The organism is Enterobacter sp. R-1.6.2, from assembly GCF_035064085.1.
Lineage (GTDB): Bacteria > Pseudomonadota > Gammaproteobacteria > Enterobacterales > Enterobacteriaceae > Enterobacter > Enterobacter asburiae_B.
Window position 1 is genome coordinate 1 of record NZ_JASEYI010000013.1, and the last position, 56871, is coordinate 56871.

55 protein-coding genes (1 of these 55 only partly in view) are annotated in these 56871 nt (G+C 58.0%); 24 read left to right on the plus strand and 31 right to left on the minus strand.

All coding sequences use genetic code 11. The annotated features are described in order from the left end of the window. Positions 1–514: 514 nt before the first annotated feature. Both QMN93_RS14860 and QMN93_RS14865 read right to left on the minus strand, forming a co-directional pair. Complete coding sequence (locus QMN93_RS14860; RefSeq protein WP_193140166.1) at positions 515–1453, minus strand: NAD(P)-dependent oxidoreductase; 939 nt, start codon at positions 1451–1453, stop codon at positions 515–517. After that, the gene (locus tag QMN93_RS14865; RefSeq protein WP_193140149.1) at positions 1453–2145 is read right to left on the minus strand and encodes an RraA family protein; all 693 of its coding nucleotides are present in this window, start codon (positions 2143–2145) and stop codon (positions 1453–1455) included. The genes QMN93_RS14860 and QMN93_RS14865 overlap by 1 nt, the downstream gene beginning before the upstream one ends. A gap of 169 nt (positions 2146–2314) precedes the next feature. Here QMN93_RS14865 and QMN93_RS14870 point away from each other — a divergent pair, with 169 nt between their 5' ends. Continuing rightward, positions 2315–3052, plus strand: coding sequence for an IclR family transcriptional regulator (locus tag QMN93_RS14870; protein WP_033146857.1), 738 nt, complete (start codon positions 2315–2317; stop codon positions 3050–3052). 37 nt (positions 3053–3089) lie between these two features. Here QMN93_RS14870 and QMN93_RS14875 read toward each other — a convergent pair whose 3' ends face one another. Beyond that, positions 3090–4424, minus strand: a complete 1335-nt coding sequence (locus tag QMN93_RS14875) for an MFS transporter (RefSeq protein WP_048981458.1) — start codon at positions 4422–4424, stop codon at positions 3090–3092. 317 nt (positions 4425–4741) lie between these two features. Between QMN93_RS14875 and QMN93_RS14880 the strand changes: the two genes are divergently transcribed. Together QMN93_RS14880 and QMN93_RS14885 are read left to right on the plus strand one after the other, a co-directional pair. Continuing rightward, a complete protein-coding gene (locus QMN93_RS14880; protein WP_023309546.1) occupies positions 4742–5140 on the plus strand; it encodes a potassium channel family protein in 399 nt (132 codons plus the stop codon). Positions 5141–5306: 166 nt separating this feature from the next. Beyond that, positions 5307–6332: a TerC/Alx family metal homeostasis membrane protein gene (locus QMN93_RS14885; RefSeq protein ID WP_024908851.1), complete on the plus strand. Its 1026-nt coding sequence runs from the start codon at positions 5307–5309 to the stop codon at positions 6330–6332. A gap of 60 nt (positions 6333–6392) precedes the next feature. Here the strand turns inward: QMN93_RS14885 and QMN93_RS14890 are convergent, their stop codons facing one another. Further along, on the minus strand, positions 6393–7055 hold the full coding sequence (locus QMN93_RS14890; RefSeq protein ID WP_014885577.1) for an HAD family hydrolase: 663 nt from the start codon (positions 7053–7055) through the stop codon (positions 6393–6395). Positions 7056–7375: 320 nt separating this feature from the next. On the opposite strand from QMN93_RS14890, the gene QMN93_RS14895 reads away from it, so the two are divergent. After that, positions 7376–7822 (plus strand): NlpC/P60 family protein, encoded by a 447-nt coding sequence (locus QMN93_RS14895; RefSeq protein ID WP_223862644.1) that lies wholly within the window; start codon positions 7376–7378, stop codon positions 7820–7822. 5 nt (positions 7823–7827) lie between these two features. Here the strand turns inward: QMN93_RS14895 and QMN93_RS14900 are convergent, their stop codons facing one another. Further along, positions 7828–8622, minus strand: coding sequence for an SDR family NAD(P)-dependent oxidoreductase (locus tag QMN93_RS14900; protein WP_045403298.1), 795 nt, complete (start codon positions 8620–8622; stop codon positions 7828–7830). Between the two features lie 32 nt (positions 8623–8654). Further along, positions 8655–9536, minus strand: coding sequence for a LysR family transcriptional regulator (locus QMN93_RS14905; protein WP_032662157.1), 882 nt, complete (start codon positions 9534–9536; stop codon positions 8655–8657). Between the two features lie 99 nt (positions 9537–9635). Between QMN93_RS14905 and QMN93_RS14910 the strand changes: the two genes are divergently transcribed. From QMN93_RS14910 to arnF, 8 genes are all read left to right on the plus strand, one after another. Then, positions 9636–10139, plus strand: coding sequence for a phenolic acid decarboxylase (locus QMN93_RS14910; protein WP_008503103.1), 504 nt, complete (start codon positions 9636–9638; stop codon positions 10137–10139). A gap of 326 nt (positions 10140–10465) precedes the next feature. Further along, positions 10466–11605 carry a UDP-4-amino-4-deoxy-L-arabinose aminotransferase gene (gene arnB / locus QMN93_RS14915; RefSeq protein ID WP_182382795.1) on the plus strand — a complete coding sequence of 380 codons (1140 nt, stop codon included), beginning with the start codon at positions 10466–10468 and terminating at the stop codon, positions 11603–11605. Between the two features lies 1 nt (position 11606). Next, positions 11607–12590, plus strand: a complete 984-nt coding sequence (gene arnC, locus QMN93_RS14920) for an undecaprenyl-phosphate 4-deoxy-4-formamido-L-arabinose transferase (protein WP_029740674.1) — start codon at positions 11607–11609, stop codon at positions 12588–12590. Beyond that, complete coding sequence (arnA, locus tag QMN93_RS14925; protein ID WP_182382794.1) at positions 12587–14569, plus strand: bifunctional UDP-4-amino-4-deoxy-L-arabinose formyltransferase/UDP-glucuronic acid oxidase ArnA; 1983 nt, start codon at positions 12587–12589, stop codon at positions 14567–14569. The genes arnC and arnA overlap by 4 nt, the downstream gene beginning before the upstream one ends. Continuing rightward, positions 14566–15468 carry a 4-deoxy-4-formamido-L-arabinose-phosphoundecaprenol deformylase gene (arnD, locus tag QMN93_RS14930; RefSeq protein ID WP_023309538.1) on the plus strand — a complete coding sequence of 301 codons (903 nt, stop codon included), beginning with the start codon at positions 14566–14568 and terminating at the stop codon, positions 15466–15468. Before arnA ends, arnD begins: the two co-directional genes overlap by 4 nt. Continuing rightward, on the plus strand, positions 15465–17120 hold the full coding sequence (gene arnT / locus QMN93_RS14935; protein WP_182382793.1) for a lipid IV(A) 4-amino-4-deoxy-L-arabinosyltransferase: 1656 nt from the start codon (positions 15465–15467) through the stop codon (positions 17118–17120). The genes arnD and arnT overlap by 4 nt, the downstream gene beginning before the upstream one ends. After that, positions 17120–17455, plus strand: coding sequence for a 4-amino-4-deoxy-L-arabinose-phosphoundecaprenol flippase subunit ArnE (gene arnE / locus QMN93_RS14940; RefSeq protein WP_039263049.1), 336 nt, complete (start codon positions 17120–17122; stop codon positions 17453–17455). The genes arnT and arnE overlap by 1 nt, the downstream gene beginning before the upstream one ends. Next, positions 17452–17841: a 4-amino-4-deoxy-L-arabinose-phosphoundecaprenol flippase subunit ArnF gene (arnF, locus tag QMN93_RS14945; protein ID WP_033146850.1), complete on the plus strand. Its 390-nt coding sequence runs from the start codon at positions 17452–17454 to the stop codon at positions 17839–17841. The genes arnE and arnF overlap by 4 nt, the downstream gene beginning before the upstream one ends. Here arnF and acpT read toward each other — a convergent pair. The 20 genes from acpT to QMN93_RS15045 form a co-directional block, all read right to left on the minus strand. Continuing rightward, positions 17789–18406, minus strand: a complete 618-nt coding sequence (acpT, locus tag QMN93_RS14950) for a 4'-phosphopantetheinyl transferase AcpT (protein ID WP_048981452.1) — start codon at positions 18404–18406, stop codon at positions 17789–17791. The two genes, arnF and acpT, sit on opposite strands and share 53 nt — an antisense overlap. A 2-nt stretch (positions 18407–18408) precedes the next feature. Next, positions 18409–19638 (minus strand): beta-ketoacyl-ACP synthase, encoded by a 1230-nt coding sequence (locus QMN93_RS14955; RefSeq protein WP_058842005.1) that lies wholly within the window; start codon positions 19636–19638, stop codon positions 18409–18411. Further along, positions 19635–20366, minus strand: coding sequence for a 3-ketoacyl-ACP reductase FabG2 (locus tag QMN93_RS14960; RefSeq protein ID WP_032662188.1), 732 nt, complete (start codon positions 20364–20366; stop codon positions 19635–19637). The genes QMN93_RS14955 and QMN93_RS14960 overlap by 4 nt, the downstream gene beginning before the upstream one ends. After that, positions 20363–20836 (minus strand): 3-hydroxy-fatty acyl-ACP dehydratase, encoded by a 474-nt coding sequence (locus tag QMN93_RS14965; RefSeq protein ID WP_193140148.1) that lies wholly within the window; start codon positions 20834–20836, stop codon positions 20363–20365. Before QMN93_RS14965 ends, QMN93_RS14960 begins: the two co-directional genes overlap by 4 nt. Beyond that, entirely contained in the window at positions 20833–22002 is a 1170-nt protein-coding gene (locus QMN93_RS14970; protein WP_193140146.1) for a beta-ketoacyl-[acyl-carrier-protein] synthase family protein, read from the minus strand. Before QMN93_RS14970 ends, QMN93_RS14965 begins: the two co-directional genes overlap by 4 nt. A gap of 1 nt (position 22003) precedes the next feature. Continuing rightward, entirely contained in the window at positions 22004–22582 is a 579-nt protein-coding gene (locus QMN93_RS14975) for a DUF3261 domain-containing protein (protein ID WP_033146845.1), read from the minus strand. Continuing rightward, entirely contained in the window at positions 22579–24903 is a 2325-nt protein-coding gene (locus QMN93_RS14980; RefSeq protein WP_193140144.1) for an MMPL family transporter, read from the minus strand. Before QMN93_RS14980 ends, QMN93_RS14975 begins: the two co-directional genes overlap by 4 nt. After that, positions 24872–25477, minus strand: coding sequence for an outer membrane lipoprotein carrier protein LolA (locus QMN93_RS14985; protein ID WP_064673689.1), 606 nt, complete (start codon positions 25475–25477; stop codon positions 24872–24874). The genes QMN93_RS14980 and QMN93_RS14985 overlap by 32 nt, the downstream gene beginning before the upstream one ends. Next, a complete protein-coding gene (locus QMN93_RS14990) occupies positions 25474–25896 on the minus strand; it encodes a thioesterase family protein (protein ID WP_023309526.1) in 423 nt (140 codons plus the stop codon). Before QMN93_RS14990 ends, QMN93_RS14985 begins: the two co-directional genes overlap by 4 nt. 3 nt (positions 25897–25899) lie before the next feature. Then, positions 25900–27591, minus strand: a complete 1692-nt coding sequence (locus QMN93_RS14995; protein WP_193140142.1) for a glycosyltransferase — start codon at positions 27589–27591, stop codon at positions 25900–25902. Further along, positions 27582–27935 carry a hydroxymyristoyl-ACP dehydratase gene (locus QMN93_RS15000; protein ID WP_033146841.1) on the minus strand — a complete coding sequence of 118 codons (354 nt, stop codon included), beginning with the start codon at positions 27933–27935 and terminating at the stop codon, positions 27582–27584. Before QMN93_RS15000 ends, QMN93_RS14995 begins: the two co-directional genes overlap by 10 nt. After that, positions 27922–29283: an AMP-binding protein gene (locus QMN93_RS15005; RefSeq protein ID WP_193140140.1), complete on the minus strand. Its 1362-nt coding sequence runs from the start codon at positions 29281–29283 to the stop codon at positions 27922–27924. The genes QMN93_RS15000 and QMN93_RS15005 overlap by 14 nt, the downstream gene beginning before the upstream one ends. Continuing rightward, complete coding sequence (locus tag QMN93_RS15010) at positions 29276–29863, minus strand: hypothetical protein (protein ID WP_029740658.1); 588 nt, start codon at positions 29861–29863, stop codon at positions 29276–29278. The genes QMN93_RS15005 and QMN93_RS15010 overlap by 8 nt, the downstream gene beginning before the upstream one ends. Positions 29864–29869: 6 nt before the next feature. After that, positions 29870–30121 (minus strand): acyl carrier protein, encoded by a 252-nt coding sequence (locus QMN93_RS15015; protein ID WP_024908875.1) that lies wholly within the window; start codon positions 30119–30121, stop codon positions 29870–29872. Between the two features lie 10 nt (positions 30122–30131). Next, positions 30132–30389 carry a phosphopantetheine-binding protein gene (locus QMN93_RS15020; RefSeq protein WP_008503081.1) on the minus strand — a complete coding sequence of 86 codons (258 nt, stop codon included), beginning with the start codon at positions 30387–30389 and terminating at the stop codon, positions 30132–30134. Further along, positions 30370–31185, minus strand: coding sequence for a 1-acyl-sn-glycerol-3-phosphate acyltransferase (locus QMN93_RS15025; protein ID WP_033146839.1), 816 nt, complete (start codon positions 31183–31185; stop codon positions 30370–30372). The genes QMN93_RS15020 and QMN93_RS15025 overlap by 20 nt, the downstream gene beginning before the upstream one ends. After that, on the minus strand, positions 31182–31904 hold the full coding sequence (locus QMN93_RS15030) for a beta-ketoacyl synthase chain length factor (RefSeq protein ID WP_039263062.1): 723 nt from the start codon (positions 31902–31904) through the stop codon (positions 31182–31184). Before QMN93_RS15030 ends, QMN93_RS15025 begins: the two co-directional genes overlap by 4 nt. 66 nt (positions 31905–31970) lie before the next feature. Next, positions 31971–33035 carry a methyltransferase gene (locus QMN93_RS15035; protein ID WP_032662220.1) on the minus strand — a complete coding sequence of 355 codons (1065 nt, stop codon included), beginning with the start codon at positions 33033–33035 and terminating at the stop codon, positions 31971–31973. 69 nt (positions 33036–33104) lie between these two features. Beyond that, on the minus strand, positions 33105–33494 hold the full coding sequence (locus QMN93_RS15040; protein ID WP_023309518.1) for a hypothetical protein: 390 nt from the start codon (positions 33492–33494) through the stop codon (positions 33105–33107). Between the two features lie 337 nt (positions 33495–33831). Further along, positions 33832–34881, minus strand: a complete 1050-nt coding sequence (locus tag QMN93_RS15045) for an AI-2E family transporter (RefSeq protein WP_032662225.1) — start codon at positions 34879–34881, stop codon at positions 33832–33834. 145 nt (positions 34882–35026) lie between these two features. Here QMN93_RS15045 and QMN93_RS15050 point away from each other — a divergent pair, with 145 nt between their 5' ends. After that, positions 35027–36244 (plus strand): MFS transporter, encoded by a 1218-nt coding sequence (locus QMN93_RS15050; RefSeq protein WP_039263064.1) that lies wholly within the window; start codon positions 35027–35029, stop codon positions 36242–36244. Between the two features lie 4 nt (positions 36245–36248). Here the strand turns inward: QMN93_RS15050 and QMN93_RS15055 are convergent, their stop codons facing one another. After that, positions 36249–36806, minus strand: a complete 558-nt coding sequence (locus tag QMN93_RS15055; protein ID WP_064673695.1) for a DcrB family lipoprotein — start codon at positions 36804–36806, stop codon at positions 36249–36251. Positions 36807–36878: 72 nt separating this feature from the next. Beyond that, on the minus strand, positions 36879–37544 hold the full coding sequence (locus QMN93_RS15060) for a 7-cyano-7-deazaguanine/7-aminomethyl-7-deazaguanine transporter (RefSeq protein WP_023309514.1): 666 nt from the start codon (positions 37542–37544) through the stop codon (positions 36879–36881). A 167-nt stretch (positions 37545–37711) separates the two neighbouring features. Between QMN93_RS15060 and tusA the strand changes: the two genes are divergently transcribed. Next, the gene (gene tusA, locus QMN93_RS15065) at positions 37712–37954 is read left to right on the plus strand and encodes a sulfurtransferase TusA (RefSeq protein WP_008503071.1); all 243 of its coding nucleotides are present in this window, start codon (positions 37712–37714) and stop codon (positions 37952–37954) included. A gap of 104 nt (positions 37955–38058) precedes the next feature. Here tusA and yhgN read toward each other — a convergent pair whose 3' ends face one another. After that, positions 38059–38652: an NAAT family transporter YhgN gene (gene yhgN, locus QMN93_RS15070; RefSeq protein ID WP_003861574.1), complete on the minus strand. Its 594-nt coding sequence runs from the start codon at positions 38650–38652 to the stop codon at positions 38059–38061. Positions 38653–38831: 179 nt separating this feature from the next. On the opposite strand from yhgN, the gene asd reads away from it, so the two are divergent. The 6 genes from asd to glgP all read left to right on the plus strand — a co-directional run bounded on the left by asd (position 38832) and on the right by glgP (position 49553). Further along, complete coding sequence (gene asd, locus QMN93_RS15075; RefSeq protein ID WP_033146834.1) at positions 38832–39935, plus strand: aspartate-semialdehyde dehydrogenase; 1104 nt, start codon at positions 38832–38834, stop codon at positions 39933–39935. Between the two features lie 249 nt (positions 39936–40184). After that, positions 40185–42371, plus strand: coding sequence for a 1,4-alpha-glucan branching enzyme (glgB, locus tag QMN93_RS15080; RefSeq protein WP_064673716.1), 2187 nt, complete (start codon positions 40185–40187; stop codon positions 42369–42371). Further along, a complete protein-coding gene (glgX, locus tag QMN93_RS15085) occupies positions 42368–44341 on the plus strand; it encodes a glycogen debranching protein GlgX (RefSeq protein ID WP_032662237.1) in 1974 nt (657 codons plus the stop codon). The genes glgB and glgX overlap by 4 nt, the downstream gene beginning before the upstream one ends. Before the next feature lie 17 nt (positions 44342–44358). Beyond that, positions 44359–45654 carry a glucose-1-phosphate adenylyltransferase gene (gene glgC, locus QMN93_RS15090; RefSeq protein ID WP_023337914.1) on the plus strand — a complete coding sequence of 432 codons (1296 nt, stop codon included), beginning with the start codon at positions 44359–44361 and terminating at the stop codon, positions 45652–45654. After that, positions 45654–47087: a glycogen synthase GlgA gene (gene glgA / locus QMN93_RS15095; RefSeq protein WP_193140164.1), complete on the plus strand. Its 1434-nt coding sequence runs from the start codon at positions 45654–45656 to the stop codon at positions 47085–47087. The genes glgC and glgA overlap by 1 nt, the downstream gene beginning before the upstream one ends. A gap of 18 nt (positions 47088–47105) precedes the next feature. Next, positions 47106–49553: a glycogen phosphorylase gene (gene glgP / locus QMN93_RS15100; RefSeq protein ID WP_069303383.1), complete on the plus strand. Its 2448-nt coding sequence runs from the start codon at positions 47106–47108 to the stop codon at positions 49551–49553. 110 nt (positions 49554–49663) lie between these two features. Here glgP and glpD read toward each other — a convergent pair whose 3' ends face one another. Beyond that, the gene (gene glpD, locus QMN93_RS15105) at positions 49664–51172 is read right to left on the minus strand and encodes a glycerol-3-phosphate dehydrogenase (RefSeq protein WP_023309507.1); all 1509 of its coding nucleotides are present in this window, start codon (positions 51170–51172) and stop codon (positions 49664–49666) included. A gap of 302 nt (positions 51173–51474) precedes the next feature. Between glpD and glpE the strand changes: the two genes are divergently transcribed. The 3 genes from glpE to QMN93_RS15120 are packed head-to-tail and all read left to right on the plus strand — an operon-like array spanning position 51475 to position 53460. Continuing rightward, positions 51475–51807 (plus strand): thiosulfate sulfurtransferase GlpE, encoded by a 333-nt coding sequence (glpE, locus tag QMN93_RS15110; RefSeq protein ID WP_006177908.1) that lies wholly within the window; start codon positions 51475–51477, stop codon positions 51805–51807. A 47-nt stretch (positions 51808–51854) separates the two neighbouring features. Continuing rightward, the gene (glpG, locus tag QMN93_RS15115; RefSeq protein ID WP_048977532.1) at positions 51855–52685 is read left to right on the plus strand and encodes a rhomboid family intramembrane serine protease GlpG; all 831 of its coding nucleotides are present in this window, start codon (positions 51855–51857) and stop codon (positions 52683–52685) included. A 16-nt stretch (positions 52686–52701) separates the two neighbouring features. Further along, a complete protein-coding gene (locus QMN93_RS15120) occupies positions 52702–53460 on the plus strand; it encodes a DeoR/GlpR family transcriptional regulator (RefSeq protein WP_008503060.1) in 759 nt (252 codons plus the stop codon). A 62-nt stretch (positions 53461–53522) separates the two neighbouring features. Here QMN93_RS15120 and malT read toward each other — a convergent pair whose 3' ends face one another. Further along, positions 53523–56228, minus strand: a complete 2706-nt coding sequence (gene malT / locus QMN93_RS15125) for an HTH-type transcriptional regulator MalT (protein WP_182382787.1) — start codon at positions 56226–56228, stop codon at positions 53523–53525. Positions 56229–56813: 585 nt separating this feature from the next. Between malT and malP the strand changes: the two genes are divergently transcribed. Further along, positions 56814–56871, plus strand: partial view of a maltodextrin phosphorylase gene (gene malP, locus QMN93_RS15130; protein ID WP_033146829.1) — the start only. Its footprint extends 2336 nt past the window's final position; the window shows 58 of its 2394 coding nt (coding positions 1–58); it begins with the start codon at positions 56814–56816; its stop codon lies beyond the right edge, outside the window.

Consider the following 56871-nt stretch of genomic DNA (forward strand, 5'->3'; position numbering starts at 1 on the left):
AACAGATGTCACCGACAGAATATGAAAACCAGTATTATCAACGGCTCGGAAGTGTCTAGATTATCCGTGGCGATTCATTAATTTATCTAAATAACACGTTATCAAGTGACGGTTTTGGGCTGTTTGTAGCGGCATAGTGAGTTTGTTTAATCAATGAGCTTTAAGATGCCCCCCTTCATGCAAGGAAACGCGTACATTTCTGGTACATCTACTTCCCTTACTTTGCTCAGGGCAACCCACATTGTTAAAGCCTCTACTCGCTGACCATCAAAATCACCCAACGTCAGATAATGGAAAAAAATTTTGGATGACATTTTGAAACGTGTCCTCTGCTGTGAACGTCGAGAGATGCTACGCGAGAAAGGAGATGACCTACTTAGTATCCTGTTAAGTAGGTCTATCTGAGGAAGTAGACAACTTTAAAGTCTTTTTCATGTTAAAGGAGACAACTTTAATGTCTGTGTACAGCAGAAGACAAGTGACATAAGAGCACAGCCACTCGTCACGGTTGGCTTTACGAGCTGACGGTGGTGACGTCTGTCACAGCAAGAATATTGCTCGCGGCCACGGTCCCCATCCTGATATATGACGCTGCGGTAACGCCGCCAATATGCGGTGAAATAACCACGTTTTCTACGGACTGCCAGAGGTGCGGCGCGGTCAGCGGCTCGTGGGTAAAGCTGTCCAGCGCGGCGCTGTGCAGCGTGCCATCCCTGAGCGCCGCCAGTAACGACTCATCGTGGATCAGCCCACCGCGTGCCGTATTGACCAGAATTGCGTTCCGCTTGCAGTGTGCGAGCGTTACGCTATTGATCATCCCCCGATTCTCATCGGTCAGCGGACAGTGCAAAGAGATGACATCGGAACGGGAAAGAAGTCCGTTCAGCGTTTCTGCGCGTTCGCACAGGGCAGGCATAGTCTTAGCATAGGGATCGTAAGCCAGCACCTTCATGCCGAAAGCGTGACCAATAGTCGCCACGCGCGAGCCGATAGCACCCAACCCAATTAGCCCTAACGTTAAGCCCTCCAGTTCAATGGATTTATGCGTCGCCTTATCCCAGTGCCCGTCTCGCAGCCGCTTGTCCAGAGGCACCACTGACTTTGCGCAGGCGAGGATCAGCGCCCAGGTATGTTCAGCCACTGCCGCCGCGTTTGCGCCTGGCGCAGACCGGACGGCGATGTTGCGCTCGGCCGCTGCCGTCTGGTCTATCACATCGATCCCGCTTCCGTGCTTGGAAATAACCTGCAAAGCCGGGGCGGCATCCATAACTTTCTCGGTGATCCTGCCGTAACGTACCAGGATCGCCACAGGATTGTGTCGTTTACACAGCGCGATCAGGTCATCTTCTGTGGGCTGGCGGCCCGCAAACACTACCTCAAAGCCCTGTAACATCACCATGGCCTGCTCCGCCAGGTCGCTTCCGGTAACCAGCACTACGTCTTTGCCCCCCATCACAGCGTCTCCTCGTCGCTCAACATACCTGCCTTACGAAGCGCGTCATCAAGCCAGTGTGGACGTAAATCGCCTTCACGGATGGCGGCAAGACGCCGGGTCTCCATCTCCAGCTTTCCTTTTGCCAGAGCGATAACCTCCTGAACCTCATCGCGCGGGATGACGACCACGCCGTCGATATCCGCGACAACAAGATCCCCGGCCTGAACCGTCGCCCCGGCGACTGAAATGGGATGATTAACCCGGCCAGAAATTAACTTTGTCGGGCCGCAGGGGTTCAAACCGGCAGAAAAGACGGGGTAGTGACCTTTGCTCAGGGTGTCGGCGTCACGTACAGCGCCATCAATAATAATGCCCGCAATGCCGCTCGCCTGAGCCTGAGTGGCCATGATTTCCCCAAGCAGCGCGCAGCTCAGGTCGCCTTTGCCATCGACGACCAGGACATCGCCGGGCTGCGCCACCGCCATCGCGGCATGAATCGCCAGATTATCCCCCGGACGCACTTCAACGGTGATGGCCGGACCCGCAACGGACATGTGTGGGGCCAGCGGTTTGATGCGGCCATGAAGCGTACCGCGGCGACCGGCCACGTCGGCCAGAATAGCTGCCTGATACTCGGCAGCCCGACGAACGTCCTCGGCAGAAACGCGCTCGAACTGGCGATTAATCGGTTTTTTTTCATTAACGGACATAAATGCCTCCATATTGTTTTACTGAGTACAATGCAGGTGTACATAACAAAACAACTATAGCGGTGTTGCTTTCCTTTTAGCCAGACCCGTGGTGGCGTTTGTGATGTAAACACGAAGTGACTCACAAAATTTGAGGTACACTCACTGCCGGGCTAACAAGGAGATAATGATGGGGAATGAAGGCGTTGTAGCGGTTGAAAAAGCGCTGGCTTTACTGGATTGCTTCCGTCCTGGGGATGAGAGCCTGACGCTGACCGCGCTGGCACAGCTGTCGGGTTATCACAAAACCACGGTTTACCGCTTGATGAATTCTCTTGAACGGATGAATTACGTCGTCAGGCATGAAGACGGCAATTATGCGCTGGGCCCACGTCTGCTTTACCTCGGCAAGCTGTATGAACAATCTTTCCATCTTTCCCGGGTGGTTCAGCCAGAGCTTCAGGCCTTATCCCTGGCGTCTCAGGAGAGTGCCAGCTGGTATGTGCTGGAGGGAGGGCAGCGGCTTTGCCTGTTTCGCGCTGAAGCGTCGCATGGCCTGCGACACAGCAATCTTCCCGGCAGCCAGTTCCCGCTCGATAATTCGGCCATCAGTAAGGTATTACGCCATTGGGGGCTCAATGAAAGCCTGCCGGAGGGAGACGCTGAACTCCCATTCTACACGTCAGGCGCGCGCGACCCCCATACCGCTGCGTTTGCGATGCCTGTCTTCGGCGTTCACGACAAGCTGGTTGCGGCGTTAGCCCTGACCGGCCCCATCTCGCGGCTGACGGAAGATCGTCGTGAGAAGGAAATAGGGCAGTTGATGAAGGCGGCTGCAAGCCGTCTGTCGCAGAAAATGGGCGCCAGCAAGCCCTTCTGTCAGCAGTTCTTTGGTGAAACGAGCGACGCGGCGGAAGAAAATCTTTAAACGCAGAAGCGGGACAAATGTCCCGCTTCTGTCATCGTTAATGCGTGACCTGTTTTTCGTGTAGCTGAGCGCGGCGGGCCTGCCGCCCCATAATGAGCACCGCGATACCCCCGGCCACGCACAGCGCGGCCAGCGGAAGCATTGCCAGCGTGTAGCTGCCTGTCCGCTCATTGATAATGCCGTACGCGTTTACCATCACCGCCCCACCTATCAGGTTTGCGATGGCGCCAATCGCGGCCAGTCCCGCCGCCGCTGAGGTACTGCTCATCCAACCGGACGCCAGCGCCCAGAAAGGCCCTTTCATTGAATAAGCGCCTATCAGCATAATGCTCAGGATAACGATCGTGGCAGACAGCGAGACGCTTACAAAGGCGGCGAACACACCTGCGGCAATCATGAACAGCGTGAGTGCGGTATGCCAGCGGCGTTCGTTGGTACGATCGGAATTCCGTCCCCATACAATCATGAGAACCGATGCCAGACCGTAAGGAATGGCGTTAAACAGACCTGTCTCAAGGTTATCCAGATGGAAGGATTTCAGCAGTTGAGGAGACCAGACGCTGATGGTGGTGCCCGCGGAAGATGCACCCGCGTAAATCAGCGCCATCAGCCAGATTTGGCGATGCTTCAGCAACTGCCACGTCGTCTGGTGTCCGATACTCTTTTGCTGATTGCGCTCGGTTTCCAGCGTGGTTTCCAGCCATTGTTTCTGTTCGCTGCTGAGCCAGCTCGCCTGATGAGGGCGATCCCGGAGAATAAACCAGGCTGCAATACCCAGCAGCACCGCCGGCAAGCCTTCAATAATGAACAGCAGATGCCAGCCGCGAAGGCCCAGCCAGCCATCCAGTGACAGTATCAACCCGGAAAGCGGGGAGCCGATGAAGTTAGCGAGCGGGATGGCGACCATAAAGGACGCAATAATGCGTGCGCGGTAGCGGGACGGGATCCACCAGGTCAGATACAGCACGACGCCCGGGAAAAAGCCCGCCTCTGCAGCACCGAGAAGAAAACGGACGATATAGAGCGACGTGGTGTTCTGCACCAGGGCCATACACATGGAGACGATGCCCCAGCTGATCATAATGCGCGGGATCCACAGCCGGGCGCCGACTTTCTGCATGGCCAGGTTGCTGGGTACTTCAAACAAAAAATAGGCCACGAAGTAAAGACTGCTGGCGAAGCCAAACGCGGCTTTGCTGAGGCCAAGGTCCTCATTCATCTGCAGCGAAGCCATGCCGATATTCCCGCGATCGATAATGGAGACCAGGTAACTGACAATCAGAAACGGGAGAATACGCCAGATCACCTTCCGCATCGTCTCTCTTTCTATGTCCTCGGTGGCGGTAGCGCCGTTACGTAAATGTTCTGTCATTGTGTCCTCGCAGGGTTTGTTCTTTGTTTTATTAGGTACAACTCAGTTTTATTAAACAAAACCACTATAGCGACGGCGCGTTATTTTTATCCAGTTAATGGAAGGTTTAAATGATGTAAATAAGAGGTGACTCACAGATAGTGCGCTGCAGATATATCGCTCACAGCAGTCGAACCAGCCGCAAAGAGGGCACGCTGCAAGGAAGATAATCACGCAACGCAATTATTGCACCAACTTTTCCTCGTCATTCAACTAAGCTTCGACCAGGTGCCCCGCCTCGTTCGCGGGGCCAGATTCCTTTTGGTCGAGCACGCATCATGCAGCTACTCAGTATTATTATTTTGCTTACCCTTACCGTGGTGATCCATTCGCTGTGGATGTTTGGCGTTTTAAAGTTCATCAAATTAGAAGTCGATTCGGCGGTACGCATCGTTTTACGCAATGTCGGTATCGTGATCTCCATGATCTTCGCCCACCTCCTTGAGGCCGGACTGTTTGCTGCGTTTTATTTTGTCATCGACGCGTTTAATGACTGGAACACCAGCTTCTATTTTTCACTGGTCAGCTACGCTACCGTGGGATATGGCGACGTCACGTTACCCCAGCACTGGCGGCTCATCGGCGGGGTGGAAGGGCTGGTGGGCGCGTTGATGGTGGGCTGGTCTGTGGCGGTTCTGGTGGCGGTGCTGCAGCGTTTGCGCGGCATGAGCGCCTAAACGGCAGATGCGCGATCCCCGCCTGGTAAGGTAAAGTACTCCTCCTTGCGCGGCCTGAAGGCCGCGACTTTGAGGGCGAAGGGGCTGATTAACGGCTCGCCCTTTTCTGTTCCTGGTTTACGCCAGTTTGCATGGTGTTGTGTTTTGTCTGCCAAAAGGGTTTTGTATGTCTGCTGCTCATCTCGGTTTCCCGACGGAAACCGTTGTTGTCTTTGTGGTGATGGCCGTAGGGGCGATGTTTATCGACCTCTTTATGCACCGTCACGATAAACCCGTCTCGCTGAAAAGCGCGGCGATGTGGTCCATTTTCTGGGTCATGATGGCGATGGCCTTCGCCGGATTCCTGTATGTTCACCACGGCGCCGAGATGGCGAGCCTGTTCCTCACCGGCTATGCGCTGGAAGAGGTGCTCTCCGTCGATAACCTGTTCGTGATGATGGCGATCTTCGCCTGGTTCGGCGTGCCGGATAAGTACCGTCACCGCGTGCTCTACTGGGGCGTGCTGGGGGCGATAGTCTTCCGCGGCATCTTTGTGGCTATCGGCACCAGCCTGTTAAGCCTGGGGCCGTACGTTGAGGTGATCTTCGCGCTGGTCGTCGGCTGGACGGCGGTGATGATGCTCAGACGCAATGAAGAGAGCGACGAAGTGGAGGATTACTCGGGTCATCTCGCCTATCGCCTGGTGAAGCGCTTCTATCCGGTCTGGCCGAAAATCAGCAGCAACGCCTTTATTCTGACCCAGAAAGAGGTGGATGCTGAGCTTGAAAAGCCGGAAAACCAGGACGTGATGGTCGGACGCGTGAAGAAGGCGAAGCGCTATGCGACGCCGCTGCTGCTTTGCGTAGCCGTCGTCGAGCTCTCTGACGTCATGTTCGCGTTTGACTCCGTGCCGGCCATTATTGCCGTGAGCCGCGAGCCGCTGATTATCTACAGCGCCATGATGTTCGCCATTCTCGGCCTGCGTACGCTTTACTTCGTGCTGGAAGCGCTGAAGCAGTATCTGGTGCACCTCGAGAAAGCCGTGGTGCTGCTGCTGTTCTTCGTGGCGTTCAAGCTGGGGTTAAATGCCACCGATCACTTCTGGCATCACGGTTACAGCATTGGCGCCACGGCCAGCCTGTTTGTGGTATTGGGCGTGCTGGCGCTGGGGATTATTGCGAGCGTGATGTTCCCGGGGAAACGTGAGGCCTGATGTACCGCCTTTCTCCCTCTCCCTGTGGGAGAGGGCCGGGGTGAGGGCACCGGACCGCACCTAACCCTTAATCGGTGAATTCCGACGCTTGCGGGGGTGGTGGAAGTGCCGCCAGTGCGGATCCTGCGCCGCCGCCAGCAGCTCGTGGTCGCCGCGGGTGTCGCCCCAGGCGCGCAGGTGATAGGCGTTCAGATCGCCATACACTTTTTCCAGCCTTGCCACCTTCTGGGCGCAGCGGCAGTTATTGCCCGTGATGCGCCCCGTCAGCTTGCCGTCTTTCACTTCCAGCTGCGTGCCAATCAGCTTAATGCCCAGTTTGTCAGCCCACGGCTGGAGCACCAGCGCCGGGGACGCGGAACAGATGGTCACTTCCGCACCGGAATTCACCTCAGCCGCCACCGCCAGAACCCCTTCGGGGCGCATCAGCTTGTTCCAGTATTTTTCGCAAAAGGCTTCCGCCTGCTGGCGTAACCAGTGTTCATCCACGCCCGTCAGGAAGGTTTTAATCAGCACTTCCTTCAGCTCATCGCGCGTCAGCTTGCGACGCACGCAGTGGAGCGTGGGCAGCGCCATGCGCACCAGACGGCCCGCGAAGTAACGTTTGCCGAAGGCAAAACGCAGGAAAGGGATAAAGCTGTCGTGGTGCGTTAATGTCCCGTCAAAGTCAAAGACAGAGAGCACGCTGGATTTAGCCACCGTCTCGTCGGCAATCATATTGGTCATAAATACGTCTTAGCTGAAATACACATTCTGCGGATCAGTTTACCTGCTTTAGCTGGATAGTCCTTATATCACCACTCTTTTTTTCTCGATCTTGCGATCTCAAAGTGAGTCCATTTTTGGCCTCGATAACAATTGGTGAAAAAACGAGCTGTCTATATTATCGCCACATCGCAAGATATTTAGGGGAACCATTGGCCCCCACAGGTAAGGAAAAACTCACTCACTACTTCTTTCTTGATATGACTCTTAGATCGCTTATTTCAATCCTCACGTTAAGTTTTGCTTCGTTTTCTGCGTTCAGCTTTCAACTTCCAGCGTCGATGTTATCGATGAACAGCGAGCTGGCGGCATCACCGGCGAAATCTGCGCTGGTGCATCAGGAAACAGGCCCGCTGCGCTCGCGTATTCTCGATCAATACCAGAAATGGAAAGGCACCCAGTACCGGTGGGGCGGAACCACGCATCGCGGGGTGGATTGCTCCGCGCTCATGCAGCACCTGTTCACCGATGCGGCGCATCTTAATTTGCCGCGCACGACGAGTGAACAGATCCATCGCGGCGTGCAGGTGGCGCAATACCGCCTGAGAGCCGGCGATCTGGTCTTCTTCCAGACGGGCCCGAACCGCAAGCACGTCGGCGTTTATATTGGCAAAAACCAGTTTATTCATGCCTCAACCAGTCAGGGCGTAACGGTTTCAACCCTGACGGATGATTACTGGCAGGCACACTACATTACCGCCCGTCGCATCGCAGGCAGCGCGGCCTGACAGCGTCAGATGATGTCATCCACAACGCCACCGTCGACGCGCAGCGCCGCGCCCGAGGTGGCGGAGGCCTGGGTCGAACAGACATAAATCACCATATTGGCCACCTCTTCAACCGTGGCCGCGCGCTGGATAACCGAGCTGGGGCGGTTGGCCATCACAAACTCTTTCGCCAGCTGCTCCAGCGATTTGCCGGTTTTTTCGATTTCATCTTTCATCATCTCTGCGAAACCGTCAGACATCGTCGGGCCCGGCAGGACGCTGTTGACCGTCACGCCGCTCCCCGCCACGAACTTCGCCAGACCGCGCGCCAGCGAGAGCTGCGCCGTTTTGGTCACGCCGTAGTGGATCATATCCGCCGGAATATTGCAGGCCGACTCGGAGGAGATAAACACCACGCGTCCCCAGCCTTTCTGCACCATGCCCGGCAGCAGGGCCCGGGAAAGGCGCACGCCGGACATCACGTTGGTCTGCCAGTAACGCTCCCAGGTCTCATCGTCGGTGGCATAGAAATCCTGAGGACCGTAAATCCCGGCGTTGTTGACCAGAATATCGACGTTATTCGCTACCTTCAGAAGCGACTCGACCCCTTCCGCCGTACTGAGGTCGGCAATCGCGGCGCGCACCTGCACGCCCGGCACCACCTGCTGGAGCTGCTGAATGCCTTTATTCACCGATTCCGTGCTGCGGCCATTGACGATCACTTCCGCACCGCTTTCTGCCAGACCTCTGGCAATGGCGAACCCGATCCCGCCGGTTGAGGCGGTCACCAGCGCCACTTTCCCCGCAAAGTCGATTTTCATCATCTGCTCCTTCTCGATTTAACGTTCGGACCTTAAAGCGTAGCAGGTGAGGATGACGGCTCCTGGCTAAAAAGGCGCAATAGCGTCTCAACCTGCTCATCAAGCGGGGCGAGGGAACGCTTAACAATCAGGTGTAGCGGCGTTGCCCTGCGCGCACCGTGGCTCAGCGGCAGGCGTTTGAGTACGCCCTGATCCAACTGGGTCTGGATGCGTTCCTCTGGCAGCCAGCCGTAGCCGACCTGAGAGACGACGGCCTCTATGGCGGCATCGATGGTGGAGAAGGTCCACGACTCGCCGGCCGCGCGCGCGGCGGGCTGGCTGTCCGCAATCTGGATGAGCGGCCACGGGCGCAGCATCTCATCATTGAGCGGCGCGTCGAGGTGAAACAAGGGATGCCGGGAATGGGCCACGGCAACAAAGTCGATATTCATCAGCCATTCGCCGAGCCCGGTGATATCCTGGCGGCGGGTTAAGACCATCACATCGGCTTCGTCGTTAATGGCATCGGCGCGGGTATTTTCCAGCACCTCGGTCAGACGTACCTGAGTCTGCGGATACTGCTGCTGGAACTGACGAAGAATAGCGAACAGGCGGCGGCGCGGGAAAATGGAGTCCACCACCAGATCTAACCGCGTGCGCATCCCGTTGCGAAGGGTTGCTGCGCGCGTCTCAACGTACGAAAACGCTTTCAGCAGCGGTTTAACCTGGTTGAGAAGAAGCTCTCCGGCCGGGGTTAACACCGCCCGTCGCCCCTCCGGCACCAGCAGCGCCACGCCGAGTCGCTCCTGCAGCAGCGACAGGTTATAGCTCACCGAGGACTGGCTGCGGTGGGTTTCTTCCGCGGCTTTGGCAAAGCTGCCCGCTTCCACCACTCTTTCCAGTAAAGCCCATTGTTCCAGCGTCGTCTTATGCATGATTTATCTAAAATTTGGATGAATTTGATTAAAACATAGCGTTATTCATTCATTTTTTGAATGGGTACGATCGTCTCATCAAAACAAAGGAGACATCTTATGAACACCTTCGACAAACACGACTTAAGCGGCTTTGTTGGTAAACATCTTGTATATACCTACGATAACGGCTGGAACTACGAGATTTACGTAAAAAATGAGACCACGCTTGATTACCGTATTCACAGCGGTCTTGTGGCCAACCGTTGGGTGAAAGATCAGCAGGCTTATATCGTGCGGGTAGGCGAGAGCATCTATAAAATTTCCTGGACCGAACCAACCGGTACCGACGTCAGCCTGATTGTGAACCTGGGCGACAAGCTGTTCCACGGCACCATCTTCTTCCCACGCTGGGTCATGAACAATCCGGAAAAAACCGTCTGCTTCCAGAACGACCATATTCCGCTGATGAACAGCTATCGCGATGCGGGTCCGGCGTATCCAACGGAAGTGATTGATGAATTTGCCACGATCACCTTTGTGCGCGATTGCGGTGCCAATAATGAAAGCGTTATTGCCTGTGCGGCCAGTGAATTACCGAAAAACTTTCCAGATAATCTCTAATAAGCGCGACAATTAACTAAAAAGAAAAGTTCCCGGCTATTTCATATTATTTTGAAATGGCCGGGATTTTTTTTGTTTGTTGATGATTGGTTTAAATGAATCCATTTCAAAATGTTGCGAAAGATCACATTAAAAATATTTAATATTAATTTAACTTGTTGTTTTTCAACTGGCTGCTAGTTGTCTTATAACGTTGCAAACGTTGTCTTAATTTTTCCCTAAGGAAAGAGAGCTACTTTGATATAAGTTTATGGTTCGTTGAAATAAACGGGCTGGCATTTGGTTAATATCAAAAACATGCCATTTTTATTGCAAGGAAATTAATAATGAGTGATTTTCTGCCTTTTTCGCGGCCGTCGATGGGCGCTGAGGAAATTGCGGCGCTTCAGGACGTTTTGATGTCGGGCTGGATCACCACAGGGCCAAAGAATCAGGAACTTGAAGAGGCATTCTGTCAGCTTACCGGGAATCAGCATGCGATTGCCGTCTGTTCAGCCACCGCAGGTATGCACGTCACGCTGATGGCGCTGGATATTGGCCCGGGCGATGAAGTTATTACCCCTTCCCAGACCTGGGTATCCACGCTGAATATGATCGTGTTGCTGGGCGCCACGCCGGTCATGATTGATGTGGACAAAGATACGTTAATGGTGACGCCAGAAGCCGTTGAAGCCGCCATTACCCCGCGTACCAAAGCCATTATTCCCGTTCATTATGCTGGCGCGCCGTGTGAAATCGACGCCATTCATGCCATCGGTGAACGTCACGGTATTCCGGTTATTGAAGATGCGGCCCATGCCGCCGGAACGTACTACAAGAACCGTCATGTGGGATGGAAAGGGACCTCGATTTTTTCCTTCCACGCCATTAAAAATATGACCTGCGCGGAAGGCGGCTTAGTCGTCACGGATAATGCCCAGCTGGCACAGCGGATCCGCAGCCTGAAATTCCATGGCCTGGGCGTAGATGCCTATGACCGCCAGACGCACGGCCGCGCGCCGCAGGCGGAAGTGATCGCGCCGGGCTATAAATACAACCTGGCAGACATCAACGCCGCGCTGGCGCTGGTGCAGTTAGGCAAGCTGAAAGAGGCCAACAGACGCCGCCAGGAAATTGCTGAACGCTACCTGCGTGAGCTTGCCGATACGCCGTTCCAGCCGCTCACCATTCCGTCATGGCCGCACGTGCACGCCTGGCACCTGTTTATTATTCGCGTTGACGAAGCGCGCTGCGGAATTTCCCGCGACAACCTGATGGCGGCGCTGAAAGAGAAAGGCATCGGTACCGGCCTCCACTTCCGCGCGGCGCACACCCAAAAATACTACCGCGAGCGTTTTCCTGATGTATCGCTCCCGAATTCTGAATGGAATAGCGCGCGTATTTGTTCTCTCCCTCTTTTCCCGGACATGACTCATGACGACACAACCCGCGTCATTACCGCACTCCATCAGCTTGCAGGACATTGATATGTTCAGTGCACCGCCTGTACAAAAAGTTTCCGTGGTAATCCCGGTTTATAACGAGCAGGAGAGCCTGCCCGAACTGATCCGTCGTACAACCGCAGCCTGCGACACGATGGGCAAGGCTTATGAAATTCTGCTGGTAGATGACGGCAGTAGCGATAATTCCGCGCTGATGCTGACCGAGGCCGCGCAGGCCGAAGGCAGCCATATTGTTGCCGTGCTGCTCAACCGTAACTACGGCCAGCACTCGGCGATTATGGCGGGGTTTAGCCACGTTACGGGCGATCTGGTCATCACCCTGGACGCTGACCTGCAAAACCCGCCGGAAGAGATCCCGCGCCTGGTCGCCAAAGCCGATGAAGGCTATGACGTGGTCGGCACGGTACGTCAGAACCGTCAGGACAGTCTGTTCCGCAAGCTGGCCTCACGCACCATCAACCGCCTTATCCAGCGCACGACCGGTAAAGCGATGGGCGACTACGGCTGCATGCTGCGCGCCTACCGCCGCCACATTGTCGACGCGATGCTGCACTGCCATGAGCGCAGCACCTTTATTCCGATCCTCGCCAACACCTTTGCCCGCAAGGCAACGGAGATTCCGGTTCTGCACGCCGAGCGCGAGCACGGGGAATCGAAGTACAGCTTTATGCGTCTCATCAACCTGATGTATGACCTCATCACCTGCCTGACCACCACGCCGCTGCGTCTGCTGAGCGTGTTCGGCAGCATCATCGCCGTGGCCGGGTTTGCGCTGTCCGTTCTGCTGGTGGTGCTGCGACTGGTCTTTGGCCCGCAGTGGGCGGCGGAAGGGGTCTTCATGCTCTTTGCCGTGCTGTTTATGTTCATCGGCGCCCAGTTTGTCGGGATGGGCCTTCTCGGTGAATACATTGGCCGTATCTATAACGATGTTCGCGCGCGTCCGCGCTACTTTATTCAACGTGTTGTCCGTCAGGAACACAAAGCATCTCAAGAGGAAATTCACCCATGAAAGCTGTTGTATTTGCCTATCACGATATGGGGTGCACGGGCACGCTGGCCCTGCTGGAAGCGGGCTATGACATTGCGGCAATCTTTACCCATCCGGACACGGCCGGAGAGAATAACTTTTTTGGCTCCGTGGCGCGTATCGCCGCCGAGCGCGGGATCCCGGTTTATGCACCGGACGACGTCAACCATCCGCTGTGGGTGGAGCGCATCCGCGCGCTCGCGCCTGACGTAATCTTCTCGTTCTACTATCGCAACCTGCTTTCCGACGAGATCTTAGGCCTGGCCGCAAAAGGCGCCTTTAATCTTCATGGTTCTCTGCTGCCCGCCTACCGTGGCCGCGCGCCGCTGAACTGGGTGTTGGTGAACGGTGAAACGGAAACGGGCGTGACGCTGCACCGCATGGTGCGCCGTGCGGACGCGGGCGCTATCGTGGCACAGCAGAAGGTCGCTATTGATGCGGACGAAACTGCGCTGCAGCTGCATCAAAAGCTGAATGCGTCGGCACAGACGCTGCTGCGTGATGCACTTCCAGGTATTCTCAACGGCACCTTCAGCGAGACCGCGCAGGACGAGAGCAAGGCAAGCAGCTTTGGCCGCCGCGCGCCGGAAGATGGTCGTCTGGACTGGAACAAGCCTGCTCGCCAGCTGCACAACCTGGTGCGTGCCGTGACCGACCCGTGGCCGGGCGCGTACAGCTTTGCGGGCGTAAGCAAATTTATCGTCTGGAAATCCCGCGTGCGTGACGATATTCCGGCTGCCAAACCGGGTACAGTCGTCTCTGTCTCTCCGCTGATTGTGAGCTGCGGCGAGCAGGCGCTGGAGATCGTCACCGGACAAACCGACAACGGCCTGTACGTGCAGGGCACGCAGCTGGCGCAGTCTCTGGGTCTGGTGGCCGGAGCGCTGATCACCAGCGCACCGGTTGTTGCCATCAAGCGCCGTACCCGCGTGCTGATCCTCGGCGTGAACGGCTTTATCGGTAACCACCTGACCGAACGTCTGCTTAAAGACGATAACTACGAAATCTACGGTCTGGATATCGGCTCTGACGCCATCAGCCGTTTCCTCGACAACCCGCGTTTCCACTTCGTGGAAGGGGATATCAGCATCCATTCCGAGTGGATTGAATACCACATTAAAAAATGCGACGTGGTGCTGCCGCTGGTCGCCATTGCCACGCCAATCGAGTACACCCGTAACCCGCTTCGCGTGTTCGAGCTGGACTTTGAAGAGAACCTGAAGATCATCCGCGACTGCGTGAAATACGACAAGCGCATCATCTTCCCGTCCACGTCTGAAGTGTACGGCATGTGTACCGATAAGAACTTCGATGAAGACACCTCCAACCTGGTGGTCGGGCCGATCAACAAACAGCGCTGGATTTATTCCGTCTCCAAACAGCTGCTGGACCGCGTGATTTGGGCCTACGGCGAGAAAGAGGGCCTGCGCTTTACCCTGTTCCGTCCGTTCAACTGGATGGGCCCGCGTCTGGATAACCTCAACGCGGCGCGTATTGGTAGCTCCCGTGCGATCACCCAGCTGATCCTGAACCTGGTAGAAGGCTCGCCAATTAAGCTTATCGAAGGCGGGAAACAGAAACGCTGCTTTACGGATATCAGCGACGGTATCGAAGCGCTGTTCCGCATCATCGAAAACAAAGATAACCGCTGCAACGGTGAAATCATCAACATCGGTAACCCGGACAACGAAGCGAGCATTCGCGAGCTGGCAGAGATGCTGCTGGCCAGCTTTGAGCGCCATCCGCTGCGCGACAAGTTCCCGCCGTTTGCCGGCTTCCGCGAAGTGGAAAGCAGCAGCTACTACGGCAAAGGGTATCAGGACGTTGAGCACCGTAAGCCAAGCATTCGCAACGCGAAGCGCTGCCTGAACTGGACGCCGACGGTGAAGATGGAGCAGACCATTGACGAAACGCTCGATTTCTTCCTGCGCACCGTGGAGCTGTCGGAACAGGTCTCATGAAAAAAGTCGGTTTACGCATTGATGTCGACACCTTCAGGGGAACGCGTGACGGCGTACCCAAACTGCTGGAACTGCTGAACAAACACGATGTGCGTTCCAGCATTTTCTTCAGCGTGGGGCCTGACAACATGGGACGCCATTTATGGCGTCTGATTAAACCGGCATTTCTGTTCAAAATGCTGCGCTCGCGCGCAGCATCCCTCTACGGCTGGGATATTTTGCTGGCCGGCACCGCCTGGCCCGGCAGGCGTATCGGCGCGGGTAATGAAGCCGTTATCCGCGAGGCGGCGCAGCATCATGAGGTGGGTCTGCACGCCTGGGACCACCATGCCTGGCAGGCCTGGGCCGGCGTCTGGGATATCCCGCGCCTGTCCCGTGAGGTCGAGCGTGGGATGCTGGAGCTGGAGGCCATTACCGGTCAGCCCGTGCGCTGCTCCGCCGTGGCGGGATGGCGTGCGGATCAGCGCGTCGTGAAGGCCAAAGAAGCCTTTGCGTTTCGCTACAACAGCGACTGCCGCGGAACCGGACCCTTTTTGCCGCTGTTAGGCGAAAATCGCTACGGAACGGTGCAAATTCCGGTTACGCTTCCCACCTGGGATGAAGTGGTCGGGCGCGAGGTGAAGGCGGATGAGTTCAATCGCTACATTCTGGACCGCATCCATCGTGACGCCGGCACGCCGGTGTATACCATCCATGCCGAAGTGGAAGGGATTGCGTATCAGCATGATTTCGATGAACTGCTGACGATGGCCGCTCAGGAGGGCATTGAATTTTGTCCGTTGAGCGAGCTGCTGCCGGACGATCTCAGCACCCTGCCCGTGGGCAAAGTCGTCCGTAATGAAATGGCTGGCCGGGAAGGCTGGCTTGGCTATCAACAAACCGTGAGTCCGGTCCCATGAAAACAGCCCGTTATGGCTTAGCGCTTCTCGCACTGTTTATCGTTTACTACCTCATTCCGGTCGATATTCGTCTGCTCTGGCAGCCTGATGAAACGCGCTATGCGGAAATCAGCCGCGAAATGCTGGCATCCGGAGACTGGGTTGTCCCGCATTTTCTGGGGCTGCGTTACTTTGAAAAACCGATTGCTGGCTACTGGATCAACAGCATCGGGCAGTTGCTGTTCGGGCACACCAACCTCGCCGTGCGCGCCGGTTCTATATTCTCAACCGGGTTAGCGGCGCTGCTGGTCATCTGGATGGCATGGCGTCTCTGGCGAGATAAGCGGACCGCCATTTTCTCCGGTCTTATCTTCCTGACCCTGTTCCTGGTGTATGGCATCGGCACGTATGCGGTGCTGGATCCTATCATCACCCTGTGGCTGGTGGCGGCGATGTGCAGCTTCTGGCTGGCCTCACAGGCCCAAACCGTTGCCGGAAAAGCGGGCGGCTATGTGCTGCTTGGGCTGGCCTGCGGGATGGGGGTGATGACCAAAGGCTTCCTGGCGCTGGCGGTACCGGTGATTGGCGTGCTGCCGTGGGTAATCGCCCAGAAGCGCTGGAAAGAGGTGCTGATTTTTGGCTGGCTCGCGATCCTGAGCTGTGTGCTGATTGTTCTGCCGTGGGGGCTGGCTATTGCGCAGCGTGAACCTGACTTCTGGCGTTATTTCTTCTGGGTTGAGCATATTCAGCGTTTTGCCCAGAGCGACGCGCAGCACAAAGCCCCGTTCTGGTACTACATACCGTTCCTGATCGCGGGCAGCCTGCCGTGGCTTGCGCTTTTGCCCGGTGCGATTCGTCTCGGCTGGAATGACCGACAAAACGCGGGTGGCGGGTTCTATCTGCTGGGTTGGGTGGTGATGCCGCTGCTGTTCTTCAGCATCGCCAAAGGCAAGCTGCCGACCTATATCCTGCCGTGCTTTGCCCCGCTGGCTATCCTGATGGCGCGCTATGCCTGCCTCGCGGCGGAAAAAGGTGCCAGAGCGTTACGCATTAACGGCGGGATTAACCTGGCGTTTGGCGTTATCGGCGTGGTGGCGGCGCTGGTGGTCTCGCCGTGGGGACTGTCTAAGCATCCGGTCTGGACGTCGGTCGAACTGTATAAAGTCTTCTGTGCGGTGGTGGCGTTCCTCATCTGGGCCGCGGTAGGCTGGTTTACCTTCAGACAGAGCCAGCAGCGCTGGTGGCTGGCGGCACTGTGCCCCGCAGGGCTGGCGCTGCTGATTGGTTTTGCCATTCCTAACCTGGTGGTGGATTCCAAACAGCCGCAGTCGCTGGTCGATACCGTGCGCGAGCCGCTTCAGGAAAGCCGATTCGTGCTGGCCAATAACGTGGGCGTGGCCGCGGGCCTGGCGTGGGAGCTGAAGCGTAATGACATCACGCTGTTTGGTCAGAGCGGCGAACTGCGCTACGGGCTGGATTATCCCGATGTGAAAGATCGTTTTGTCAGTGAGGACGACTTCGCGCAGTGGCTGGCGGAGCACCGTCAGCAGGGGCGCGTATCGCTGGTGATGCTGCTGTCAAAACGCGACGATATTTCACGGGCGAATTTACCGCAGCCGGACAATCTCTATATCCAGGGGCGTCTGGCCTTGCTGGAGTACCTGCCGAAGTGATGACCTGGATCTGGCTGATACTGGCAAGCCTGCTCAGCTGCGCGGGGCAGCTGTGCCAGAAACAGGCCACCCGTCCGGCGAAAGCCGGGCGGCGCGGGGCGCATATCGCGCTGTGGCTTGGCCTGGCACTGCTGGCGCTGGGCAGCGGGATGCTGGTCTGGCTGGTGGTGCTGCAACGCCTGCCTGTCGGCATCGCGTATCCTATGCTGAGCCTCAATTTTGTCTGGGTGACGCTGGCGGCGAAGGCGTTCTGGCGTGAGCACGTTGCTGCGCATCACTGGCTGGGAGTAGGGTTCATCATCATTGGGATTGTTATCCTGGGAGGGAGCCTGTGAAAGGAGCGTTCTGGGCCTTATGCAGCGTGCTGTTAGTCAGCGCGGCGCAGCTGTTGCTGCGCAATGCCATGCAGGCATTGCCACCGGTCAGTGAGATCCTGGCGTTTGTTTCCGCGCTGTGGCACTTCTCGTCCGGCACGGGCGCGCTGCTGCTGGGGTTGACGGGGTACGTGGCCTCGATGGGCTGCTGGTATCTGGCGCTGCATCGCATGGCGCTCAGCAAAGCCTATGCCCTGCTGAGCCTCAGCTATATTCTGGTGTGGGGCGCGGCGATCCTGCTGCCCGGCTGGGGAGAACGCTTCTCCTGGCACGGGCTGGTGGGCGTCGGGTTTATTATTCTGGGTGTGTTAGTGATTTTTCTGCCCCGAACGTCCCAACGTGAATAATCGACTCGTGGGTCAGGGTGTAAGGGGTCGATGTGCAGACGGCAAGGCTCAGCGAGCCGACCTGTAGCTGGCTGACCGCGTGCGTCTGCGCCGTGCTGTCGATGCTGACAATCTGCCAGGCACTGCCGCCACGCTGTTTCACAATCGCTTCTTTCCGCGTCCAGATACGCCAGAAGGCGGAAAGCCGTTCCTCGGGCGCTTCACGCTCCAGCTCGTCATGCTCGGTCATGCTGAATACCGCATTAGCCAGCGCCTGCCAGTTCTTCCTCGGGCGAATCACTTCGATATCGCAGCCAACTTCGCCTTCATCGCTCATCAGCAGGGCAATATCGTCACCGCTGTGGCTCAGGTTGAACCACAGCGGATGACCCTTCGCAAAGGCCGGTTTGCCCTGCTCGCCGTAAATGATGTCGGGGAGCGGGCGAGGGGATAACGTTCTGGCGAGCAGCGTTCTCCCGGCCAGCCAGGAGGCCTGTCGGGCACCCTGAGGCGCCCTGTCTGCGAGCGCTGACGCCAGCGGGTCCGCGCAAAGGGTGGAGATTTTTCCCAGTACAAACTGGTACATAGTTACGCCCAGCGTTTAATGATAATCGAGGTGTTGATGCCGCCAAACGCGAAGTTATTGCTCTGCAGATACTCGCAGTCAATCTGGCGGGCTTCTCCCATAATATAATCTAAAGCACCGCATTGCTCATCCGGCTGCGTTAAATTGAGCGTCGGGGCAAACCAGCCTTCACGCATCATCTGCAGGCTCATCCACGCTTCCAGCGCGCCGCAGGCACCCAGCGTGTGGCCAAAATAGCTCTTCAGCGAGGACACCGGCACGCTGTCACCGTAGATGGCGGCAGTGGCCTGACTTTCGGCGATATCGCCGCGATCGGTGGCGGTACCGTGCGCGGAGATATACCCCATATCCCGGGCGCTTAATCCCGCCATGGCCAGCGACTGCTCCATGCAAATCTGCATGGTGTCACGCTGAGGCTGGGTGATATGGGCCGCGTCACAGTTGGTGGCAAAGCCCACGATCTCACCGTAGATTGTCGCCCCGCGCGCTCTGGCGTGCTCCAGCTCTTCCAGAATCAGGGTGCCTGCGCCTTCCCCAATGACCAGACCATCGCGCTGCGTATCGAACGGAGAAGGAGTGGTTTTGGGTTCGTCGTTACGCTGGCTGGTGGCAAACAGCGTGTCAAACACCGCCGCTTCAGACGGACATAATTCTTCCGCGCCCCCCGCGACCATCACGGTCTGATACCCGTGGCGAATCGCCTCCCAGGCGTAGCCAATCGCCTGGCTGCCGGAGGTACAGGCGCTCGACGTCGGGATCACGCGGCCGCGCAACCCAAAGAACAGCCCGGTATTCACCGCCGTGGTGTGCGGCATCATCTGGACGTAGGTTGTCCCGGTGATGTTATTGGTGTGCTTTTCGGTGAGCATGGTCGCGAATTCGCTGACCGGACCGGTGCTGCCTGTCGAAGAACCGTAGGCGATACCGGTTTGACCGTTGGTGAGCACCGCTTCGCCAATCAGCCCCGCCTGCTCCAGCGCCAGCTCGGTGGCGCGGGTCGACATCAGCGACACGCGGCCCATGGCGCGAATACGCTTGCGGGTATAGTGTTCCGGCAGCGTGAAATCATCGATCGGCGCGCCCAGGAGGGTATGCAGACCATCATACACCTGCCATTCCGGCATTTTACGCACCGCGTTTTCATACGCCAGCAGCCTGCTGGAAACGGATTGCCAGCTTTCGCCAAAGGCGGTCACGCCGCCCATGCCCGTAATCACCACGCGACGCGTCATAGCATTCCTCCGTTAATGGAAATGACCTGGCGGGTAACGTAGCCCGCAATATCCGACATCAGATAGCTTGCCAGCCCGGCGACCTCCTCAGCCTGGCCCATCCGTTTCATTGGGATGATGGACATGGCTTCCTTCAGCGCGGCCTCTTCCATCTCAATCATGCCGGTATCAATCAGGCCCGGGGCAATGCAGTTGACGGTGATTTTGCGTTTTGCCAGCTCAATCGCCAGCGCTTTAGTGGCGCCGATAATGCCCGCTTTGGCCGCGCTGTAGTTCACCTGCCCGCGGTTGCCCATCACGCCGGACACGGACGATAAGGTGATAATGCGCCCCCCTTTACGGGTGCCAATCATCGGCATAATGCAGGGGTGAATGACGTTATAAAAACTGTCGAGATTGGTGTGGATCACGCTGTCCCAGTCGTCTTCGCTCAGCGCCGGAAAGGCGCCGTCGCGGGTAATTCCGGCGTTGCTGACCACGCCATACCATGCGCCATGGGCTTCAATCTCCTGCTCCAGCACCTCGCGGCACTGTTCGCGGTTGCCCACATCAAAGGCGAGTAAACGACCGTTGCCACCCGCCTGCGTGATGGCGTCCAGCGTCTCCTGCGCGCCTGCGGCATCACGATGGTAATGCACGCCTACGGTAAACCCGTCGGCGGCAAGCTGACGAGCGATGGCGCGCCCTATGCCTTTGCTGGCCCCTGTGACCAGTACGGAACGACTCATGCGTTAGATCCCTGATTAAAAAGCGATGTTAATTCTTCTGCGCTCGGCTGGAAGGTGTTGACCCGGCCCGTGGCCAGCGTCTCTTCATTAGCGGAAATCGCGCATTCAAAGCTGCCGAAGCGTTCGTCCTGCATCAGCAGCTTAACGGTGATGTCCAGCGTCAGGCCTGCGGCGAAACGCCCGCTGGCGCAGACCAGCTCGCGCGCGCCGAGCACCATGCCCAGCGCGATATGTTCCTGCCCCTGCTGCTGGCGATGCCAGCCTGACCAGACGCCGACGGTCTGCGCCATCAGCTCGAGCGCGTACCAGCCCGGCAGGTCGCCATCGGCGTTGAGAAACGGCGTCAGCACGCTTTGCCCGTTGACCGCCACGCGGCAGACCGCCGTGTCGTCCGAAACGTTCTCAACGGACCCCAGCAGCATCATCGGCGCCTCGTGCGGCAGATAGGCTTCGGGTGATAAGTAGCTCATGAGGCTCTCCCCAGCAGGATGCTGGCGTTATTGCCGCCAAACGCGAACGAGTTAGACAAAATGACCGACTTTTTCAGAGCGGTGCGCTGGTGCAGCAGGCCGCACGGCGCCAGCGTGTCGTCCGGCGCGTAGCGGGCGAAGTCCTGCGGCGGCAACGGCAGGTCGCGCGTCAGAATCAGCCAGCTCAGGGCCGCTTCGGTAATGCCGGCGGCGCCCAGCGTATGGCCGGTAAGGTGTTTGGTTGAGCTGCACGGCACGCTTTCCCCGAAGAGATCGTGAACCACCTGCGATTCAATCTGATCGTTGAGCGGCGTGGCCGTGCCGTGCAGGTTGATGTAGCCGATATCCTGCGGCTGCATATCCGCTTCGTTAAGCGCCTGCGCGATAGCCCTTATCGCCCCTTCACCCTGCGGATGCGGGGCGGAAATATGGTACGCATCGCTGGATTCGCCCGTTCCGAGCAGCGCCACGTCCGCGGGCTCCCGGCTCAATACCATCAGCGCGGCGGCTTCACCAATGGTGATCCCCCGGCGGTCGCGACCAAACGGCTCGCAGAGCGTAGGGGAGAAGGATTCAAGGCTGTTAAAGCCGTTGACGGGCATCCGGCTCAGGGTATCGGCTCCGCCGACAATGGCGATGTCCACCAGCCCGGCTTCAATCAGACGTTTGCCGCCGATCATCGCCCGCGCGCTGGAAGAGCAGGCCGTGGAGATCGTATAGGCCGGGCCTTCGAGCTGAAGCCAGTTGGCGAGGAAGCGGGACGGATCGCCAAGCTCCTGCTGCGGATACTGCCAGCGCGTGCTCGCTTCGCCATGGGCCATGTGGCGCACGTGCTCATCGCCTTCGTCCAGCCCGGAGGTGCTGGTCCCCAGCACCACGGCCACGCGGTCGCGACCGACGCGGGCGATGGCCTCGTCAACGGCGGGCTGAATCTGCGCCAGCGCGGCCAGCAGCAGCTGGTTATTGCGGGTGCGGTGTGCGGCGAAAGCGTCCGGGATGGGTGGAAGCTCGCCTTCCACGCCGCCCAGTACGGCTTCGGGTAAACCCTGCAACCAGCCGGTCCGGGCGTGCATCCCCGGCGCCACGCCTGCCGTCAGGTTCGCGGCAATCTCGTCAGGCGAGTTGCCCAGCGCGTTGACCATGCCAACAGCGGATATATAAATCATCTCAGTCACCCAGATATTGAATGGTGATGTGGTATTTAAAGACGTGTTGCTCGATGCTGATCGGCTCGCGCTTGCCTTTGCGCTGCAGGTAGACAATCTCCGTCACCAGCTTGCCGCTGGCGTTACGCAGCTCGCGCCGATCGCCATTGTCCGTTAACGTCCAGCCCTTCGGCAACTGCGGCTGCCAGGCGCTAATCGGCCAGTGGCTGAGCATCACGTCGGCCAGCACCTGGCTGGCGGGCGGCAGCTGCGGCACGACGATCGACTGCTCGGTATGAATACCGGTCTCATCGTACGTTGCCAGGAACAGACGAATGCCCACGGAAGAAAGCCCGGCCAGCGTCACCTTATGCGCATCCGCGTTGAGCATCACCAGCAGGGACTGCGTTTGTCCGTTAAAGCTGCCGGTCAGCAGCTGCTGGGAGCTTACCGCCGGGCTGATGCCGGGCGGGGGCAGCGTCACTCTGGTGCCCGGCTGGAGCCAGGCTTGAGGCCGCGTCTCTTTGGTATCGGTCGAATGGCTGCAGCCCGCCAGCAGCAGCGCCGCGGCCAGCGCAACGGCGCGATAAAAAGCGTTCATTTACGTTTTCTCTCTTTCTTATCCGGCATCGCCAGCGGAGCCAGCAGGAAGGCGGTAAAAATACCGCTCACCAGCACGATGCCAAAGCTGCTGATGGCCTGGGTGGCGCTGAAGACGAGCATGCCCAGCGTCAGCAGCGTGGTCATCATGGCCAGCGTAATCGCCAGCATCGAGGTCAGCGGCGTACCGCGCGGGTTGCTGAAAAACAGCGTGTAGTTAATGCCAATGCCGAGCACCAGTACCAGCGCCAGCAGTGAGAACAGATTCACCGGGTGGCCCGTTGCGGCCAGCACCGCCAGGCCGCAGCTCAGCGACAGCACGGACGGCACCAGGCTTATCAGCCCTTTACGCCAGCCGAGGCGCAGCATCGCCCCGCAGGCAATCACTGCCAGCGCGGCAAACAGTAGCCCCGTCAGCAGCGTGCGGTAGAGGGCAAACAGGCTGTCAAAGCTGGCTTTGCGATCGACCCAGACGACGCCGTCATGGCGCGCGGCCAGTTCACCGAGGTAAGCGCTGTTTTTCGCGCCGTCCACCGGCACCAGCACGCCGCTTTCCCCGTTGGGCAGGGTCAGCCAGAGCAGACGCCAGCCTTCGCTGGCCGGGCTTTCAAGCCACGCGTCCACGCTGACCGGCATGGCGTCGAGGTTTGGAGATACGGCGTTGAGCCCGGCGCTTTTCATCACGTTCGTTACCGCAGGGGCAGCCTCGCGCAGCAGCTTCAGATCGCTTTTCTGGCGCGCCAGCGAGTTCAGCGGCAGCGTACGCCAGCGGGCGATCTCTCCGGCTTTCTGCGCCTGTGCCAGCGCCGGGGTAAAGGCTTCCAGCCGCTCCAGCGTTTGCTGAGGCGAGGCGCCATGAACCACAAACCATTTCTGATCGACGCTCTGTCCGGTCAGGGCGGTAATGGCCTTCTCCTGCGCCAGAATATCTTTCGGCAGGGCCTGCAGCTGGGCGATGTCGTCGTCCACCCTCAGGGTGCTCATCCCCACGGCGGAGAGCAGCGCCAGCGCGACGGGCAAACCCACGGACAGTTTTTTATTGCGTCGCCACGCGGCCAGCCAGCGCAGCATGATAACCATCAGCGGAACCGGGCGCACCGGTAATCCCCGGCACAGCCACGGATGCCAGAAAATCACCGTCAGGCAGGAGGCGCTCAGCCCCACGGCGGCGAACACCGCCATCTGGCGGATCCCGGGGAAGGGGGCCAGCATCATAATCAGGTAGGCGGCGACGGTCGTCAGCAGCGCCAGCAGCAGCGCATTGCGTACTTTGGCCAGGCTTTGCCAGGGGGAGTGCTCCGCGCCGTGCACCATCCGTTCGGTCAGGTAGTAGAGCGTGTAGTCGGCTGAAATACCGATGATGCTCATGCTCATCACCAGCGTCATCAGGTGCAGTTCGCCAAAGAGCAGCAGCGTCACCACCGTGCCCGCCAGCGCGCCGATGGCAATGGAGAGCACGCTCAGCAGCAGCGGGCGCAGAGAGCGGAACACCGCGACGATGAGCAGGAACACGCCGAGCAGGGTGGCGATGCCCAGCGTCGAGACGTCGCGTTTGGCCTGCTGGCTGGCGTAATCGCTGTAGAACACGGTCCCGCGCGAAAGCAGCTGCGCCTGGGGGTAACGCGCTTTTAGCCTATCCTGCAGCGCGTTAAGCGTCGTCACCAGCCGGTGGGTCTGCTGCATATCAAATGACGAGCCCGCCAGCTCGCCGTGCAGCAGATACCAGTAGTTTCCCGCCTCATCCTGTGTGACCAGCCAGCCGTCCATCAGCCGCAGCTTCTGGCCGTTTTGCGCCAGAGCGAGCTGCGAGCCGCGCATCAGCATCAGGGGATCGTTTTGCAGCTCTTTGCCGCTGACGCCGGAGAAGGCCGAATAGAGCTGAGATAAAATCCACTGCGCCTGCGCTTCTCCGCCGTTTTGCAGGCGGGCGCGGGTGGCGGGATCGATCAGGCCATTTCGGTGCTGCCAGAAGAACTCTCCCCAGGCTTTTTGCCCGGCGGCGTCCATCGGGCCTTTGACCTCGCTGAGCGAATCGCTGCTTTGCAGCAACGCCAGCCACTGCTGCGCCACGCGCGGATCGGGCTCTTTGCCGGGGCTGACCAGCCAGACCAGCTGGCGGTCGAGACGCTGCATAAACCCGTCGTTGAGCGCCGGCGGGATCGCCCCCAGCGTCTGCTTCGGCAGCATGGCCAGCACGCTGCTGTTCAGACGCGCGCCGGGCAGCAGCGACAACAGCACGCCCAGCAGAATCAGGCATAGCGTGGCCCACAGCAGCGCCGGGCGCAGGGATTTACGGTGCGGCAAAGCGTTGGCGTTCGTCATCGGTCAGGCTGGCGGGCGTCAGTTGGTGGCGTGAAAGGGCGATATCGGTACGGTCGCCCTGTTTATCGTTGAGGCGAATCGTCTCCAGATAGGTCGCGCCGCCCAGATCGAGGGTGGCGAAAATCTTGTCCAGCGGCGTCGTTTTTGGCGTAAGCACCAGCGACCAGCGGCCGGCGCCCAGGTCTTTAAAATCGATGCGGAAGTTCTCTTCAAGCACCCTGCGGTCGGCCTGGAACAGGGCCCGCAGAAGATGGTTGAACTGGAACATCTGCGGATTATTGTCGGCGGTGACGGTCTGCGGCGGCTGGCCGTTAATGGCCTGAACCATCCGCATGTCGTCCAGCAGGAGCGTCATCGGAAACGGCGCTTTTTGATCCCACAGCAGGCCGCTGTCGCGGGCGATCAGCATCTCGCCCTGCGAGCGCAGCGGCTGCGGCATATCTTTTATGGTGCGAACCTGTTCGAAGTGCGCGCGCACGACGGGCTGCCCGGTGAAGCGCTGCTGCAGTTCATCCAGCGTCACGGCGCTGACCAGCGGGCTGACGAGAAGCGCCAGCAAAGGCCACCATTTCATGGCGTCACTCCCATTCGTTCAAACAGTATTGCCGGGCTCACAAAGCACATTTCGCGGGTGGCTTCTTCCACCGCTACCTGGATGGTGTAGCCGGTGGTGGTGCGTTTGCCGGTCTGCGCATCGAAAATTTGATAGGCTATGCGCAGGCGGTTTTCATACTCTTCAACGTGCGCGCGGACGCGAATACGCTGCTCAAAGGTCACCGCATCGCGGTATTTCACCCGGGTATCGACGACGGGCCAGACGTAGCCGGAGGCCTTCATCTGGCGATAGCCATAGTCAAACTGATTGAGCAGCGCCTCGCGGGCGATCTCAAAGTAGCGGAAATAGTTACCGTGCCAGACCACGCCCATCATATCGACGTCGTGGAACGGAACGGTGATCTCAACTTCAGTCGTAAAGCGGGGATCGGTCAGCACCCTTTACTCCTTCTCTCTGGACTCTGGCAGATGCCAGAAATCGAAAAAATTAAACCAGTCGAGCGGCGACAGGAGGGCGTAATGCTCCAGCCGCTGCGCGTAGCGATCGACGGTCTCCTGCAGCGCCTGCTGGCGTTCGCCGCGCGGCAGGTGCAGCGGGTCGGCAAACGGTTCGCTGTGCAGGACGAGCTTACCCTGCTGGCGCAGGGCAAAAATCAGCACCACCGGGCAGCGCAGGATGGAGGCCAGGATAAACGGCCCCTGTGGGAACGGCGCTGGCTGGCCCATGAACGGACTCCAGATCACGCGCCACTCGCCGCCACGCTGCGGATTCACCGCGATGCGGTCGCCCACAATGGCGACCCATTCTCCCCGCTCAAGCTTCTCTTTGATGGCAATCGCGGTGTCCGGGCCGATGTCGGTGACCGACATCAAATTCACGCCCGCCTGGGGCGCCATTTCGCTCATGATTTGCTTAAAGCGCCGGGCGTTTTCGCTGAAGACCAGGGCGGTGATAGTTTTGCTGCCGTCCAGCTGGGCCAGCGCACGGCAGGCCTCTACGTCGCCAAGATGCGAGGCCAGCAGCAGCTTGCCCTGCGGCGCCGCGATATTAAGCGTTTCGCTCGCGCCGGGGGCAAAGACCACGTCGCGATCAAACTGCAGCTCACCGCGCCAGCTGGCGACTTTATCCAGCATCGCGTTGCCGAAGCGCATGAAATGGAAAAAGCTGTTGAGCCGCGGGGGAACGGGTATGTTCCGCTGACGCAGCTCGTGCTTCACTCTCTCAATCCACTGCCGCGAGGCCAGCCGCGCCGGACGTGCGATAAGCCAGTACACGCCGATGACCGGCCACAGCAGCACGGTAAAGGCCCGGCGGCCCATCAGCTTCCAGACGCGCAGCATCAGGCGCATGCCCCACAGGCCCTTGACCTCGTCCTGCTGCGCCCAGTGCTGGCGGCGTCGACGAAAAAGCAGGCCGGGCATGCGGGGCAGCATGCCGAAGAACAGCCGGGTATGCATCAGGGAGATCCGCACGTTATCTTTTAACGCGTCGAAGTGGGACAACCCGTCCTGCGGGTAGGTAACGCGGGTGGGCAGAAAGACGCTGGCGTTGCCCTGCCAGTAGAGACGGACCATCACTTCGGTGTCAAAGTCCATCCGTTTGCCGAGCGTTTCACGCGCTGCCAGGCGCAGCGTGGGCGAGACCGGGTAGACTCGAAAGCCGCACATGCTGTCTTTAAGCTGCAGGGATAAGGTCTCAATCCACACCCAGACGTGGGTTACCCAGCGCCCGTAGAGCCGCGAGCGCGGAATGGAATCATCATAAATGGGCTGGCCGGAGATCAGCGCGTCCGGGTGGCACTCCGCCAGCGCCAGCAGTTTGGGAATATCTTCGATGGCGTGCTGACCGTCCGCGTCCACCTGCACGGCGTGGGTATAGCCCGCGCGCGCGCACTCCTCCAGCCCCCTGATGACCGCGGCACCTTTTCCGGCGTTTTGCGCCAGGCGGACCAGCGTTACCTGCGGCTGCTCCGCCGCCAGGCGCTCGAGCTCCTGACGGGTGCTCGCTTCGCTGCCGTCATCCACCACCAGGCACGGCAGGCCGAACGGTGCGAGACGCGACAGCACGCGGGCGATCATGGCGCCGTGGTTGTAGCACGGGATCAGCACGCAGGGGCGGAAGGTTACTGACATAGCCGAATTTTCCCGCTGCTGGCGGTATGGCGCTCCGCCCCGGCGTGACGCTGGTAGCTGAAGGTCAGCATCTGACGTTCGGCATGCCACTCAAGCACCAGCGTCACCGTGGTTTCCGGCAGCAGAGGCGCCTGGAACTTCACGTTTTGAATGCTGTGAAAGCGGTAGCCCGGCGCCAGTAACGTCGTGGCGTAGTGCATCACCCAGTCAAGCTGCGCAACGCCGGGCAGCAGCGGCTGTACGGCAAAATGGCCCTGAAACCAGAACAGCGCCGCGTCGAGATGCAAAATGATTTCCAGCTTCTCCGGCTGTGTCTGGTGGCGCTCAATTTCATGAATTTTCATGAAATAACTCCTCTAGCTGCGCATAGACACGCTTGTTCATACTGTTTACCGGCATTTCATCGACAATGCGCCAGTAGCGCGGAACGGCGACCGGCTCAAGCCACGGCAGCAGGGCGCGACGCCAGGCGAACTCCTGCGCTTTTTTATCCTGCATATAGCCGCGCTGGCGAACCGCTTCGTCCAGCACCAGCAGTGCGCCAATCCCCTGACGGCCTCCGCGCGTGACCGGTAGCGCAGCCGCTTCGCAAATGCCGTCGAGCTCCAGCAGGCGACGTTCGATCTCGTTAAGCGAGATGCGCTTTTCTTCAATTTTGACCACCCGCCCGCGACGACCGGCGATGCTGAACAGCCCCTCGCTGTCGAAGTGCAGGATATCGTCCAGCTGGAGTCCTTCAGCCTCGTGGATCAGTGGCGACGTGACGCGACAGGCGTCATCTTCCTGATGGAAGATAACGCCGGGGAAGGCCAGCCACGGGACGTTATCCTGCTGGCGATGGCGCCAGGCGAGGATGCCGGTTTCGGTGCTGCCATAAATTTCATCCGGGCAGATGTTAAGCCAGCCAGCGGTGGTGGCGACGTCACACCACGGCAGCATGCCCCCTGCTGAAATCAGCATTCTGACGGGCGGCGCGGGCAGCTCCGTATCCAGGCGCTTCAGGAACGCCGGGCTGCTGATGAACAGGTAATGCCGGTCATGAGGAAGGGCGGCCAGCTGCTCGGCGTAGTAGAGCATCGCGGCATGCAGCGGGAGGCCCAGCGCCATCGGCAAGACGATGCGGAAGGTCAGGCCGTACAGATGTTGCGGTACGACCGAGGCGACAACGCTACAGCCGGTCAGCCGCTCGCCGAAGCGGTCAGCCAGCAGACGGGCTTCGCGATCCAGGCTGACGATGTGCTTAATCACCCGGCGCGGGGTACCCGTTGAGCCGGAGGTGAACAGTTCAACGAAGCGGCTTTCGTCAATGGCCGGCAGGGGCGCCCAGCGGCGAGCGGTCTGATGGCTGGAGGCCACCACAATCAGCTTGCCATGGAAATCGAGAGAGCGATCGCTCAGAACGCCGCTAAACAACGCCTGCTGTTCTTCAAGCTGCGAGACGCGGCTATGGCCGGGGATGACCGGCGTTTTACCGGCATGCAGCGAGGCCAGCAGCGCAACGATAAACAGGTAGCTGTTTTCAAAGCACAGCGCCCAGCGCTCGCCTTCCTGCTGACGCAGGGTGTCGACCAGCAGGGTCACGTCGTGGCGCAGCTGGCCCAGCGTCCAGGTACGATCGTCAAGCCAGGCAACGGGCATGTCGTCAGGGCGGGGCGCGTTTAACCACTGGCCCAGCGGAAGGGGACTAGTCATTGTGCATCTCTTTTTTTATCACCCGCTGGCGCACCAGCCACTCGGTTGCCATCAGCGTTCCCATCAGGATATAAGCCACCATACCGTTCCACAGCGTCCACAGATGCATGTCGCCGTGGAGCACGGTGAACAGCGCCATCGCGCCGTTTCCGATGAAAAAGCCGCACCAGACGAGGGTCACCTTGCGGGTATAGCGCACGCCCTCCGGGGGCAGATTTGGCTCGCGCAGGCGCGCCAGTCGTTCGACCAGCGGCATCGCGGTCCACAGCGAACCGCCGAACACGGCCAGCATCACAAGGTTGACGACCACCGGGTAGAACAGCAGCCACTGGTGGGTTTTCAGCAGGTAGCTTGCCGCGCAGAGCGCAATGCCCGCGAGCGCCACGCACTGCACCACATACCGCATCGGGCCAGCGTTCCGTCGCGCCTGGCGCAGCCGCAGCAGCAATACCAGCGCCATCACCGGCAACAGCCACTGCAGGCTGTTGTGCGTCAGCCCAAATCCAATCAGGAAGGGCCACGCCAGCAGCATCAGCCCCGTCAGCAGTGGGATGACCGGGAACGTCCGTCCACCACGCACGACGTCTTACTCTTCGCGCAGAAGCTGTTCGACGGCGTCTACCACATCCTGAACGGTACGAACCGACTTGAAGGTTTCCGGCTTGATTTTCTTGCCCGTTTTCTTCTGCAGATGAACAATCATGTCCACCGCGTCAATGCTGTCCAGCTCCAGGTCTTCGTAAAGACGGGCTTCGGGCGTAATGTCCTGCGGGTCGATTTCAAAGAGCTTGGTCAGAAGGCCGCAGACTTCCTGATAAATGGTTTCTTGTTCAGTCATCGTTCACATCTCAGGCGCGTTGAGCGTTGATAAAGGACGCCAGCGTGGCGACGGAAAAGAAGTGCTGGCGCATCTCTTCGCTTTCGGCAGAAAGCACCACGCCATACTGGTTTTTTACCGCCAGACCCAGTTCCAGCGCGTCAATGGAGTCCAGACCCAGCCCATCGCCAAACAGCGCGGCATCGGTATCAATATCCTCTGCGGTAAGCTCGTCCAGATTCAGCGTGGTGATAATGAGATTCTTAATTTCAAGATAAAGCGCTTGCATCATTAATTCCTGACAAAGATTGAAGGCCTGATGTTAATCGATGCTGCAGATGCCGGTTTAACTGCCTTGCCGCCAGCGCCGGTTCTTGTTCATTTGCATCGTAAAATTCGTCGATGTTCACGCGGTCGCGGACATCCACGGTGAAAACAGGTTTTTCTGGCGGTACATCATACCAGTGACTTTTTTTATCCAGCAGGTGTTCGCTACAGTGGATCAGCACCACCCGCAGATCGCTGTTACAGCGCACGGCGATATTTGCCGCGCCGCGCTGGAGGGAGATAGCCTCGCCAAACCGGGTACGCGTGCCTTCCGGGAAGATTAACAGCGTGTCGCCCTGAGCCAGACGCTGCTGGCTGGCCGCGAGCAGGGGCTCGGCTTCACTGTTAATCAGATAATCCGCCGCGCGGATAACGCCGCTGACAAAGGGGTTGCGCAGCAGCGCGCTTTTCACCAGGCAGTCGGTTTCGGGCATCACCGACGCCAGAATCACGTAGTCAATTAACGTGGGGTGGTTAGCCACCACCAGACAACCCCGATCGCTGCGCAGCGCGTCAAGATTGTGAATGCGATAGTCCAGTACGCCGAGGCCGCGCGCCACGGTCAGGAAGAAGCGGAAGCTGGCCGCAATGCTGCGACGCGCCAGGCGGCGACGGCTGGCGCGGTCGCGCTGGACGATCAGCAGCAGGTTGAACCAGACCAACGACAGCAGCAGCCCGCCCACGCCAAACAGCGCGAAGCAGAAGCCGGTCATCACCAGACGCCATAACCAGTTGATACGGGCAGCCAGGCGGTTCATGCGCGCGTCCATTGCCACAGCAAACGTTCGCCGGGCACCGCAAACTGACGTTCCTCGCTGAGATAGCGCTGCAGGAACATCAGGCTTTGCGGCAGGGCGGGTTCTTCACCCGTGCTGCCGCTGCGGGTTTCACACTGCAATCCGTTGCCGGATTCAATCACCAGCGCCAGCGCGTAGGGCCAGGTGGGCATGTGCGGCGGTAGCGCCGGATGGTAAAATTCCGGCAGCGCGCCGTCAAAGTCGACCAGCAGGACGCGGGAATAGCCCGCATGCAGCAGGCTCAGCACTTCGCATAAAGCCTGCTGGAAGGTGTCCAGCCCGGCAGAAATGGATGACGAGACGATGGCCTGGCGTGCGGTGATCGTGAGATTGCCCACCGCGGAATTGTGCACGGACATCGCGAAGTCGGTGGGTGAAACGGACTGCCCGGTCGCCAGAGCATGCAGAATACGGTAGTTGCGCTCCAGCTCGCCGTGGCGGCTGGAATAGACGACGGCATCAATGGCGTGGTTTTGCAGCATGGCCAGACCAATATCCACCGCCAGCTTACTGCCTGAATTGAGGCGGCGCGCGGTCATCATGGGTAAAGCGGTCAGGCGGGGAAGCGGGGCCGCTGGGTCAACGGCCAGCTGCAGGCGCGACCATGCCTGCCACTCTGTGGCATCGCTGAGTCCTGGCGCTCTCGCCTGCCAGTCGATAATGTTCAGTGAAAATTTCATCTACGCGCGTCCGCGAAAAAAACCGTATTCAAAGGGCAGACTGGGCCACCCGGCAGCTAAGCTGCTCTATTGTTCACGTTTGGTGCATATCAGCAGGGTATGACCGACCCCAAGGTTGTCCAGCCGCTGTTCAACGCTGAAACCTGCGCTCTCCAGGTAGCGATAGAACTTCTCTACGCTGTAAAACCGGCTATTGCCATTCGCCATACAGGTGAAATAGAGCGAGGTGGCATTCAGGCTGAAAGAGGCTGCTTCAAATTTCTGAGCATCCCAGAAAAGCTCCATGATGCACAAACGTGCGCCTGGCTTCATGGCCTGCGCGACGCGCGTCAGCATGGCGACAATCTGATCCGGAGAGAAACAATCCAGGAACTGGCTCATCCACCAGACGTCGGCGTCACCCGGCAATGTTGCTGGGCTAAGCATATCGACAGCATGGAATGCAATACGATGAGAAAAACCTGCTTTTGCGATGTTTTCCTGCGCCAGCGCTATCTGCTGCGGCAGATCGAGGATCGTCACGGCAACATTTTCGTCATAGCGGCAGCAGCGTAACGACCATTTACCCGTATTTCCGCCCACATCGTACAATTTTGTCGGCGAGCTTGCGAATATATATGGCAACGCAGCGTCAAAAGCGGCGTCAGAATAGTAATGATCGAAGGCGAACCAGCTCTCTTTCGCCGGAGCAGGTAATTGGGATAACGCCGGGTAGATGGTTGGCCAGTTGCCAAACACGGCTAATCCGGCAGGTTTTTCCTCCTGAAGGGCGTCCGCCAGGTGAAATAGCCCCTGGTAACAAACATCCTGGGTGAAATCCATATTTACGCGGGTCATTTCGTCATGCAGTAAAAAATGGCCCACTTTCGCCAGGAAATAACGTCCATTCTGTTGGGTAACAATTCGACCGCTTAATCCCATATCCAGCAGTACGCTGACGCCATAGCTGCCGAGCGTGCTGTGTTCGGTTATTTCCTCGAGGCTTGCCCCCTCTTTACCTTGTTTATCGAGCCAGGCGAGAACGCCTGAGTTACGCAGACAAAGCGCAGTCTGGAATAACATCGGGGCAAAGGCGATGCGCTGCGCTTCGGTAATGGCATCCAGTGCGCTGAGTGTGTCCTTTTCGTACATTCCTGCGTAACCTTTGAGGCTAATAAAGAGAGGTTATCGGGCCATACGCGGCCCGACTTTAGAAAAATATTACAGCGCGGCGCCAGCGGAGAGGTTCAGCTGAATATCGTGGTCGAGGTTATTTACCCAACGGTTATAATTTTTGTGAATTTTACCGTCTGCCGCTTTCAGGTTAAGGCTGTTTTCATAGTTGATTGAATAGCTTGTGGCCGTGTACGGAATACTTACCTGGACGGAGTGATCGCGTGACTGCAGACGCCCCTTAATCATTCCCGGGCCGGTTTCCGTCATGATCCAGTCGCGTTTTTGGCCTGCTTTCAAAATTGCCGTTTTTACCTGATCGGCAGTATGGCCCGCGCTTACAATAGAGTGAACCTGAGCAATTGGGGCGGTACGCGCACAGCCTGCCAGTGCGCCAACGAATACGGCAGCAGCACACCATTTAACGATCTTTTTCATCAACAACTCCATATCAATAATAACAATTAAAGGTAGTGTTTTTTACAAATAATATTCATCCGGCTTTTTGTTATCGCTGGGTGTGTTTTTTAATCAATATTAATGTTTACATTACGTTGACGCGAAGACGGGCATAATAACATGGAAAATAAATAAGAATTTCATTTTTTATAATTTGCGTTAAATCATGAATTGCGTTTGAACGTAATGCGCGCGGCGTAATTAAAAACAGAATGAGTATCGCCTTAACGCAAATAAAAATACCGCGACGGATTAGGGACGCGGTAATTTACGGTGTATTACTGACGGTTTAAACCTACCTGTACAGGTAGGTCGGTTAGCCGGGTAACCGGCTTTTCGGCCTCCCCGGCCCGAGCAGGATCGCCAGCTTGCTGCCGCCTTTGGTGGTTTCCATCCAGATTTTACATACGCTGGTCAGAGGAACCGACAGCAGCATACCGACCGGGCCAAGCAGCCATCCCCAAACCAGTAAGGATAAAAAGACCACCAGCGTCGACATGCCCAGACGGTGTCCCATCATGCGCGGTTCAAGAATATTGCCCAGCACCATATGCACGACGAGGAACAGCGCGCCGACCAGCATGCATTCGTAGAAACCGTTAAACAGAAACGCCTGAATCATCGGCGGCACGGCGGAAAGCACCGCGCCAATATTGGGCACGTAGTTCAGCAGAAAGGCCAGCACGCCCCACATCAGCGCGAACTGCACGTCCATCAGCATCAGCCCCAGCCAGACAATCACCCCGGTCCATACGCTCAGGAGCGTTTTCAGCGCCAGATATTTGGAGACGCCCTTCAGGGCCCGGTGTAGCCCGGCAATGTGAATTTGCGGATTGTTCAGCGCAAAGCGCAGCTTATAGGGGACGTGGCGGACTTCGAACAGCATAAACACAACGGTCATGACCAGCAGCAGAATGCTGGCCATCGCGCCGGAAAGCCCCGTCATCAGGGTGGTGGCGTAGGTCATGACCTTCTCGGAGTCCATCCTGCGCAGCATCCGTTCGGGTGAGATATGCAGATTGAGGAAGGGCACCATCTCCTGCAGCGCGACAATTTTACGCGTCAGCTCTTTGTTGTACTGCGGCAGCATGGTGGAGAATTCGCTCAGCGATGCCGCCAGCACGCCGAAGAGCGCCGTCAGGCCAATCAGCATGACAATAACCACGATGGTGATGGCTACCGGACGGCTGACGCCCCGGCGTAAAAACCAGGTGACCAGAGGATTAAGCACGATGGCAAAAAAGAGCGCCAGCAGGAGCTGAACAATAATGTCAGCGGCAGCATGGATACCCGCAAGGATAACCACCAGACAGGCGAGTTTTAATAAGATGTGGAGTCCTGCTTTGTCGGACGGGTTAGCGATCATGCGTGTTCCTTAATATGATGACCCGATAAGTGTAGTGCCCGGGCTTCGCTTCGTCTGGCACCGTTAATCTGAAAGTCGGGGCTGATTTTCTTATTGCGCCGTGGTAATAGTGAAACACTGTTGTAAAAAATCCAGGTAGAACCCCATGCCCGAACCTGCCGCTGAACCGGCACTGAGCGGACTGCGCCTCAATCTGCGCATCGTTTCCGTTGTGATTTTCAACTTTGCCAGCTATCTGACCATTGGCCTGCCGCTGGCGGTCCTGCCGGGCTATGTCCATGACGTGATGGGCTTCAGCGCCTTCTGGGCGGGGCTGGTGATTAGCCTGCAATATTTCGCCACGCTCCTCAGCCGCCCGCATGCCGGGCGCTACGCGGACGCGTTCGGTCCAAAAAGCATCGTGGTGGTGGGACTGTGCGGCTGTTTCCTCAGTGGCCTGAGCTACCTGCTGGCTGCCGCAACCGGCCACTGGCCGCTGGTCAGCCTGGCGCTGCTCTGCCTGGGCCGCGTCATTCTTGGCATCGGGCAAAGTCTGGCGGGAACCGGCTCGACGCTGTGGGGCGTGGGGGTGGTAGGCGCGCCGCACATTGGCCGGGTGATCTCCTGGAACGGGATTGTCACCTACGGTGCGATGGCGCTCGGGGCGCCGCTCGGCGTGGCCTGCTATGCGCTTGGCGGGCTGTATGGGCTTTCCATCACCATTATGGCGGTCGCGCTGCTGGCAATCCTCTTTGCGCTGCCGCGCCCGAAAGTGAAGGCCAGCAAGGGCAAGCCGCTGCCGTTTCGGGCGGTGCTGGGGCGCGTCTGGCCGTACGGTATGGCCCTGGCGCTGGCGACCACCGGCTTCGGCGTGATTGCGACCTTCATTACCCTGTTCTACGACGCCAAAGGCTGGGACGGCGCAGCCTTTGCGTTAACCCTGTTCAGCTGTGCGTTTGTTGGCGCCCGCCTGCTTTTCCCTAACGGCATCAACCGTCTTGGCGGGCTGAATGTGGCGATGATCTGCTTTGCGATAGAGATAGTCGGGCTGCTGCTGACCGGAATTGCGATGGTGCCCTGGGTCGCGAAAGTGGGCGTGTTCCTCGCGGGGGCTGGCTTTTCCCTGGTCTTCCCGGCGCTGGGCGTGGTGGCGGTAAAAGCCGTGCCGCAGCAGAATCAGGGGGCGGCGCTGGCGACCTATACGGTGTTTATGGATATGTCTTTAGGCATTACCGGCCCGCTGGCGGGGCTGGTGATGGCCTGGGCAGGGGTTCCGGTAATCTATCTTGCCGCGGCGGGCCTGGTGGTGATTGCGCTGCTGCTGACGTGGCGGCTAAAAAAATGGCCCCCGGTGCAGGCACCGGAGGCCACGTCATCGTCGTGAAGCGTTACTGGATCACGATGGTGTTAATGATGTTTTCAGCAGCCGTCTGCGCTTTCTGCTGATCTTCCGCTGGCAGAGTGATCTGCAGGGTCAGCAGTTTGTTATCAACCTTGCCCAGCACCACAGAAGAGTAGGCGGTCTGGCCTTTTGCGGAGATTATGCTGTCGAGCTGTTGCAGCGTGTGGCCTTTCAGCTCGATGGATTTATTGGTCACGACCTGCAGCTGAGGATCGCGGCCGCGCTGCTGATCTTCCAGACGTTTGGACAGGACGGACAGGTCTTCGCTGGTGTCGTCGCCCACAATCACAATGACCGCTTTCTGCCCGGTTGCGTCGGAGTAAACGTGCATGTTATTCGCCTGGGTGCCCAGCTTGCCGCTCTGATCGGTCATATCGGCTGGCAGAGAGAAGCTGAGTTTGCCATCCATCAGATTCACCGGCTGGCCGGTCGCGTTGCTCTCTGCGGATGCGCCCTGAGCAGGCGTTTTCGTGTCGCTGTTATCACAGGCTGCAAGACCCACAACCAGCAGGCTAATCCCGACATATTTAACCAGATTGCGCATTGACTTCTTCCTTTCGATAAACGGCCATAACGGCTCATTCGCTCATCTTATCACAACTGATAAAGCGAACCCTTAACCAGCCTGCAATGCCGTGATTTCAGATTTATCTGCCAGCCTTTTCAGCAGCATATTGAGCAGCACGCCGTACATCGGCAGGAAGAACACAATGCTGATGAGGACCTTGAAGCAGTAGTCCACCAGCGCGATTTCCATCCAGTGTTCGGCCATGAACGCATCCGGGCTGCGCCAGAAGGCGATGAAGAAGAAGGCCAGCGTATCGCTCACGTTACCGAACAGCGTGGAGGCGGTTGGCGCCATCCACCAGCGATGATTCTGACGCAGGCGGTTAAACACATGCACGTCGAGGATCTGCCCCAGCGCGTAGGCCATAAAGCTTGCCGCGGCGATACGGGCAACAAACAGGTTGAAGTGGGTTAATGCCTCAAAGCCCTGCCAGCTTCCCATATAAAATAGTGACGAAACCACGTACGAGATGAAGAGCGCCGGGAGCATGACCGAAAAAATAATACGGCGAGCCAGCGGTGCGCCAAAGATACGCACGGTCAAATCCGTCGCGAGGAAAATAAACGGGAAGCTGAATGCGCCCCAGGTGGTATGAAAACCAAAGATGGAGATCGGGAGCTGCACCAGATAGTTGCTGGAGGTGATCACCAGCAAATGGAAAAGCGAAAGCCAGAACAACGCTTTTACGCGCTGTGATTCAGAAAACGACGTCATATTGTGACCTTTTTATACGTTGGGGTGAGGGAACCCAATAAAAACCGCAGCATGATACTGCTTTGTCAGGACATTGCAATGGTTAGTTTTTACGCAATCGTTAACCTGGTTTGCATTGATCGCAACCGGGCGTAAACTACAGCCGTTTTTACCAGACCGAGAAGACCATGACCGACCTGTTTTCCAGCCCAGACCACACTCTTGATGCCCAGGGCCTTCGCTGCCCGGAACCGGTAATGATGGTACGTAAGACCGTGCGCAACATGCAGACCGGTGAAACGCTGCTGATTATTGCCGACGACCCGGCCACGACCCGCGATATTCCCGGCTTTTGTACCTTTATGGAGCATGAGCTGGTGGCACAGCAGACCGAGGCGCTGCCGTACCGGTATTTGATTCGTAAGGGTTAGATGGGCTGTCCTCTGCGGCCTGATGCCCTCACCCCGCCCCTCTCCCACGGGGAGAGGGGGCAAACACTAAAAACGGCAATCTTTGATTGCCGTTTTGCGTTTGCCTAGCCTTTCATCCACGCGCGGATCCCGTCCAGGAACATCTGCGTTGCCATCATCACCAGAATCAGCCCCATCAGGCGCTCCAGCGCGTTCACTCCTTTCTCACCCAGCAGGCGCAGGAACAGCGACGACTGCAGCAGGATGATAAACGTCCCGCCCCAGGCGATCAGCAGGGCAATCACCAGATGGCTCATCTGGTTCGGATACTGATGCGACAGCAGCATCAGCGTCGCCAGAATGGTCGGCCCGGCGACGAGTGGAATCGCCAGCGGCACGATAAACGGCTCTTCACCCGCGGGCAGGCCGCTGCTGCTGCCTTCCGCGCTTGGGAAAATCATCTTAATGGCAATCAGGAACAGAATAATCCCGCCGGAAATCGACACGGTTTCGGCGCGCAGGTTCAGGAACGCGAGAATTTTTTCACCGGCAAAGAGGAAGATAAACATCACCAGCAGGGCGATGAGCAGCTCGCGGATCATGATCGCCCGGCGGCGCTTCGGCTCGGTGTGCTTCAGCACCGACATGAAGATAGGCAGGTTTCCCAGTGGATCCATAATCAGGATCAATAAAACCGCCGCGGAAATGATTTCACTCATCTTTAAATTATCCCTGATACTTAGTAGTGTTATTCCGATGATTAGCGCTTTTTCTGATTGCCGGGCAATCATCGATTAATTTCGCTTGCGACTTTGGCAGCATTTTGTAATGTGAAGCATATCCCAGTTCAATACTGGCTTGCACAATCAGCACACACCCTCAGCAGGAAAAAAATGCTATGAAAAACGTTGGTTTTATCGGCTGGCGCGGTATGGTCGGCTCTGTACTCATGCAACGCATGGTTGAAGAGCGCGATTTCGACGCTATCCGCCCGGTCTTCTTCTCCACTTCCCAGCTCGGCCAGGCTGCTCCGTCCTTTGGTGGTACCACAGGCACGTTGCAGGATGCTTACGATCTGGAAGCGCTGAAGGCACTCGACATTATTGTGACGTGCCAGGGCGGCGATTATACCAACGAAATCTATCCAAAGCTGCGTGAAAGCGGCTGGCAGGGCTACTGGATTGACGCGGCCTCTTCGCTGCGTATGAAAGACGATGCCATCATTATTCTTGACCCGGTGAACCAGGGCGTCATCACCGACGGCCTGAACAACGGCGTGAAAACCTTTGTCGGCGGTAACTGCACCGTCAGCCTGATGCTGATGTCCCTAGGCGGCCTGTTCGCGCAGGATCTGGTGGAGTGGGTCTCCGTGGCGACCTACCAGGCCGCGTCCGGCGGCGGCGCGCGTCATATGCGCGAGCTGCTGACCCAGATGGGCCAGCTGCACCAAAGCGTCGCGACCGAGCTGGCAAACCCGGCGTCCGCGATCCTTGATATCGAACGTAAGGTCACTCAGCTGACCCGCAGCGGCGAGCTGCCGGTGGACAACTTCGGCGTACCGCTGGCCGGTGGTCTGATCCCATGGATCGACAAACAGCTGGATAACGGCCAGACCCGCGAAGAGTGGAAGGGCCAGGCTGAGACCAATAAAATCCTCGCGACCGCGAACACCATTCCGGTTGACGGTCTGTGCGTGCGTATCGGCGCGCTGCGCTGCCACAGCCAGGCCTTCACCATTAAACTGAAAAAAGATGTGTCTATTCCGACCGTGGAAGAGCTGCTGGCCGCGCACAACCCGTGGGCGAAAGTGGTGCCAAACGATCGCGATATCACCATGCGCGAGCTGACCCCGGCTGCCGTTACCGGCACGCTGACCACGCCGGTTGGCCGTCTGCGCAAGCTGAACATGGGGCCGGAGTACCTCTCCGCGTTCACCGTCGGCGACCAGCTCCTGTGGGGCGCCGCCGAGCCGCTGCGCCGCATGCTGCGCCAGCTGGCGTAATAATTTGTTAACTACCGGGGGTGATTTTCACCCCTTTTTTTTGCGTACTACATGGAGTAACACGCGTATGTCTTATTTTTTATCAGGAGTCATCTAGAGCGTTGGCTATGCTTTAAGGAAGAGTCATTTCTTACCTGAGGTTCGAACGGAGCAGAATGGATGCACATTTTTGTGCTGTCCCGTTCAGGTCACATTAAAAGTCGTCCCGGAGCGCTTAAAAAGGACGACATAAAAAACAGGATGAATACCATGTCCGATCGTGTGGATAGAGACGTGATTAATGCGCTTATTGCGGGTCATTTTGCTGACCCCTTTTCTGTGCTTGGGATGCATCAAACTGAGGATGGCCTTGAAGTTCGGGCACTGTTACCGGATGCCACAGAAGTCTGGGTGATTGAACCCAAAACCGGCCGCAAGGTCGGTAATCTTGAATGCCTCGATTCCCGTGGCTTCTTCTCGGGCGTAATGCCCCGCCGTAAAAATCCTTTTCGCTATCAGCTCGCCGTTCTCTGGCACGGTCAGCAAAACCTGATTGACGATCCTTACAGCTTTGGCCCTCTGCTTAAAGAGATGGACGCCTGGCTGCTCTCCGAAGGAACGCATCTTCGCCCTTATGAAACGCTGGGTGCCCATGCCGATACCATGGACGGCATTACCGGCACGCGATTCTCCGTGTGGGCGCCTAACGCCCAGCGCGTCTCCGTTGTCGGCCAGTTCAACTACTGGGACGGTCGCCGCCACCCGATGCGCCTGCGCCGGGAAACCGGCATCTGGGAGCTGTTTATCCCCGGAGCGCACCCCGGACAGCTTTATAAATTCGAGATGATCGACGCCAACGGCAAGCTGCGCATCAAAGCCGACCCGTATGCCTTCGAAGCGCAGATGCGCCCGGATACCGCGTCGCTGATTTGCGGCCTGCCGGAGAAGGTCGTCCAGACGGAGGAGCGCAAACAGGCCAACCGCTTTGACGCGCCGATCTCCGTCTATGAGGTACACCTTGGCTCCTGGCGTCGCCATACCGATAACAACTTTTGGCTCAGCTACCGGGAGCTTGCCGACCAGCTGGTGCCGTACGCCAAATGGATGGGCTTTACCCACCTTGAACTGCTGCCGGTCAACGAGCATCCGTTCGACGGCAGCTGGGGCTATCAGCCCACCGGGCTGTATGCGCCAACGCGCCGCTTCGGCACGCGCGATGACTTCCGCTATTTCATTGATGCCGCGCATGCCGCCGGGCTGAACGTCATCCTCGACTGGGTGCCGGGCCATTTCCCATCGGATGACTTTGCGCTGGCAGAGTTTGATGGCACGAAGCTGTACGAGCACAGCGACCCGCGCGAAGGCTATCACCAGGACTGGAACACGCTGATCTATAACTACGGTCGCCGTGAGGTCGCAAACTATCTGGTCGGGAATGCCCTGTACTGGATCGAGCGGTTTGGCATTGATGCCCTGCGCGTCGATGCGGTGGCGTCGATGATCTACCGCGACTACAGCCGCAAAGAGGGCGAGTGGATCCCGAACGAGTTTGGCGGCCGTGAAAACCTGGAAGCGATTGAATTTCTGCGCAATACCAACCGCATTATCGGCGAACAGGTGGACGGTGCCGTGACCATGGCGGAAGAGTCGACCGACTTTGCGGGCGTCTCCCGTCCGCCGTCATCAGGCGGCCTGGGGTTCTGGTATAAGTGGAACCTGGGCTGGATGCACGACACGCTCGACTACATGAAGCTGGATCCGGTTCACCGTAAGTATCATCACGATAAGCTGACGTTCGGGATGCTCTACAACTACACCGAAAACTTCATGCTGCCGCTGTCGCACGATGAAGTGGTACACGGCAAAAAATCCATTCTCGACCGCATGCCGGGCGACGCGTGGCAGAAGTTTGCCAACCTGCGCGCCTACTACGGCTGGATGTTTGCCTTCCCGGGCAAGAAACTGCTGTTTATGGGCAATGAGTTCGCCCAGGGACGCGAGTGGAACCACGATGCCAGCCTCGACTGGCACCTGCTGGAAGGCGGCGACAACTGGCACCACGGGGTGCAGCGTCTGGTGCGCGACCTGAACCTGACCTATCGCCACCACAAAGCGCTGCACGAGCTCGACTTCGATCCGTACGGCTTTGAGTGGCTGGTGGTGGACGACCACGAGCGCTCGGTGTTTGTCTTTGTGCGTCGTGACAAAGCGGGTAACGAGATCGTCGTCGCCAGCAACTTCACGCCGGTGCCGCGTGAACATTACCGCTTCGGCATTAACCAGCCGGGCAAATGGCGCGAGATCCTGAATACCGACTCCATGCACTATCACGGCAGCAACGCCGGTAACGGCGGGCTGGTCCAGAGCGATGCCATCGAAAGCCACGGGCGACCCAACTCCCTGAGCCTGACGCTGCCGCCGCTTGGCACCATCTGGCTGATGCGGGAGGGCGAATGACGCAGCTTACGGCAGGTAAACCCGAACCGCTCGGCGCGCGTTTTGACGGAAAGGGTGTCAATTTCACCCTCTTTTCCGCTCACGCTGAGCGGGTAGAACTGTGCGTGTTTGATGGGGAAGGTAACGAACACCGTTACGATTTACCCGAGCGCACGGGGGATACCTGGCACGGCTACCTGGCCGGAGGACGGCCAGGCATGCACTATGGCTTTCGCGTACATGGTCCGTGGGATCCGGCGCAGGGCCACTGGTTTAACCCGGCGAAGCTGCTGATCGACCCGTGCGCGCACCGCGTGGACGGCGAATTTAAAGACGACCCTCTCTTCCACGTGGGCTACGGCGAGCCCGACCACCGCGACAGCGCGCCCGTCGCGCCAAAAAGCGTGGTGGTGAACGATCTTTATGACTGGGAAGACGATGCCCCGCCGCAGACGCCGTGGGGCAATACCGTCATTTATGAAGCCCACGTTAAAGGGCTGACGTACCTTCACCCGTCGATCCCCAAAGAGATGCGCGGCACCTATAAAGCGCTCGGGCATCCCACCATGATTGCCTACCTGAAACACCTCGGCATCACCGCGCTGGAACTGTTGCCCGTCGCCCATTTCGCCAGCGAACCGCGCCTGCAGCGGCTGGGGCTAAGCAACTACTGGGGCTACAACCCGCTGGCGATGTTCGCGCTTGAGCCACGCTATGCCGCCCATCCGGAAAAGGCGCGGGACGAATTTCGCGATGCGGTGAAGGCGCTCCATACGGCGGGCATTGAGGTCATTCTGGACGTCGTGCTGAACCACAGTGCCGAAAGCGATCTCGACGGTCCGACGCTCTCCATGCGCGGAATTGATAACCGTAGCTATTATTGGATCAGGCAGGATGGCGATTATGAGAACTGGACAGGCTGCGGTAACACGCTCAACCTCAGCCATCCGGCGGTCACGCATTTTGCTTATGAATGCCTGAAATACTGGGTGGAGACGTTCCACGTCGACGGTTTTCGTTTCGATCTGGCGCCCGTGATGGGGCGCACGCCAGCGTTCAGCCAGCAGGCTCCGCTGTTCGAGGCGATAAAAAACTGTCCGGTGCTCTCGCAGGTGAAGCTCATTGCCGAGCCGTGGGACATCGGGGAAGGCGGTTATCAGGTCGGGAATTTCCCGCCGCTGTTTGCCGAGTGGAACGATCACTACCGCGATGCCGCACGCCGCTTCTGGCTGGAACGGAATCTGTCGCTGGGGGAGTTCGCCGGACGCTTTGCCGCTTCAAGCGATCTCTTTAAGCGCGACGGCAAACGCCCGTCGGCCACCGTCAATCTGTTGACGGCACACGACGGTTTTACGCTCAGGGACTGCGTTTGTTTCAATCAGAAACACAATGAGGCAAACGGCGAAGAGAATCGCGATGGTACTAACAATAACCATAGCTTTAATCATGGTATAGAAGGGTTAGGCGGAAGCCTTGACGTCATCGAGCGGCGACGCGCCAGCGTTCACGCTTTGCTGACAACGCTTTTATTGTCGCAGGGCACGCCGATGCTGCTGGCAGGCGATGAACACGGCCACAGCCAGCACGGTAACAACAATGCGTATTGCCAGGACAACACGTTAACCTGGCTCGACTGGGGTGAAGCCAACAGCGGGCTGATTCATTTTACCGCTGCGCTGATCCATCTTCGCCAGCAGATCCCCGCGCTGACCGCCGACCGCTGGTGGGAAGAGGGTGACGGCAACGTTCGCTGGTTGAATCAAGACGCGCAACCGTTAAGCGCGCAAGAGTGGCAACACGGCGTACCACGCCTGCAAATCCTGCTGTCGGATAAATGGCTGGTCACGCTGAACGCGACGGATGACGTCGCAGAGATTGTTTTACCTGAAGGGGAATGGCGAGCTGTTCCCCCCTTTGCCGGAGCGGATAATCCGGTAGTAATGGCTGTCTGGCACGGGCCTGCGCACGGAGTGTGCGTATTCCAAAGATGATAAAAAAGGAGTTAGTCATGGTTAGATTAGAGAAGAACGATCCCTTAATGTTGGCACGCCAGCTACCATTAAAAACGGTTGCCCTGATACTTGCGGGTGGACGTGGTACCCGTCTGAAAGATTTGACCATCAAGCGCGCGAAACCGGCCGTTCACTTTGGTGGTAAGTTCCGTATCATCGACTTTGCGCTCTCCAACTGCCTGAACTCGGGCATTCGCCGTATTGGCGTCATTACGCAGTATCAGTCGCACACGCTGGTTCAGCATATCCAGCGCGGCTGGTCATTCTTCAGCGAAGAGATGAACGAGTTTGTCGATCTCCTTCCCGCTCAGCAACGCGTCCACGGTGAGAACTGGTACCGCGGAACGGCGGATGCGGTGACGCAGAACCTCGACATCATTCGCCGCTATAACGCGGAATACATCGTGATCCTCGCCGGGGACCATATCTACAAGCAAGATTACTCCCACATGCTCATCGACCACGTCGAAAAAGGGGCGCGCTGCACCGTAGCATGTCTGCCTGTGCCCGTTGCTGAAGCGACGGCGTTTGGCGTGATGCACGTGGATGCCGACGACAAAATTATCGACTTTGTTGAAAAGCCGGCGAACCCGCCAACCATGCCGGGCGATGACACCAAATCGCTCGCCAGCATGGGGATTTATGTCTTTGATGCAGATTATCTTTATGAGCTGCTGGAAGACGACGATAAAGACGAAAACTCCAGCCACGACTTCGGTAAAGACATCATTCCGAAAATCACTAAAGCTGGCATGGCGTATGCACATCCTTTCCCGCTGTCCTGCGTGCAGTCCGACCCCAATGCGGAACCTTACTGGCGCGATGTGGGAACTCTGGAAGCGTACTGGAAAGCGAACCTCGACCTAGCGTCGGTCACGCCTGAGCTGGATATGTACGACCAGAACTGGCCGATTCGTACCCATATGGAATCGCTGCCGCCGGCCAAATTCGTGCAGGACCGCTCCGGCAGCCACGGCATGACGCTGAACTCGCTGGTGTCCGGTGGGTGCATTATTTCAGGCTCGGTGGTGGTGCAGTCGGTACTGTTCCCCCGCGTGCGAATAAATTCATTCTGTAATATCGATTCGGCAGTCTTACTGCCTGATGTCTGGGTAGGGCGCTCGTGCCGTCTGCGTCGCTGCGTTATCGATCGTGCCTGCGTCATTCCAGAAGGGATGGTGATTGGTGAGAACGCGGAAGAAGACGCGCGTCGTTTCTATCGTTCGGAAGAGGGGATCGTGTTAGTCACACGGGAAATGTTGCGGAAGCTGCAGATCAAACAGGAGCGATGATGCAGGTTTTACATGTATGTTCTGAGATGTTCCCGTTGTTAAAAACGGGCGGTCTGGCAGATGTTCTGGGTGCATTACCGGCGGCGCAAATCGCCGGAGGCGTGGATACCCGAGTCCTGCTGCCCGCCTTTCCGGATATCCGGCGCGGTATTCCCGATGCAAAAGTGGTGACCCGCCGTGAGACCTTCGCCGGACGCATCACCCTGCTGTTTGGACATTACAATGGCGTAGGGATTTACCTGATCGACGCGCCGCACTTATACGATCGACCGGGCAGCCCGTATCACGATACGAACCTGTTCGCCTACACCGATAACGTGCTGCGCTTTGCGCTACTCGGCTGGGTCGGGGCAGAAATGGCGACGGGGCTGGATCCGTTCTGGCGCCCGGATGTGGTGCACGCGCATGACTGGCACGCCGGGCTTGCCCCGGCGTATCTCGCGGCGCGCGGCCACCCGGCGAAATCGGTCTTTACCGTGCATAACCTGGCGTATCAGGGGATGTACTATGCCCATCACATGAGTGAAATCGATCTGCCATTATCGTTCTATAACATGCACGGGCTGGAATTTAACGGGCAGATCTCGTTCCTGAAAGCCGGGCTGTACTACGCCGATCACATCACGGCGGTGAGCCCAACCTACGCGCGTGAGATCACCCAGCCGGAGTTTGGCTACGGCATGGAAGGGTTGCTGCAACAGCGCCACCGCGAAGGCCGCCTGTCGGGCATTCTGAACGGCGTGGATGAACAGATCTGGAGCCCGGAAACCGATCTCCTGCTGGCGGCGCGCTATGGCCGTGATTCCGTGGAAGACAAAGCGGAGAACAAACGCCAGCTGCAGATTGCGATGGGCCTGAAGGTTAACGATAAAGTGCCGCTGTTCGCGGTGGTCAGCCGCCTGACCAGCCAGAAAGGGCTGGGTCTGGTGCTGGAGGCGCTGCCCGGTTTACTGGAGCAGGGGGGACAGCTGGCGCTGCTCGGCGCGGGCGACCCGGTGCTGCAGGAAGGCTTCCTTGCCGCCGCGGCGGAACATCCGGGGCAGGTGGGCGTGCAGATTGGCTATCACGAAGCGTTCTCGCACCGCATCATGGGCGGCGCGGACGTCATCCTGGTGCCGAGCCGTTTCGAACCCTGCGGCCTGACGCAGCTTTACGGTCTGAAATACGGCACGCTGCCGCTGGTGCGCCGCACGGGCGGACTGGCGGATACCGTATCCGATAGCTCTCTGGAAAACCTGGCGGACGGTATCGCCAGCGGGTTTGTCTTTGAGGACAGTAATGCCTGGTCGCTGCTTCGGGCGATTCGGCGTGCTTTCGTCTTGTGGTCCCGTCCATCGCTCTGGCGTTACGTTCAGCGTCAGGCGATGTCCATGGACTTTAGCTGGCATGTCGCGGCGCAGTCATACCGCGATCTCTATCAACGCTTGATGTAACGAGGCGAAGTTACTGATATGAACGCTCCATTTAGCTACTCTTCACCCACGCTCAGCGTTGAGGCGTTAAAGCACTCCATCGCCTACAAGCTGATGTTCACCATCGGGAAAGATCCGGTTATCGCCAACAAGCACGAGTGGTTGAACGCCACCCTGTTTGCGGTGCGTGACCGTTTAGTGGAACGCTGGCTGCGCTCAAACCGCGCCCAGCTCTCGCAGGAAACGCGTCAGGTTTACTACCTGTCGATGGAATTTTTGATTGGCCGCACGCTGTCCAACGCGCTGTTGTCGCTCGGTATTTATGACGACGTCAAAACCGCACTCGAAGAGATGGGGTTAGATTTAGAAGAGCTGATCGACGAAGAGAACGACCCGGGCCTCGGCAACGGCGGTCTGGGGCGTCTCGCCGCCTGCTTCCTCGACTCGCTGGCGACGCTGGCGCTGCCGGGCCGCGGCTACGGTATTCGCTACGACTACGGTATGTTCAAACAGAACATCGTCGACGGGCGCCAGAAAGAGTCGCCGGACTACTGGCTGGAGTACGGCAACCCGTGGGAGTTTAAGCGCCACAATACGCGCTACAAGGTGCGCTTTGGCGGACGTATCCAGCAGGAAGGCAAAAAATCCCGCTGGGTAGAAACGGAAGAGATCCTGGCCGTGGCCTACGATCAGATTATCCCCGGCTATGACACCGATGCCACCAACACGCTGCGCCTGTGGAGCGCCCAGGCCAGTAGCGAAATCAACCTCGGTAAATTCAACCAGGGGGACTACTTTGCGGCGGTGGAAGACAAAAACCACTCCGAGAACGTGTCCCGCGTGCTGTACCCGGATGACTCGACCTACTCCGGCCGCGAGCTGCGCCTGCGTCAGGAGTATTTCCTCGTCTCCTCGACGATTCAGGACATCCTCAGCCGCCACCATCAGCTGCACAAAACCTACGCCAACCTGGCGGAGAAAACCGCGATCCACCTTAACGACACCCACCCGGTGCTCTCCATTCCGGAGCTGATGCGTCTGCTGATCGACGAGCATAAGTTCAGCTGGGATGACGCGTTTGAAGTGACCTGTCAGGTATTCTCCTACACCAACCACACGCTGATGAGCGAAGCGCTGGAAACGTGGCCGGTAGACATGCTCGGCAAAATCCTGCCGCGCCATCTGCAGATTATCTTTGAGATTAACGACTACTTCCTCAAGACCCTGCAGGAGCAATACCCGAACGATACCGGGCTGCTGAGCCGCGCTTCCATCATTGATGAATCGAACGGGCGCCGCGTGCGCATGGCCTGGCTGGCGGTCGTCATCAGCCACAAGGTCAACGGCGTGTCCGAGCTCCACTCGAACCTGATGGTGCAGTCGCTTTTTGCGGACTTCGCGAAAATCTTCCCGACGCGGTTCTGCAACGTGACCAACGGCGTCACGCCGCGCCGCTGGCTGGCGCTGGCCAACCAGCCGCTCTCTGAGGTGCTGGACGAGAATATCGGCCGTACCTGGCGTACCGACTTGAGCCAGCTGAGCGAGCTGGAACAGCATATTGATTTCCCGACGGTGAACAAAGCCGTGCGCGAAGCCAAGCTGCTGAACAAAAAGCGTCTGGCGGTCTGGCTGGCGATGCACCTCAACGTGGTGGCAAACCCGAAAGCGCTGTTTGACGTTCAGATCAAACGCATCCACGAATACAAGCGTCAGCTGATGAACGTGCTGCACGTGATCACCCATTACAACCGCATTAAGGCCGATCCAACGGCCGAATGGGTGCCGCGCGTGAAGATCTTCGCCGGTAAGGCGGCTTCCGCCTACTACATGGCCAAGCACATCATTCATCTCATCAACGACGTGGCGAAGGTAGTCAACCAGGATCCGGACATTGGCGACAAGCTGAAAGTGGTGTTCATTCCGAACTACAGCGTGAGCCTGGCGCAGATGATCATCCCGGCGGCGGATCTCTCTGAGCAGATTTCCACGGCGGGTACGGAAGCATCCGGCACCAGTAACATGAAGTTTGCCCTCAACGGCGCGCTGACCATTGGTACGCTTGACGGGGCGAACGTCGAGATGCTGGAGCACGTGGGCGAAGAAAATATCTTTATCTTCGGTAATACGACGGAAGAGGTGGAGGCGCTGCGCAGGAAAGGCTACTCGCCGCGTCAATATTACGAAGAGGATGAAGAGTTACGTCAGGTGCTGACGCAGATCGCGACCGGCGTGTTTAGCCCGGAAGAACCGAGCCGCTATCGCGATCTGGTCGATTCGCTGATTAACTTTGGCGATCACTACCAGGTGCTGGCGGACTATCGCAGCTACGTGGACTGTCAGGATAAGGTTGACGAGCTGTACCGTCAGCAGGAGAAGTGGACCAGCGCCGCGATGTATAACATCGCCAATATGGGCTACTTCTCGTCCGACAGGACCATCAAGGAGTATGCCGAGACGATCTGGCATATTGATCCGGTGAGGTTGTAAAAACACCCCCTCACCCCAGCCCTCTCCCCGAAGGGGAGAGGGTGTTAAAGTCCCCTCTCCCCTTCGGGGAGAGGGTTAGGGTGAGGGGGCATCAGCCCGCACCGATCGTATTACGACGCCAGCGACAGCTCACGCTTCCCCGCATTTTGCTGTAACCACTGCGCCACGCGAGACTGTTGCTCGGCGTTGAGCCACATCCCTTCTTTGGTACGACGCCAGATAGCATCATCCAGACGACGAACCCACTCGTGCTCAACCAGGTAGCGCAGCTCGGCTTCGTACAGCTCGTGGCCGAAATGTTCGCCCAGATCCGCAATGTCCTTCGCGTCGGCCAGGAAAAGCTCGGTATTGCTGCCGTAGGTGCGGGCATAGTGGCGCGCCATCCCTTCGGTGATGAACGGGAAGCGACGGCGCAGCTTCGCGGCGTAATCATCGCGATTGTCGCCGATATCACCGCCGGGCAGTACCGCGCCTTTGGTCCACGCCGGGCCAATGCCTTTATAGTACGGTGCCAGTTTTTCCAGCGCGTGCTCGGCCAGCTTGCGGTAGGTGGTCAGCTTGCCGCCAAACACGGAAAGCAGCGGCGCCTGACCGTCAACGTCGTGAATATCGAGCGTGTAGTCGCGAGTAATCGCCTGCGGTGAGTCAGACTCGTCATCGCACAGCGGACGCACGCCGGAGTAGGTCCAGACCACGTCGTCGCGTGACAGCTGCTTCCTGAAGTGCGCGTTATACACTTTGAGCAGGTAGTTCACTTCGCTCTCGTCGATCTCGACGTTCTTCGGATCGCCTTTGTACTCCACGTCGGTGGTACCGATGATCGAGAACTCGTCCATCCACGGGATCACAAACACGATGCGCTTGTCTTCGTTCTGCAGAATGTAGGCTTGCTTCTGCGTATGCACGCGCGGCACCACAATGTGGCTGCCCTTGATCAGGCGAATGCCGTACGGCGAAGGCAGATGCATGCCGTCGTCGAAGAACTGCTTCACCCACGGGCCGGTGGCGTTCACCAGACCGCGCGCTTTCCAGCTGAATTTCTCGCCGGTATCGATGTCTTCCGCTTCTACAATCCACAGGCCGTTTTCACGACGGGCAGAGGTCGCACGGGTACGGGTTTTCACCTCGCCACCTTTCTTCTCGACCATCTGGGCATTCGCCAGCACCAGACGCGCATCGTCCACCCAGCAGTCGGAATATTCGAAACCGCGCACTATTTCAGGCTTAAGGACCGATTCTGAGCCAAAACGCAAACCTTTCGAACCCGGGAGGCTGGTGCGTTTACCCAGATGATCGTACATAAACAGACCGATTCGAATCATCCACGCCGGACGCAGATGCGGGCGATGGGGCAGGCGGAAGCGCATCGGAATCGCCAGATGCGGGGCCATTTTCAACAGCACTTCACGTTCGGCCAGTGCTTCGCTGACCAGGCGGAATTCGTAGTGTTCCAGGTAGCGCAGGCCACCGTGAATCAGTTTGGAGCTGGCGGACGACGTCGCGCAGGCGAGATCGTTAGCTTCCAGCATCAGTACGGATAAACCGCGTCCTGCGGCATCGACCGCAATACCGGCACCGTTGATGCCACCGCCTATCACAATCAGATCTTTGGTTTCCATAACACCCTCATGCACTTTCGTTAAAGCTCAGAAATGTTCGATATCGCTCATAATAGCAAAGGAACGCGCTTTTGGTAACATCAAAAAAACAATTTAGAGTGATATGGATAACATAATGGCGTTTACCCGCCGCCAGGACGTACACTACGGGGTAAAATAGTGCGGTCTGATGCTCTCTCCCCTCACCCTAACCCTCTCCCCAGAGGGGCGAGGGGATGGTTTGCTCCCTCTCCCTTTTAGGGAGAGGGCAGGGGTGAGGGTCAGCAGGCGGCATAAAACCTGAATAAGCGAAAGAGAACACCATGGATCAGTTTGAATGTATTAACGTAGAAGAAGCCCACCAGAAGATGCACCAGGGAAAAGCGGTGCTGGTGGACATCCGCGATCCGCAGAGTTTTGCGATGGGCCACACGCCGGGCGCGTTTCATCTCACTAACGACACGCTGGGCGCGTTTATGCGCGATAACGACTTCGAGACGCCGGTGATGGTCATGTGCTACCACGGCAACAGCAGCAAAGGCGCGGCGCAGTATCTGCTTCAGCAGGGCTACGACGCGGTGTACAGCGTCGACGGCGGCTTCGATGCCTGGCATCGTCATTTCCCGGCAGAAGTGGAATACGCTTTTGAGCGCTGATCCCGCTATACTGTCCCCTTTTGTGTGGAAATAAGCGACCGCTGCCCATGTTGATGATCACTTCTTTTACCAACCCGCGTGTCGCCCAGGCGTTTGTCGACTATATGGCGACGCAGGGCGTTATTCTGACCATTCAGCAACATACGCAGACCGACGTCTGGCTGGCCGACGAGAGCCAGGCCGCGCGCGTAAACGAAGAGCTGGCGCGTTTTCTTGAGAACCCCGGCGACCCGCGCTATCTGGCGGCCAGCTGGCAGTCCGGGCAGACCGACAGCGGACTGCACTACAGCCGTTTTCCCTTCCTCGCCACCATCCGCGAGCGCGCCGGCCCGTTTACGCTGCTGCTGATGGCGGCCTGCATTATCGTCTTCATTATCATGAACGTGGTGGGCGACCAGAGCGTGATGATTGCCCTGGCCTGGCCCTATGACCCGTCTCTTGAGTTTGACGTCTGGCGCTACTTTAGCCACGCGCTGATGCACTTCTCGGTGATGCATATTCTCTTCAACCTGCTCTGGTGGTGGTATCTCGGCGGCGCTGTTGAAAAGCGTCTGGGCAGCGGCAAGCTGATCGTTATCACCCTTATCAGCGCCCTGCTGAGCGGCTATGTGCAGCACAAGTTCAGCGGGCCGTGGTTCGGCGGGCTGTCGGGCGTCGTGTATGCCCTGATGGGCTATGTCTGGCTTCGCGGGGAGCGTGATCCGGAAAGCGGCATCTATCTGCAGCGCGGATTAATAACCTTTGCGTTAATATGGCTAATTGCCGGATGGTTTGATCTGTTTGGTATGTCTATCGCCAACGGTGCACACGTCGCCGGGCTGGCCGTGGGGCTGGCGATGGCCTTTGCCGACACGCTCTATGCGCGAAAACGAACATAATTCTCAGGGATAATTGATGAAACAAACACAACGTCATGACGCTATTATCGAACTGGTAAAAAAACAGGGATACGTCAGCACCGAAGAGCTGGTGGAGCAGTTTGCCGTCAGCCCACAAACCATCCGTCGTGACCTGAACGACCTGGCCGATCAGAACCGCATTCTTCGCCACCACGGTGGGGCGGCGCTGCCGTCCAGTTCGGTCAATACCTCCTGGCATGACCGTAAAGCCACGCAGACGGCAGAGAAAGAGCGCATTGCCCGCAAGGTCGCCAGCCAGATCCCGAACGGGGCGACGCTGTTTATTGATATCGGCACCACGCCGGAAGCGGTCGCCCATGCGCTGCTGGATCACGAGAACCTGCGCGTGGTCACGAACAACCTGAACGTGGCCAATACCCTGATGCAGAAAGATGACTTCCGCATCATCCTCGCGGGCGGCGAACTGCGCAGCCGCGACGGCGGCATTATCGGCGAAGCGACCCTCGATTTTATCTCTCAGTTCCGCCTCGACTTCGGCATTCTCGGGATCAGCGGCATCGACAGCGACGGCTCGCTGCTGGAGTTTGATTATCACGAGGTGCGCACCAAGCGCGCGATTATTGAGAACTCACGTCACGTGATGCTGGTGGTAGACCATTCGAAGTTTGGCCGAAATGCGATGGTAAACATGGGCAGCATCAGCATGGTGGATGCGGTTTATACCGACGTGATGCCGCCGGCGGGCGTGATGCAGGTGATTAAAGATAATAATTTGCAGTTAGAGTTGTGTTGAAAAGCCGTTCTCCCTCTCCCTGTGGGAGAGGGCCGGGGTGAGGGCATCAGACCGCAGAGGTCCTACACGCCATACCCCATCATCTTCAACAGCTGCTGCGCATGCTGCACCGCATCCTGTCGATGCGCCACGCCCAGCTTCTGATACAGATTGCGGATATGCGTTTTGATGGTGGTCGCCGCCACCGCAAGCTCACCGGCAATCTGCTCGTTGCTGTAGCCTGAATAGATCAGACCCAGCACCTGCCATTCGCGCTGCGTGAGCGGACTGGTGCGGATAAGCTCCGGCACTTCCGGGTGGTTCAGCAGACGTTCAACGAAGTTCTCATCAAAATGCGCGAACTTGTGCCGATGATGCTGGTTTATCTCGCGCAGAATGCGCTGGGCGCGATGCTGATCCAGCTCCGGCAGCGTGTTGAGCTGAATAAGCTGACGCAGCTGCTGCGCCATCACTTCACCTTCAATCACAAAGTGGCTGATAAAGCCGGTGCGGTTAGCCAGCTGCAGCGCTTCCAGCAGCACGCGCTGGGCATCGTTTTTACGACCCGCCTGCCAGTAAAGCTGGTTCAGCAGCAGCAGGTTGCGGTTCAGGTCGCTCATCAGACGCAGGCTGCGCGCGTTCTCGTTCAGCTCTTCCAGCACAATCTCTGCGGGCTCTACTTCACCGAGCAGGATCTGCGCGCGGGCAATGTTCCGCCACTGGCTCTGCAGGAAGTGGTTGTTAGCAAATTCCGGTTTAGGCGTCTGACGCAGCCAGTTGGCGGCGGATTTTTTATCGCCGGTCATCTGCCAGTAAATCACCCGGACCTTATCGGCGTTAGAGACCCAGTCGCTGTGATACTGACCGTTGCCGAGCAGGTTCTCCAGGCGGTTCAGATGGTTGCGGGCGTTATCGAGATCGCCGCGCGCCAGCGAGCACTGCACCAGCAGCGCCAGACACTGCAGCTGCTGCTGAGGCTGGAAGCTGGAAAGGACATCCACACCCTGGCGGGCGCAGCTTTCCGCTTCATCCAGACGCGACCATGCCCACAGCAGCTGAGCGCGAATACGCAACAGGAACTCGTGCATTGGCAGCTGTTCCAGATGCTGTTCACGAATCAGCTGGAACGCTTTTTCCTGGTTTTCCCAGGCGGCCTGCAGGAACCCCTGCGCGAATAAAATCTCGCTCTGTTGGATCAGGCTCCACAGCGCGTAATGCCAGACATCATGACGACGCGCCATCTGTTCGGTTTGCTGCATCAGTGAAAGCGAACGCGTGAGGACGCCTTTGCAGTGCAGCACTTCACCGTGCACCGAGGTCGCAACGATGCGGCTGTAGAAGTTAGCCAGCGGCAGTTCATCCAGCGCGACCATCGCCAGCCGTTCAGCTTCGTCCGGGTCGCCGTCGTTAATGGCCACCTGAGCGCGCAGCGCGTTAAATTCGCCGTGCAGGGTGGTATCCATTTCGCTTTCCATCTCCTGCTCGGCGCGCGCCAGCAGGGTGTTCACTTCGCTGTAGCGGTGCTGGCTCTGCATCAGCCAGGCCTGCAGCAGCACCAGACGCGGGTTCTCCAGCAGGCTTTCCCACGGCAGGGCTTTGAGAGACTCTTCCAGCAGCGTCAGCTCGCTGTGGTTAAACAGGCCCCACGCATGATTGAGGAGGATATCGCGCAGCATGCTGGCATCACCGGCGGCCAGCGCGTGGTGGATGGCCTCGCTCGGGAAGCCTTGCGCCATCCAGCTTTCGGCAGCGGCGCGGTGGATCTCCGGCAGTTCAACCGCCAGTTCCCACTGACAGCGCTGGCGCAGGAAGCTGCCAAACAGCGGGTGATAGCTAAACCACTCGCCGGGATCGTCCATGCGCGTCAGGAAAAGGCCCTGACGTTCAATCTCTTCGAGCTGCAGCTGACCGTTTTCACAGCCCGTCACGCGCACGATGAGCGCATCGTTCATGGAGCGCAGCAGCGAGCTTTTCAGCAGGAAATTACGCGTCGAGGGATCGACGCTGTCCAGCACCTCATCCACCAGGTAGTCGGAAAGGTGACTGGCGTTGATGCCCGCCAGACGCCGGGCAGACTGATGCGCCGGACTGTTGTTTTGTCGGGCAGAGAGCGCGATGAGCTGCAGCGCCGTGGCCCAGCCGGCAACGTCATCACACAGACGGCTGCTCTCGGCGGCCTCAATCGGTGATGTCAGGCGGCAGTCAAAGAACTGTTTCGCTTCCTGGTGGGTAAAGGCCAGCTGCTGGCTGCCCACTTCCAGAAGCTGATCGCGCACGCGCAGGTTGGCAATACCCAACTGCGGCAGGTTGCGTGACAGCACCACTAAAGTCAGGTTTTCCGGCTGATGGCGCAGGAAGAAACGCATCGACTCATGAATCACCGGATTCGTGATGAGATGGTAATCGTCGATCACCACGTAAAGCGGGCGATGCCATTCGGCCAGTTCGATAAACAGCTGAGAGAAAAGGGAGGACAGGCTGGCGTACTGGCGCTTTTGCACCATCACCTCACTGGCGACGCAGTGTCCATGGGTGGCTTGCTGTATGGCGGCAATCAGATAGCTGGCAAAACGCTCCTGCTGGTTATCGCCCTCGTCGAGGGAGTACCAGCCAAGATCGCTTTTACCCGCGGCCCATTGCGAAATGAGCGTTGTTTTTCCATAGCCTGCAGGGCTCGTAACCAGCGCCAGTCGGAAATTATGCGCGCCGGAAAGTTTAGCCAACAGACGCTCGCGGACCACTGTATGGTCAAGACGAACCGGGCGACTTAATTTAGACGGAATCAACATAGGTTTCACTTCACTGTGGGGAACGAGAGATTTTATTTTTTTGCGCTTCGTAATTAATACGATATAAGGTCGAACAGAAAGAGAACTATTGCAAGTTATGTCTGGGTTTTGTGGTTCTGAATTTGCACTCTGTCACAAAACATTCAGGCAAATGTTGGAACTTTCTCGAAAGGGCCGTAACGCCGCGTCACTGCTGGTTTGTCTGTATACATTGCCGCTGCGCTGAAACTGGTTTCAGAAAGGTATAGTGACGTCAAATTTAATAAAGTGCGGGTAAAGTTGAGTGAGAGTAATAGTCTTTTGAGATCTGTCCCGATGGCTAAATTATTATTCTACGTAAGTAATCATTTCAGAACGGATTAATTTCACCCGAAACTGCATTTCATTTCTTTGACATTCTCTCCGGTTACTTTTTTATCTTCCGGGCACACTCGAACTATGCTCTGAGAGTGGCCTCGATCACACTTTTATGCTCATCCCCGCTACTCCTCCCTGTCTAATCCCCCACAGGAGGAGGAAGAGGGGAAATGAGCCAGGCACACTAGCGCCAACTTGTGTTTTCTTTCTAAAGGATGCCGATCCCCTATGTCACAGCCTACCTTCAACAAAGCTCAATTCCAGGCTGCCCTGACGCGTCAGTGGC

Coding starts and splice junctions, on each gene's coding strand:
- QMN93_RS15015 (WP_024908875.1), bottom strand. CDS start 30,121: ATGACTGAACAAGAAACCATTTATCAGGAAGTCTGCGGCCTTCTGACC.
- QMN93_RS15045 (WP_032662225.1), bottom strand. CDS start 34,881: ATGATCGCTAACCCGTCCGACAAAGCAGGACTCCACATCTTATTAAAA.
- QMN93_RS15020 (WP_008503081.1), bottom strand. CDS start 30,389: ATGCAAGCGCTTTATCTTGAAATTAAGAATCTCATTATCACCACGCTG.
- QMN93_RS14995 (WP_193140142.1), bottom strand. CDS start 27,591: ATGTCAGTAACCTTCCGCCCCTGCGTGCTGATCCCGTGCTACAACCAC.
- QMN93_RS14860 (WP_193140166.1), bottom strand. CDS start 1,453: ATGGGGGGCAAAGACGTAGTGCTGGTTACCGGAAGCGACCTGGCGGAG.
- QMN93_RS14960 (WP_032662188.1), bottom strand. CDS start 20,366: ATGAGTCGTTCCGTACTGGTCACAGGGGCCAGCAAAGGCATAGGGCGC.
- QMN93_RS15060 (WP_023309514.1), bottom strand. CDS start 37,544: ATGACGTCGTTTTCTGAATCACAGCGCGTAAAAGCGTTGTTCTGGCTT.
- glgX (WP_032662237.1), top strand. CDS start 42,368: ATGACGCAGCTTACGGCAGGTAAACCCGAACCGCTCGGCGCGCGTTTT.
- glpE (WP_006177908.1), top strand. CDS start 51,475: ATGGATCAGTTTGAATGTATTAACGTAGAAGAAGCCCACCAGAAGATG.
- QMN93_RS14965 (WP_193140148.1), bottom strand. CDS start 20,836: ATGAGCTACTTATCACCCGAAGCCTATCTGCCGCACGAGGCGCCGATG.
- glpG (WP_048977532.1), top strand. CDS start 51,855: ATGTTGATGATCACTTCTTTTACCAACCCGCGTGTCGCCCAGGCGTTT.
- glgA (WP_193140164.1), top strand. CDS start 45,654: ATGCAGGTTTTACATGTATGTTCTGAGATGTTCCCGTTGTTAAAAACG.
- QMN93_RS14885 (WP_024908851.1), top strand. CDS start 5,307: ATGTCTGCTGCTCATCTCGGTTTCCCGACGGAAACCGTTGTTGTCTTT.
- QMN93_RS15050 (WP_039263064.1), top strand. CDS start 35,027: ATGCCCGAACCTGCCGCTGAACCGGCACTGAGCGGACTGCGCCTCAAT.
- QMN93_RS14900 (WP_045403298.1), bottom strand. CDS start 8,622: ATGAAAATCGACTTTGCGGGGAAAGTGGCGCTGGTGACCGCCTCAACC.
- arnE (WP_039263049.1), top strand. CDS start 17,120: ATGACCTGGATCTGGCTGATACTGGCAAGCCTGCTCAGCTGCGCGGGG.
- asd (WP_033146834.1), top strand. CDS start 38,832: ATGAAAAACGTTGGTTTTATCGGCTGGCGCGGTATGGTCGGCTCTGTA.
- arnC (WP_029740674.1), top strand. CDS start 11,607: ATGTTCAGTGCACCGCCTGTACAAAAAGTTTCCGTGGTAATCCCGGTT.
- QMN93_RS14910 (WP_008503103.1), top strand. CDS start 9,636: ATGAACACCTTCGACAAACACGACTTAAGCGGCTTTGTTGGTAAACAT.
- QMN93_RS15055 (WP_064673695.1), bottom strand. CDS start 36,806: ATGCGCAATCTGGTTAAATATGTCGGGATTAGCCTGCTGGTTGTGGGT.
- QMN93_RS15025 (WP_033146839.1), bottom strand. CDS start 31,185: ATGAACCGCCTGGCTGCCCGTATCAACTGGTTATGGCGTCTGGTGATG.
- yhgN (WP_003861574.1), bottom strand. CDS start 38,652: ATGAGTGAAATCATTTCCGCGGCGGTTTTATTGATCCTGATTATGGAT.
- QMN93_RS14880 (WP_023309546.1), top strand. CDS start 4,742: ATGCAGCTACTCAGTATTATTATTTTGCTTACCCTTACCGTGGTGATC.
- malT (WP_182382787.1), bottom strand. CDS start 56,228: ATGTTGATTCCGTCTAAATTAAGTCGCCCGGTTCGTCTTGACCATACA.
- QMN93_RS14975 (WP_033146845.1), bottom strand. CDS start 22,582: ATGAACGCTTTTTATCGCGCCGTTGCGCTGGCCGCGGCGCTGCTGCTG.
- arnB (WP_182382795.1), top strand. CDS start 10,466: ATGAGTGATTTTCTGCCTTTTTCGCGGCCGTCGATGGGCGCTGAGGAA.
- QMN93_RS14905 (WP_032662157.1), bottom strand. CDS start 9,536: ATGCATAAGACGACGCTGGAACAATGGGCTTTACTGGAAAGAGTGGTG.
- QMN93_RS15035 (WP_032662220.1), bottom strand. CDS start 33,035: ATGTACGAAAAGGACACACTCAGCGCACTGGATGCCATTACCGAAGCG.
- QMN93_RS14865 (WP_193140149.1), bottom strand. CDS start 2,145: ATGTCCGTTAATGAAAAAAAACCGATTAATCGCCAGTTCGAGCGCGTT.
- QMN93_RS14955 (WP_058842005.1), bottom strand. CDS start 19,638: ATGACGCGTCGCGTGGTGATTACGGGCATGGGCGGCGTGACCGCCTTT.
- QMN93_RS14870 (WP_033146857.1), top strand. CDS start 2,315: ATGGGGAATGAAGGCGTTGTAGCGGTTGAAAAAGCGCTGGCTTTACTG.
- QMN93_RS15005 (WP_193140140.1), bottom strand. CDS start 29,283: ATGACTAGTCCCCTTCCGCTGGGCCAGTGGTTAAACGCGCCCCGCCCT.
- QMN93_RS14985 (WP_064673689.1), bottom strand. CDS start 25,477: ATGAAATGGTGGCCTTTGCTGGCGCTTCTCGTCAGCCCGCTGGTCAGC.
- QMN93_RS15000 (WP_033146841.1), bottom strand. CDS start 27,935: ATGAAAATTCATGAAATTGAGCGCCACCAGACACAGCCGGAGAAGCTG.
- QMN93_RS14980 (WP_193140144.1), bottom strand. CDS start 24,903: ATGACGAACGCCAACGCTTTGCCGCACCGTAAATCCCTGCGCCCGGCG.
- arnA (WP_182382794.1), top strand. CDS start 12,587: ATGAAAGCTGTTGTATTTGCCTATCACGATATGGGGTGCACGGGCACG.
- tusA (WP_008503071.1), top strand. CDS start 37,712: ATGACCGACCTGTTTTCCAGCCCAGACCACACTCTTGATGCCCAGGGC.
- arnT (WP_182382793.1), top strand. CDS start 15,465: ATGAAAACAGCCCGTTATGGCTTAGCGCTTCTCGCACTGTTTATCGTT.
- glgB (WP_064673716.1), top strand. CDS start 40,185: ATGTCCGATCGTGTGGATAGAGACGTGATTAATGCGCTTATTGCGGGT.
- QMN93_RS15040 (WP_023309518.1), bottom strand. CDS start 33,494: ATGAAAAAGATCGTTAAATGGTGTGCTGCTGCCGTATTCGTTGGCGCA.
- glgP (WP_069303383.1), top strand. CDS start 47,106: ATGAACGCTCCATTTAGCTACTCTTCACCCACGCTCAGCGTTGAGGCG.
- acpT (WP_048981452.1), bottom strand. CDS start 18,406: ATGTACCAGTTTGTACTGGGAAAAATCTCCACCCTTTGCGCGGACCCG.
- QMN93_RS14890 (WP_014885577.1), bottom strand. CDS start 7,055: ATGACCAATATGATTGCCGACGAGACGGTGGCTAAATCCAGCGTGCTC.
- QMN93_RS15120 (WP_008503060.1), top strand. CDS start 52,702: ATGAAACAAACACAACGTCATGACGCTATTATCGAACTGGTAAAAAAA.
- QMN93_RS14970 (WP_193140146.1), bottom strand. CDS start 22,002: ATGATTTATATATCCGCTGTTGGCATGGTCAACGCGCTGGGCAACTCG.
- glpD (WP_023309507.1), bottom strand. CDS start 51,172: ATGGAAACCAAAGATCTGATTGTGATAGGCGGTGGCATCAACGGTGCC.
- glgC (WP_023337914.1), top strand. CDS start 44,359: ATGGTTAGATTAGAGAAGAACGATCCCTTAATGTTGGCACGCCAGCTA.
- QMN93_RS15030 (WP_039263062.1), bottom strand. CDS start 31,904: ATGAAATTTTCACTGAACATTATCGACTGGCAGGCGAGAGCGCCAGGA.
- QMN93_RS14895 (WP_223862644.1), top strand. CDS start 7,376: ATGTTATCGATGAACAGCGAGCTGGCGGCATCACCGGCGAAATCTGCG.
- QMN93_RS14875 (WP_048981458.1), bottom strand. CDS start 4,424: ATGACAGAACATTTACGTAACGGCGCTACCGCCACCGAGGACATAGAA.
- arnD (WP_023309538.1), top strand. CDS start 14,566: ATGAAAAAAGTCGGTTTACGCATTGATGTCGACACCTTCAGGGGAACG.